Source organism: Klebsiella pasteurii, assembly GCF_018139045.1.
GTDB classification, from domain to species: domain Bacteria; phylum Pseudomonadota; class Gammaproteobacteria; order Enterobacterales; family Enterobacteriaceae; genus Klebsiella; species Klebsiella grimontii.
In genome coordinates this window covers 5,628,116-5,685,786 of record NZ_CP073236.1, presented here as the reverse complement: position 1 = coordinate 5,685,786, position 57,671 = coordinate 5,628,116, and the positions used below count along the sequence as shown (strand labels likewise).

General features: G+C 53.9%; 53 protein-coding genes and 7 tRNA genes (2 of these 60 running past the window's edge). 49 read left to right on the top strand and 11 right to left on the bottom strand.

Features of this window, described 5'->3' with window-relative positions; genetic code table 11:
• The 6 genes from fldA to tcuC form a co-directional block, all read left to right on the top strand.
• Nucleotides 1-435, top strand: the 3' portion of a protein-coding gene (gene fldA / locus KCG39_RS26505) for a flavodoxin FldA (protein ID WP_004130478.1). Its footprint begins 96 nt before the window's first position; the window shows 435 of its 531 coding nt (coding positions 97-531); its start codon lies off the left edge, out of view; the stop codon is at nt 433-435.
• Nucleotides 436-726: 291 nt separating this feature from the next.
• Entirely contained in the window at nt 727-1,179 is a 453-nt protein-coding gene (fur, locus tag KCG39_RS26500; RefSeq protein WP_004130476.1) for a ferric iron uptake transcriptional regulator, read from the top strand.
• A gap of 129 nt (nt 1,180-1,308) precedes the next feature.
• Nucleotides 1,309-2,235, top strand: a complete 927-nt coding sequence (tcuR, locus tag KCG39_RS26495) for a tricarballylate utilization LysR family transcriptional regulator TcuR (RefSeq protein ID WP_049115040.1) — start codon at nt 1,309-1,311, stop codon at nt 2,233-2,235.
• A gap of 97 nt (nt 2,236-2,332) precedes the next feature.
• A complete protein-coding gene (gene tcuA, locus KCG39_RS26490) occupies nt 2,333-3,736 on the top strand; it encodes an FAD-dependent tricarballylate dehydrogenase TcuA (protein ID WP_004130471.1) in 1,404 nt (467 codons plus the stop codon).
• Nucleotides 3,723-4,862: a tricarballylate utilization 4Fe-4S protein TcuB gene (gene tcuB / locus KCG39_RS26485; RefSeq protein ID WP_142467803.1), complete on the top strand. Its 1,140-nt coding sequence runs from the start codon at nt 3,723-3,725 to the stop codon at nt 4,860-4,862. Before tcuA ends, tcuB begins: the two co-directional genes overlap by 14 nt.
• Before the next feature lie 51 nt (nt 4,863-4,913).
• Nucleotides 4,914-6,209: an MFS transporter gene (gene tcuC / locus KCG39_RS26480; RefSeq protein ID WP_004130467.1), complete on the top strand. Its 1,296-nt coding sequence runs from the start codon at nt 4,914-4,916 to the stop codon at nt 6,207-6,209.
• A gap of 51 nt (nt 6,210-6,260) precedes the next feature.
• Here the strand turns inward: tcuC and KCG39_RS26475 are convergent, their stop codons facing one another.
• The 4 genes from KCG39_RS26475 to nagE all read right to left on the bottom strand — a co-directional run bounded on the left by KCG39_RS26475 (nt 6,261) and on the right by nagE (nt 12,279).
• Nucleotides 6,261-6,593, bottom strand: coding sequence for a ChiQ/YbfN family lipoprotein (locus KCG39_RS26475; protein ID WP_049114178.1), 333 nt, complete (start codon nt 6,591-6,593; stop codon nt 6,261-6,263).
• A 46-nt stretch (nt 6,594-6,639) separates the two neighbouring features.
• Nucleotides 6,640-8,043, bottom strand: coding sequence for a chitoporin ChiP (gene chiP, locus KCG39_RS26470; RefSeq protein ID WP_004130464.1), 1,404 nt, complete (start codon nt 8,041-8,043; stop codon nt 6,640-6,642).
• Nucleotides 8,044-8,480: 437 nt separating this feature from the next.
• Nucleotides 8,481-10,148: a glutamine--tRNA ligase gene (glnS, locus tag KCG39_RS26465; RefSeq protein ID WP_049114179.1), complete on the bottom strand. Its 1,668-nt coding sequence runs from the start codon at nt 10,146-10,148 to the stop codon at nt 8,481-8,483.
• 178 nt (nt 10,149-10,326) lie between these two features.
• The gene (nagE, locus tag KCG39_RS26460; protein ID WP_004130459.1) at nt 10,327-12,279 is read right to left on the bottom strand and encodes a PTS N-acetyl glucosamine transporter subunit IIABC; all 1,953 of its coding nucleotides are present in this window, start codon (nt 12,277-12,279) and stop codon (nt 10,327-10,329) included.
• A 312-nt stretch (nt 12,280-12,591) separates the two neighbouring features.
• Here nagE and nagB point away from each other — a divergent pair, with 312 nt between their 5' ends.
• The 12 genes from nagB to KCG39_RS26400 all read left to right on the top strand — a co-directional run bounded on the left by nagB (nt 12,592) and on the right by KCG39_RS26400 (nt 19,577).
• Nucleotides 12,592-13,392 carry a glucosamine-6-phosphate deaminase gene (gene nagB, locus KCG39_RS26455; protein WP_004130458.1) on the top strand — a complete coding sequence of 267 codons (801 nt, stop codon included), beginning with the start codon at nt 12,592-12,594 and terminating at the stop codon, nt 13,390-13,392.
• Between the two features lie 60 nt (nt 13,393-13,452).
• On the top strand, nt 13,453-14,601 hold the full coding sequence (gene nagA / locus KCG39_RS26450; RefSeq protein ID WP_004130456.1) for an N-acetylglucosamine-6-phosphate deacetylase: 1,149 nt from the start codon (nt 13,453-13,455) through the stop codon (nt 14,599-14,601).
• 8 nt (nt 14,602-14,609) lie between these two features.
• Entirely contained in the window at nt 14,610-15,830 is a 1,221-nt protein-coding gene (gene nagC, locus KCG39_RS26445; protein WP_112165434.1) for a DNA-binding transcriptional regulator NagC, read from the top strand.
• Nucleotides 15,831-15,875: 45 nt separating this feature from the next.
• The gene (locus KCG39_RS26440) at nt 15,876-16,628 is read left to right on the top strand and encodes an HAD-IIA family hydrolase (RefSeq protein ID WP_004100215.1); all 753 of its coding nucleotides are present in this window, start codon (nt 15,876-15,878) and stop codon (nt 16,626-16,628) included.
• 278 nt (nt 16,629-16,906) lie between these two features.
• Nucleotides 16,907-18,568 (top strand): asparagine synthase B, encoded by a 1,662-nt coding sequence (gene asnB / locus KCG39_RS26435; RefSeq protein ID WP_004130452.1) that lies wholly within the window; start codon nt 16,907-16,909, stop codon nt 18,566-18,568.
• A 230-nt stretch (nt 18,569-18,798) separates the two neighbouring features.
• Nucleotides 18,799-18,875 (top strand) — tRNA-Met (locus KCG39_RS26430).
• Between the two features lie 8 nt (nt 18,876-18,883).
• A tRNA-Leu gene (locus KCG39_RS26425) sits at nt 18,884-18,968 on the top strand.
• Between the two features lie 35 nt (nt 18,969-19,003).
• A tRNA-Gln gene (locus KCG39_RS26420) sits at nt 19,004-19,078 on the top strand.
• Nucleotides 19,079-19,112: 34 nt separating this feature from the next.
• A tRNA-Gln gene (locus KCG39_RS26415) sits at nt 19,113-19,187 on the top strand.
• A 21-nt stretch (nt 19,188-19,208) separates the two neighbouring features.
• Nucleotides 19,209-19,285 (top strand) — tRNA-Met (locus KCG39_RS26410).
• A 45-nt stretch (nt 19,286-19,330) separates the two neighbouring features.
• Nucleotides 19,331-19,405: transfer RNA gene (locus KCG39_RS26405), tRNA-Gln, on the top strand.
• Nucleotides 19,406-19,502: 97 nt separating this feature from the next.
• Nucleotides 19,503-19,577: transfer RNA gene (locus tag KCG39_RS26400), tRNA-Gln, on the top strand.
• Nucleotides 19,578-19,686: 109 nt separating this feature from the next.
• Here the strand turns inward: KCG39_RS26400 and ubiF are convergent.
• A complete protein-coding gene (gene ubiF, locus KCG39_RS26395) occupies nt 19,687-20,862 on the bottom strand; it encodes a 3-demethoxyubiquinol 3-hydroxylase (RefSeq protein ID WP_049123141.1) in 1,176 nt (391 codons plus the stop codon).
• A gap of 208 nt (nt 20,863-21,070) precedes the next feature.
• Between ubiF and miaB the strand changes: the two genes are divergently transcribed.
• The 11 genes from miaB (at nt 21,071) to KCG39_RS26340 (ending at nt 34,144) form a co-directional block, all read left to right on the top strand.
• Entirely contained in the window at nt 21,071-22,495 is a 1,425-nt protein-coding gene (miaB, locus tag KCG39_RS26390; protein WP_049114269.1) for a tRNA (N6-isopentenyl adenosine(37)-C2)-methylthiotransferase MiaB, read from the top strand.
• Between the two features lie 144 nt (nt 22,496-22,639).
• Nucleotides 22,640-23,686 carry a PhoH family protein gene (locus tag KCG39_RS26385; protein ID WP_004134159.1) on the top strand — a complete coding sequence of 349 codons (1,047 nt, stop codon included), beginning with the start codon at nt 22,640-22,642 and terminating at the stop codon, nt 23,684-23,686.
• Complete coding sequence (ybeY, locus tag KCG39_RS26380) at nt 23,683-24,150, top strand: rRNA maturation RNase YbeY (RefSeq protein WP_004130446.1); 468 nt, start codon at nt 23,683-23,685, stop codon at nt 24,148-24,150. Before KCG39_RS26385 ends, ybeY begins: the two co-directional genes overlap by 4 nt.
• A 98-nt stretch (nt 24,151-24,248) precedes the next feature.
• Nucleotides 24,249-25,127, top strand: a complete 879-nt coding sequence (gene corC, locus KCG39_RS26375) for a CNNM family magnesium/cobalt transport protein CorC (RefSeq protein WP_004130445.1) — start codon at nt 24,249-24,251, stop codon at nt 25,125-25,127.
• A 22-nt stretch (nt 25,128-25,149) separates the two neighbouring features.
• Nucleotides 25,150-26,688 carry an apolipoprotein N-acyltransferase gene (gene lnt / locus KCG39_RS26370; protein WP_004130442.1) on the top strand — a complete coding sequence of 513 codons (1,539 nt, stop codon included), beginning with the start codon at nt 25,150-25,152 and terminating at the stop codon, nt 26,686-26,688.
• A 357-nt stretch (nt 26,689-27,045) separates the two neighbouring features.
• Nucleotides 27,046-27,957, top strand: coding sequence for an amino acid ABC transporter substrate-binding protein (locus KCG39_RS26365; RefSeq protein ID WP_004130441.1), 912 nt, complete (start codon nt 27,046-27,048; stop codon nt 27,955-27,957).
• A gap of 163 nt (nt 27,958-28,120) precedes the next feature.
• Nucleotides 28,121-28,861, top strand: coding sequence for an amino acid ABC transporter permease (locus KCG39_RS26360; RefSeq protein WP_004111387.1), 741 nt, complete (start codon nt 28,121-28,123; stop codon nt 28,859-28,861).
• A complete protein-coding gene (gene gltK / locus KCG39_RS26355; RefSeq protein WP_004130439.1) occupies nt 28,861-29,535 on the top strand; it encodes a glutamate/aspartate ABC transporter permease GltK in 675 nt (224 codons plus the stop codon). Before KCG39_RS26360 ends, gltK begins: the two co-directional genes overlap by 1 nt.
• A complete protein-coding gene (locus KCG39_RS26350) occupies nt 29,535-30,260 on the top strand; it encodes an amino acid ABC transporter ATP-binding protein (RefSeq protein WP_004130438.1) in 726 nt (241 codons plus the stop codon). Before gltK ends, KCG39_RS26350 begins: the two co-directional genes overlap by 1 nt.
• 434 nt (nt 30,261-30,694) lie before the next feature.
• Complete coding sequence (locus KCG39_RS26345; RefSeq protein ID WP_217276474.1) at nt 30,695-32,302, top strand: ShlB/FhaC/HecB family hemolysin secretion/activation protein; 1,608 nt, start codon at nt 30,695-30,697, stop codon at nt 32,300-32,302.
• Nucleotides 32,303-32,356: 54 nt separating this feature from the next.
• The gene (locus tag KCG39_RS26340) at nt 32,357-34,144 is read left to right on the top strand and encodes a filamentous hemagglutinin N-terminal domain-containing protein (protein ID WP_049114264.1); all 1,788 of its coding nucleotides are present in this window, start codon (nt 32,357-32,359) and stop codon (nt 34,142-34,144) included.
• 208 nt (nt 34,145-34,352) lie between these two features.
• Here KCG39_RS26340 and KCG39_RS26335 read toward each other — a convergent pair whose 3' ends face one another.
• Nucleotides 34,353-34,835, bottom strand: coding sequence for a zinc ribbon-containing protein (locus KCG39_RS26335; protein WP_004130430.1), 483 nt, complete (start codon nt 34,833-34,835; stop codon nt 34,353-34,355).
• 226 nt (nt 34,836-35,061) lie between these two features.
• Between KCG39_RS26335 and leuS the strand changes: the two genes are divergently transcribed.
• From leuS to lipA, 15 genes are all read left to right on the top strand, one after another.
• Nucleotides 35,062-37,644 carry a leucine--tRNA ligase gene (leuS, locus tag KCG39_RS26330; protein ID WP_087828671.1) on the top strand — a complete coding sequence of 861 codons (2,583 nt, stop codon included), beginning with the start codon at nt 35,062-35,064 and terminating at the stop codon, nt 37,642-37,644.
• Nucleotides 37,645-37,658: 14 nt separating this feature from the next.
• On the top strand, nt 37,659-38,249 hold the full coding sequence (lptE, locus tag KCG39_RS26325) for an LPS assembly lipoprotein LptE (protein ID WP_004130425.1): 591 nt from the start codon (nt 37,659-37,661) through the stop codon (nt 38,247-38,249).
• Nucleotides 38,249-39,280, top strand: a complete 1,032-nt coding sequence (holA, locus tag KCG39_RS26320) for a DNA polymerase III subunit delta (protein WP_004130422.1) — start codon at nt 38,249-38,251, stop codon at nt 39,278-39,280. The genes lptE and holA overlap by 1 nt, the downstream gene beginning before the upstream one ends.
• Nucleotides 39,273-39,923, top strand: coding sequence for a nicotinate-nucleotide adenylyltransferase (gene nadD / locus KCG39_RS26315; RefSeq protein ID WP_004130420.1), 651 nt, complete (start codon nt 39,273-39,275; stop codon nt 39,921-39,923). Before holA ends, nadD begins: the two co-directional genes overlap by 8 nt.
• A 46-nt stretch (nt 39,924-39,969) precedes the next feature.
• Entirely contained in the window at nt 39,970-40,599 is a 630-nt protein-coding gene (locus tag KCG39_RS26310) for an adenosylcobalamin/alpha-ribazole phosphatase (protein WP_142467804.1), read from the top strand.
• Nucleotides 40,600-40,820: 221 nt separating this feature from the next.
• Nucleotides 40,821-41,138 carry a ribosome silencing factor gene (rsfS, locus tag KCG39_RS26305; RefSeq protein WP_004130418.1) on the top strand — a complete coding sequence of 106 codons (318 nt, stop codon included), beginning with the start codon at nt 40,821-40,823 and terminating at the stop codon, nt 41,136-41,138.
• Between the two features lie 3 nt (nt 41,139-41,141).
• Nucleotides 41,142-41,609 (top strand): 23S rRNA (pseudouridine(1915)-N(3))-methyltransferase RlmH, encoded by a 468-nt coding sequence (gene rlmH / locus KCG39_RS26300; RefSeq protein WP_004100160.1) that lies wholly within the window; start codon nt 41,142-41,144, stop codon nt 41,607-41,609.
• 27 nt (nt 41,610-41,636) lie between these two features.
• Nucleotides 41,637-43,538 (top strand): peptidoglycan DD-transpeptidase MrdA, encoded by a 1,902-nt coding sequence (mrdA, locus tag KCG39_RS26295; protein ID WP_004130417.1) that lies wholly within the window; start codon nt 41,637-41,639, stop codon nt 43,536-43,538.
• Nucleotides 43,538-44,650, top strand: coding sequence for a peptidoglycan glycosyltransferase MrdB (gene mrdB / locus KCG39_RS26290; RefSeq protein ID WP_004100156.1), 1,113 nt, complete (start codon nt 43,538-43,540; stop codon nt 44,648-44,650). Before mrdA ends, mrdB begins: the two co-directional genes overlap by 1 nt.
• Nucleotides 44,651-44,660: 10 nt before the next feature.
• Nucleotides 44,661-45,755: an endolytic peptidoglycan transglycosylase RlpA gene (gene rlpA / locus KCG39_RS26285; protein ID WP_004130416.1), complete on the top strand. Its 1,095-nt coding sequence runs from the start codon at nt 44,661-44,663 to the stop codon at nt 45,753-45,755.
• A 142-nt stretch (nt 45,756-45,897) separates the two neighbouring features.
• A complete protein-coding gene (gene dacA, locus KCG39_RS26280; protein ID WP_032742271.1) occupies nt 45,898-47,097 on the top strand; it encodes a D-alanyl-D-alanine carboxypeptidase DacA in 1,200 nt (399 codons plus the stop codon).
• Nucleotides 47,098-47,203: 106 nt separating this feature from the next.
• Nucleotides 47,204-47,467: a DUF493 family protein YbeD gene (ybeD, locus tag KCG39_RS26275; protein WP_004100153.1), complete on the top strand. Its 264-nt coding sequence runs from the start codon at nt 47,204-47,206 to the stop codon at nt 47,465-47,467.
• A gap of 91 nt (nt 47,468-47,558) precedes the next feature.
• Nucleotides 47,559-48,203 (top strand): lipoyl(octanoyl) transferase LipB, encoded by a 645-nt coding sequence (gene lipB, locus KCG39_RS26270; protein ID WP_004130414.1) that lies wholly within the window; start codon nt 47,559-47,561, stop codon nt 48,201-48,203.
• Nucleotides 48,204-48,340: 137 nt separating this feature from the next.
• Nucleotides 48,341-49,294 (top strand): YbeF family transcriptional regulator, encoded by a 954-nt coding sequence (locus KCG39_RS26265; protein ID WP_004130413.1) that lies wholly within the window; start codon nt 48,341-48,343, stop codon nt 49,292-49,294.
• A 186-nt stretch (nt 49,295-49,480) separates the two neighbouring features.
• Nucleotides 49,481-50,446, top strand: a complete 966-nt coding sequence (lipA, locus tag KCG39_RS26260) for a lipoyl synthase (protein ID WP_004130412.1) — start codon at nt 49,481-49,483, stop codon at nt 50,444-50,446.
• Between the two features lie 225 nt (nt 50,447-50,671).
• On the opposite strand, the gene tatE is transcribed toward lipA, so the two are convergent.
• Together tatE and KCG39_RS26250 are read right to left on the bottom strand one after the other, a co-directional pair.
• Nucleotides 50,672-50,875, bottom strand: a complete 204-nt coding sequence (gene tatE / locus KCG39_RS26255) for a twin-arginine translocase subunit TatE (RefSeq protein ID WP_004130411.1) — start codon at nt 50,873-50,875, stop codon at nt 50,672-50,674.
• Nucleotides 50,876-51,002: 127 nt separating this feature from the next.
• Complete coding sequence (locus KCG39_RS26250; RefSeq protein WP_087828672.1) at nt 51,003-51,791, bottom strand: deaminated glutathione amidase; 789 nt, start codon at nt 51,789-51,791, stop codon at nt 51,003-51,005.
• A gap of 91 nt (nt 51,792-51,882) precedes the next feature.
• Between KCG39_RS26250 and crcB the strand changes: the two genes are divergently transcribed.
• Entirely contained in the window at nt 51,883-52,266 is a 384-nt protein-coding gene (crcB, locus tag KCG39_RS26245) for a fluoride efflux transporter CrcB (RefSeq protein WP_004130409.1), read from the top strand.
• A gap of 57 nt (nt 52,267-52,323) precedes the next feature.
• On the opposite strand, the gene cspE is transcribed toward crcB, so the two are convergent.
• Nucleotides 52,324-52,533: a transcription antiterminator/RNA stability regulator CspE gene (gene cspE, locus KCG39_RS26240; protein WP_004100146.1), complete on the bottom strand. Its 210-nt coding sequence runs from the start codon at nt 52,531-52,533 to the stop codon at nt 52,324-52,326.
• Between the two features lie 195 nt (nt 52,534-52,728).
• Nucleotides 52,729-53,304 carry a lipid IV(A) palmitoyltransferase PagP gene (pagP, locus tag KCG39_RS26235; RefSeq protein ID WP_185910489.1) on the bottom strand — a complete coding sequence of 192 codons (576 nt, stop codon included), beginning with the start codon at nt 53,302-53,304 and terminating at the stop codon, nt 52,729-52,731.
• 289 nt (nt 53,305-53,593) lie between these two features.
• On the opposite strand from pagP, the gene dcuC reads away from it, so the two are divergent.
• The 4 genes from dcuC (at nt 53,594) to uspG (ending at nt 57,047) form a co-directional block, all read left to right on the top strand.
• Entirely contained in the window at nt 53,594-54,967 is a 1,374-nt protein-coding gene (gene dcuC / locus KCG39_RS26230) for an anaerobic C4-dicarboxylate transporter DcuC (RefSeq protein WP_211811499.1), read from the top strand.
• A 92-nt stretch (nt 54,968-55,059) separates the two neighbouring features.
• Nucleotides 55,060-55,854, top strand: coding sequence for a ribonuclease I (gene rna, locus KCG39_RS26225; RefSeq protein WP_004130406.1), 795 nt, complete (start codon nt 55,060-55,062; stop codon nt 55,852-55,854).
• A gap of 155 nt (nt 55,855-56,009) precedes the next feature.
• The gene (gene rnk, locus KCG39_RS26220; protein WP_004111326.1) at nt 56,010-56,420 is read left to right on the top strand and encodes a nucleoside diphosphate kinase regulator; all 411 of its coding nucleotides are present in this window, start codon (nt 56,010-56,012) and stop codon (nt 56,418-56,420) included.
• A gap of 198 nt (nt 56,421-56,618) precedes the next feature.
• Nucleotides 56,619-57,047, top strand: coding sequence for a universal stress protein UspG (gene uspG / locus KCG39_RS26215; protein WP_004100140.1), 429 nt, complete (start codon nt 56,619-56,621; stop codon nt 57,045-57,047).
• 76 nt (nt 57,048-57,123) lie between these two features.
• On the opposite strand, the gene ahpF is transcribed toward uspG, so the two are convergent.
• Nucleotides 57,124-57,671, bottom strand: partial view of an alkyl hydroperoxide reductase subunit F gene (gene ahpF, locus KCG39_RS26210; RefSeq protein WP_142467806.1) — the 3' portion only. It continues 1,018 nt past the right edge of the window; 548 of the gene's 1,566 nt are visible here — the last part of the coding sequence; the start codon falls outside the window, past its right edge; the stop codon is at nt 57,124-57,126.

The following is a 57,671-nucleotide window of genomic DNA, read 5'->3' as shown; positions in this document are numbered from 1 at the left end:
GTTCACGACATTGCCAAAAGCAGCAAAGAGGATCTGGAAGGTCACGATATCCTGCTGCTCGGCATTCCGACCTGGTACTACGGCGAAGCCCAGTGCGACTGGGACGATTTCTTCCCGACGCTGGAAGAGATCGATTTCAACGGCAAACTGGTCGCGCTATTTGGCTGTGGCGATCAGGAAGACTATGCTGAATACTTCTGCGATGCGCTTGGTACCATCCGCGATATCATCGAACCGCGCGGCGCAACTATCGTTGGCCACTGGCCGACCGCGGGCTACCATTTTGAAGCCTCTAAAGGCCTGGCCGATGACGATCACTTTGTTGGCCTGGCCATTGACGAAGATCGTCAGCCAGAATTGACTAACGAACGCGTGGAAAAATGGGTAAAACAGATTTCTGAAGAGCTGCACCTCGAAGAAATCAAGAATGCCTGAGTCTAAACGACGAAATCATCAGATTTCGTCGAATTGATAGATAAAAGCAATCAAAGTTATAGCTACAAGTTTTTAACTTTTAATCACATATCTGTACAATGTCCTCTGATTTAACGGGGTCGCGTGAAGCACTTTGTAGCGAGTGCCTCGTTTTTGACAGCATACAAGGCCCGATGCTTGCAGTTTTCATTTCACCATGGCAGTTCTATAATGAGACGCATTACATCGGGTGATTCTCTGTATTACTTCCGCTGATGGAAGTAGATCGTTTAGCAACAGGACAGATTCCGCATGACTGACAACAATACCGCATTAAAGAAAGCTGGCCTGAAAGTGACGCTTCCGAGATTAAAAATCCTGGAAGTGCTGCAAGGACCGGATAACCATCATGTCAGTGCGGAAGACTTATACAAACGCCTGATTGATATGGGTGAAGAGATTGGCCTGGCCACCGTCTACCGCGTACTGAACCAGTTCGACGACGCCGGCATCGTCACCCGTCATAATTTTGAAGGCGGTAAATCCGTTTTTGAACTGACGCAGCAGCATCATCACGATCACCTGATTTGCCTCGACTGCGGCAAAGTGATCGAATTTAGCGATGATTCCATCGAAGCGCGCCAGCGTGAAATTGCCGCAAGGCACGGCATTCGCCTGACCAACCACAGCCTGTACCTGTACGGCCACTGTGCGGAAGGCGACTGCCGCGAAGATGAACATGCCCACGACGCGGCAGAGAAATAATCACCGCATCGTATCCCGCAAAAAGCCAACCTGAAGGTTGGCTTTTTTTTGCCCGGAATTTGCTGCCTCTTTCTCTCACGCTGCAATACGTTTACTGTCAGTACATCCTGACGTGTACGGAGAGTCGACATGGAGCTTCGCCAGCTACGCTATTTTGTCCGCATTATTGAAACCGGCAGTATGGGCCGCGCCGCGCTTGATCTGAATATCGGCGTCTCCGCGCTGAGCCAACAGATGGCGCGCCTTGAGAACGAACTCGCCATCCGTCTGCTGCAGAGGACTTCGCGCGGCGTAATGCCGACCAGCGCTGGTCTCGCCTTCTACTCCCAGGCGCAGCTCGCACTGCGTCACGCCGACGATGCGGTTCTCGCCGCGCGCGAGGCGCGCCTTTCCGGCCACGTCAGCGTCGGTATGGCCCCCAGCACCGCCTCTGTGCTTGGGGTCCCTTTTATTCACGCGATGCGCGAAAGCTATGCCGACGTCCGCCTGCATTTGGTCGAGAGCCTCTCCGGTAATCTGGAACGCATGATCAACACCCGCCAGCTTGATTTAGCTATCGTGTTTCAGAAGGAGAAGCTTGTGCGCTGGAGCGCCAGGCCTATTCTCGAAGAGCGTCTGTTTCTGATTGGCACCCATGACGTGCTGGCTCCCCTTCCCGAAGCGAGCATCTCGCCTGGCCAGCTGGCCGCTATCCCGCTGATAATGCCAAGCCTGGGGCATGGACTGCGCGGCAGGCTGGAAGCAATCTGCCAGGAGCACGCCCTCAACGTTGATGTGGTGGCTGAAATCGACGGTCTGGCCCTGCTGATGCGCGCCGTCCGCGACGGACTGGGCGCCACGCTGCAACCGGGGGCGGCGATTTCCCATCTCGACGGCGAGTCCCTGAGAGTGATCGGCGTCGAGAATCCAATACTCAGTCGGCCAAACTTTCTCGTCAGCCTTTCAGATGATGAACTGACCCCAGCGGGCCTTGCCGCGCGGGTAATACTGGCGAAAGTCATGCGTCAGCTCGTGGAGTCAGGCCGCTGGCCCGGCGCCAGCCTTTACGCGCACTAAACCCCCCTTTAGCAATACGCCATAGCGTTCTCACGGCCAAAACACATACATTTCCATTACAAATTTAACAATCAAGCAAAGCGTAATGGAGCCAAAAATGGTGGATGTACTGGTGATTGGCGGCGGCAATGCCGCGCTATGCGCCGCGTTAACCGCCCGGGAAGCCGGCGCGTCCGTGCTGCTGCTGGAGGCTGCGCCGCGAGAATGGCGAGGCGGAAACTCTCAGCACACGCGGAATCTTCGCTGTATGCACGATGCTCCGCAGGATGTTTTAATCGACAGCTATCCGGAAGAAGAGTACTGGCAGGACCTGCTGCGCGTCACCGAGGGTAACACCAACGAAGCGCTGGCGCGCCTGGTGATCCGCACCTCATCGCAATGCCGGGACTGGATGCGCCAGCACGGCGTTAACTTTCAGCCGCCGCTCTCCGGCGCCCTGCACGTTGCCCGCACCAACGCTTTTTTTATGGGCGGCGGCAAAGCCCTGGTCAACGCCTATTACCGCAGCGCGGAGCAGATGGGCGTACAAATCCGCTACAACACGCCGGTACAGGCGCTCGAATTATCTAATGGCGAATTCGTTGCTGCGCTGGCGGGCGAAGAAAGGATCGTCGCCAAAACCTGCGTCCTCGCCGCCGGCGGATTTGAATCTAACCGCGAGTGGCTGCGAGAAGCATGGGGACAGAATGAGCGTGGCGAATGGCCAGCCGATAACTTTCTCATCCGCGGCACCCGCTTCAACCAGGGCGTGTTACTCAAATTTATGATTGACGCCGGAGCTGACATCATCGGCGATCCTTCGCAATCCCACTGCGTCGCCATTGACGCCAGGGCGCCGCTGTACGATGGCGGGATCTGTACGCGCGTGGATTGCGTGTCGCTGGGGGTGGTCGTCAACCGTGACGCCGGGCGCTTTTATGACGAAGGGGAAGATTTCTGGCCCAAACGTTATGCCATCTGGGGCAGGCTGGTCGCCCACCAGCCCGGCCAAATCGGTTACTCGATTATCGACAGCAAAGCGATCGGCCACTTTATGCCGCCCGTTTTCCCCGGCGCCCAGGCCAATACCATCGAAGAATTGGCTCGCCAGCTGGGGCTGGACGCGGAGCGCTTGTCGCAAACTATCGCCCGCTACAACGCCGCCTGCGCGCCCGGCCAGTTCGATCATACCCGCCTTGATAACTGCGCGACATCCGGCCTGACGCCGCCGAAAACCCACTGGGCGCGGCCCATCGATACGCCGCCTTACTACGGCTATGCCCTACGACCGGGGATCACTTTCACCTACCTGGGGCTCTACGTCAATGAACACGCCGCCGTCCATTTTGCGGGCAAGCCGAGCCGTAGCTTGTTCGTTGCCGGTGAGATGATGGCCGGCAACGTATTGGGCAAAGGCTATACCGCCGGCGTGGGCATGTCCATCGGGACGACATTCGGCCGCATTGCCGGCCAACAAGCCGCCCGCGCGGCACTGCAGGAGAGACACCATGAAGTCGCTTGAAAAGCTGATCATTGACGCGCAAATCATCACCGAGCCGGAAGCGGAAGTCGAACGAGTGATGCAGGTCTGTAACGCCTGCCGCTACTGCGAAGGTTTTTGCGCCGTATTTCCGGCGATGACCCAGCGCCTGGCTTTTGGTAAAGCGGATATAAACTATCTGGCTAACCTGTGCCATAACTGCGGCGCCTGTCTACATGCCTGCCAGTACGCGCCGCCGCACGAGTTTGCCATTAATGTCCCGAAGGCGATGGCGGAAGTGCGGCTGGAAACCTATCAACATTATGCCCAGCCCGCGGCTTTCGGCAGCCTGTATCGTCGGGCCGGCGTGACCACGGCGCTGGCGCTGGTCGGTGGGTTGATCCTCTTTCTGCTGCTGGCGATGGGGCTCAAAGGCTCTCTGCTACATCCGCCGCTGGCAGGAGATTTTTACCAGATTTTTCCCCATAACCTGCTGGCGTGGATGTTTGGCACGGTCTTCATGCTGGCCATGGGGTTACTGATGGCCGGGGTGATCCGTTTCTGGCGCGAGATCTCGCCGGGTCAGCCCCAGGCCATAGACATCGCTAAAGCCTCACATGATGCGCTCACGCTGAAGTATCTCGACGGCGGGCACGGTAAAGGCTGCAACGAGGCTGATGACGCGTTTACCCTGATGCGCCGTCGTTTCCATCACTTTACCTTCTACGGTTTTCTACTCTGTTTCGCCGCCACCGTGGTGGCTACGGGTTATCACTATATCGCCGGTTGGGAAGCCCCCTACCCGTTCTTCAGCGTACCGGTTGTGCTGGGTACGCTCGGCGGCATCGGACTGCTGGTGGGCCCGGCGGGTTTGCTATGGCTGAACCTGCGCCGCTCACCGCTGCACGGCGACCCGCGGCAAAAACCGATGGATCGCGCCTTTATCCTGCTGCTGCTGCTGACCAGCTTCACCGGTCTCGCCCTGCTGGCAGGACGGGACACCTCGTGGATGGGCATTCTGCTTGCCATTCATCTCGGCGTGGTGATGGCGCTGTTTTTAACCCTTCCTTACGGAAAATTTGCCCACGGATTTTATCGCTGTGCGGCGTTACTCAAGTGGGCGATTGAGAAACGGCGCGGAAAACAGGCGGCAGTCGCAGGCGACTAGCCCCCTCTTACCTCTATAAAAACAAGATAAAGACAATGGAGAGCAAACCCTATGACGCAACCCTCATCGCGCGCCGGTACCTTTGGCGCCATCCTCCGCGTGACCAGCGGTAATTTTCTCGAACAGTTCGACTTTTTTCTGTTTGGTTTTTACGCCACCTACATCGCCAGAACGTTCTTTCCGGCGGAGAGCGAGTTTGCGGCGTTAATGCTTACCTTCGCCGTGTTTGGTTCGGGCTTTCTGATGCGCCCCATCGGCGCGATAGTGCTGGGGGCCTATATTGACAGGATCGGACGGCGTAAAGGACTGATGGTGACGCTGGCGATTATGGGCTGCGGGACGCTTCTGATAGCGCTGGTTCCCGGCTATCAAACCATCGGCATTCTCGCCCCCATTCTGGTGGTTGTCGGGCGGCTGTTGCAGGGTTTCTCGGCGGGCGTCGAACTCGGCGGCGTATCGGTCTATTTATCGGAAATCGCCACGCCGGGGAACAAGGGGTTCTACACCAGCTGGCAATCCGCCAGCCAGCAGGTGGCTATCGTCGTCGCGGCGCTGATTGGCTACGCGCTGAACGAAACGCTTGGCCACGATGAGATCGCCGAATGGGGATGGCGCATTCCCTTCTTTATCGGCTGTCTGATCATTCCGCTGATTTTTGTGCTGCGGCGTTCGTTACAAGAAACCGAAGCCTTCCTGCAGCGTAAACATCGTCCTGATACGCGAGAGATTCTGAGCACAATTGTCAAAAACTGGCGCATCATCACGGCGGGGACCTTGCTGGTGGCGATGACCACGACCACTTTTTACTTTATTACCGTCTATACCCCAACCTACGGGAGAGCCGTGCTGCACCTGAGCGCCCGCGACAGTCTGCTGGTGACCATGCTGGTCGGCATCTCTAACTTTATCTGGTTACCGATCGGCGGGGCAATTTCTGACAAAATAGGCCGTCGACCGGTGCTGATGGGCATTACCCTGCTGGCGCTGCTCACGACCTGGCCGGTAATGAACTGGCTCACCGCCGCGCCGGATTTCACCCGCATGACGCTGGTCCTGCTCTGGTTCTCATTCTTCTTTGGTATGTATAACGGCGCGATGGTGGCCGCCCTGACGGAAGTGATGCCGGTCTACGTCCGTACCGTCGGCTTTTCACTGGCCTTTAGCCTCGCCACCGCGATCTTTGGTGGCCTGACGCCAGCAATTTCCACCGCGCTGGTAGAGATAACGGGCGATAAAAGTTCGCCGGGCTGGTGGCTGATGTGCGCCGCGCTATGCGGCCTGGCCGCTACCGCGATGCTCTTCGTACGCCTGAGCCGCGGCTACCAGCCGGCAGAAATACCACGCTAAAATAGCAACGGGCGGAGTTTACGCTCCGCCCGTTGCCCGCCTCGGTCAGGCTTAACGCGGCGTATTGTTACTACGGATCTCTTTCCAGATCTGGTCGCAGCGCGCCTCTACAGCCTGATCGTTACCGGTTTTCCGCGCCTGGATGCACTGCTGATAATCCAGCACCCGCACGCTTTCCTGGGTCGCGAACTGCTGATGCTGTTTCTCCTGCTTCAGCACGTTCAATACGCTCTGACAGGCTTCCACTTTATCCGGATTGCCCTCTGCGGTATTAATGCAGGCGCTGTAGGCATCTTTTAACTTTGAGTCTTCCTTAGGCGCTGGCGACTGGGAACAGGCAACCAGACCTGCTGCCATAAAGGCGACAAGTATTAGCTTTTTCATCATGAACCTCGGGAAATTGCGGCGGGTTTTCCCCGCCGCAGTGGCATCAGAAAATGGTGAACGGAGCGATAACCATGAACTTCACGTCGCGCTCATCCTGGAAGATGTTGCCGTAGCCGCCGCTCCAGCTTGGGATATCGGAGTGGTTGTCGTATTGCGTAAAGTGGAGTTTGAACAGCGTGCCCTTCGCGCGTCCTTCCTGAACGGTGTACATGGCATCCAGGCTATAGGCGGACTCTTCCAGGCGTTTATCCGGATTGTAGTACGCATCAGGCGAGGACATTCTCCCCGGCTTTGCATCCCAGGCATAAACGTAGGATGCGCCAAAGGCCCAGCCCGGCATGTTCCAGTTCTTCATGTCATACATCGCGCCGAAGAACACCGCTTTTTCACCGTTGGCGTTGAAGTCCGAACGGTTATCCCACCAGATATCCAGTCGCCCGTTAGACGATGCGTAAGTTGGCGTCATACGCTGCAGGAAGTAGCCCTGCTGACCATCAGCTTTAACCCAGGTTCCTTCCAGACGCAGGTCCAGAACGTCGGCAACCTTATAACCAAAGGTCAATGCTTGCAGCCACGCGGTGCCGTCATAGATGTCGTTAACCCCGCCGTTGCTGACCTTATCGCGGGTGCCGTAGAACTGATAGCTGGTGGTTAACGGCGTGCCTGCAACATCAAACTTATAGCTGGCCTTGGCAAAATACTGGTCGATGTAACCCTGTGCCTGACCAAACGCCGCTTCCAGCACAAGGTCGTTTTTAAAATCATATTTGGCGCCGAGAGAGTGAAGGTAATCCACCTTGGTTTTCTTGTCGTTCTGGTAGAACTCATCCATCTCAATGTGCCACGGCGCTTTATATTCGTTCGTCCACATATAGGAGAAACTCAGCGCGCCCGCATCGCCGTAGTCAAAGTTCGCACCGGCTTCAGCCCCCTGATAGGTCCCCGGCATAAAGCTCCAGTGCGGCGCCAGCAGCGTCTGGCCGGTTGGCTGAATATAGCCCGCGCGCGCCCAGGTCGGACCAAATTTAAATTTTGCGGCTGCTTTATACAGGCTGATCCCGCTCTTATCGCCGGAATAGTCTTCATCGTAGGTTTTATTGCGCGAGGAGAAAGCGATTTCGTTCGGGTGACCGCTCTCGCTGCTTTCGCCCATTTCGATGGCGGTAAAGGCAGCAACGTCAATACCGAACATGTCGGCGGCATAGCCGGACTGGAAGTCGAGGTTGGCGTTCCAGGTGGAGTGCGACAGGTTAGTTTTATATTTATCACCGTCGGTCACATCTTTACGGTCGCGTTCACGCTGCCAGTAATAGATGCCGCCGGTTAACGTTGAATCATCAATGAACCCTTCTGCTTTTGCATCCGGCACCATTGCAAATCCTGACAGGGCTGTGACACCGGCAATAGCCAGCGCCAGCGTACTACGTTTGCCACTAAACGTACGCATATGCATATCCTCTTTGACGTTTTAAAAGTGCGGTTACCAAAGGCAACGCGCAAAAAAATAAAATAAGACAGCTTAAAAAGTGGTGCGGTAAAAATTCGCATAACCACTGGGTATAGACTATTTTTCGTGACGCGAATTATCAATCTCTTTTGCCGAGCAAAGATGAAGATTATGACAAAGCGCACATAATTTATGTCTTTATGTTTCAGTCTTAGACATCACACGTTTAGCGTGGAAGTGCTTGCAAAAACAGAGAAAACAAATGGAAATGAAAGCGATTAGCTGATTTCAGGTGATATACAGGAAGGATTAAAAATAACGCTTATTACAATCTGTAAACAAGATTAATTCGCATCGCGAAAATATGGTAATTTAATTCGCTGATTCTGAATAAAAAAAACGCCGCAGTAAGCGGCGTTCTTAATGATGGCGAGTAGCTACGCGCCGACTTTCGTCCAGGTATCACGCAGGCCGACGGTGCGGTTAAACACCAGATGGCTTGCGGTGGCATAGCGGCTATCCAGGCAGAAATAACCTTCACGCTCGAACTGGTAGGCTTTTTCCGCCTGCGCCTGCGCCAGGCTCGGCTCGGCAAATCCCTGTTTGATCACCAGCGATTCCGGGTTCATCACCGCGAGGAAATCTTCCGCCGCGCCCGGGTTCGGTACGCTAAACAGACGATCGTAGAGGCGGATTTCTACCGGCAGCGCGTGCGCCGCGCTCACCCAGTGAATCACCCCCTTCACCTTGCGGCCGTCGGCCGGATCTTTGCTCAGGGTATCGGCATCGTAGGTGCAGAAGATAGTGGTGATGTTGCCTTCCGCATCTTTCTCCACGCGCTCCGCTTTAATTACGTAGGCGTTACGCAGGCGAACTTCTTTACCCAGCACCAGACGCTTGTACTGCTTGTTCGCTTCCTCACGGAAGTCGGCGCGATCGATCCAGATTTCGCCACTGAACGGCACCTCACGGCTGCCCATCTCCGGCTTGTTCGGATGGTTCGGCATGGCCACCATTTCGCTTTCGCCCTGCGGATAGTTTTCGATAACCAGCTTAACCGGGTCGATAACCGCCATCGCGCGCGGGGCGTTTTCGTTCAGATCTTCACGAATGCAGGATTCCAGCGACGCCATCTCGATAGTATTGTCCTGCTTGGTCACGCCGATGCGTTTGCAGAATTCGCGGATAGACTCAGCGGTGTAGCCGCGGCGGCGCAGACCGGAAATGGTCGGCATACGCGGGTCATCCCAGCCTTCAACGTGCTTCTCAGTCACCAGCTGATTCAGCTTACGCTTGGACATCACGGTGTATTCGAGATTCAGGCGCGAGAATTCATACTGGCGCGGATGCACGGGAATGCTGATGTTATCCAGCACCCAATCGTACAGGCGGCGGTTGTCCTGGAACTCGAGGGTACACAGCGAGTGGGTAATCCCTTCCAGCGCATCGCTGATGCAGTGGGTGAAGTCGTACATCGGATAGATGCACCATTTGCTTCCGGTCTGGTGGTGATCGGCAAACTTAATGCGGTACAGCACCGGATCGCGCATCACGATAAACGGAGAAGCCATATCGATTTTCGCGCGCAGGCAGGCTTTACCTTCGGCAAATCCGCCGGTACGCATTTTTTCAAATAGCGCCAGGTTCTCTTCCACGCTGCGATCGCGGTACGGGCTATTTTTACCCGGCTCTTTCAGCGTGCCGCGGTACTCACGGATCTCTTCTGCTGACAGTTCGTCAACGTAGGCCAGGCCTTTATTAATTAGTTCAACCGCATACTGGTGCAGCTGATCGAAATAATCAGACGAGTAGCAAACATCCCCGGACCAGTGGAAACCTAACCACTGCACGTCGTTTTTAATCGACTCAACATATTCGATATCTTCCTTCACCGGGTTGGTGTCATCGAAACGCAGGTTGCATTGGCCCTGGTAATCCTGGGCGATGCCAAAGTTCAGGCAAATAGACTTCGCGTGGCCAATGTGCAGATAGCCGTTCGGTTCCGGTGGGAAACGGGTATGAACGGTGGTGTGCTTACCAGTAGCCAGATCTTCATCAATGATCTGACGAATAAAGTTAGTCGGGCGGGCTTCTGCCTCACTCATCGTGGGTTCCTCAAAGCGTAAACAACGTATAACGGCACATGATCTTACAAGCAGGGCGTAGAGACAACTATTAGTTACGCAAAATAGCGATCAGAAGGAGATTATGGGGGTGTTTGCGGTAAAAAAAAGCGGCGCAGCTTTCGCTGCGCCGCTGAGGCATAAACGCCACTCAGGAGTCTTATTTGCCTTTAATTTCGTACAACGGTGTCTGGCCAGCAACCACTTTACCGGTTGCCTGGATAACCAGCGCGCTGTAGTCGTCGCTGTTGCTGCAGACGACCGGGCTAATCATCGAACGCGCGTTAGCATTCAGGAACTCAAGATCCAGTTCCAGAATCGGCTCACCCGCTTTCACTTCCGCGCCCTCTTCCACCAGGCGTTTAAAGCCCTGGCCGTTAAGCGCGACGGTATCGATGCCCATATGGACGACGATTTCCGCACCGTTTTCAGTTTCCAGACAGAAGGCATGGTTGGTGTTGAAAATCTTCACCACGGTACCTGCCGCCGGCGCAACAACAATCTTATCGGTCGGTTTAACCGCCACGCCGTCGCCGACCGCTTTGCTGGCGAAGGCTTCATCAGGTACCTGCTCCAGCGCCACAATGTCGCCGGTAATCGGCGAAACCAGCGCTTCAACGGTTTTCGCGTTAGCAACAGCCTGTGGTTTAACAGCCTGAGCGGCTACGGGTGCGCTATGAGACGCTGCAGTCGCTGCAGCAACCGGGCCACGGGCAACCACTTTCTTCATTTCATCGCCGACGGATTCCGCTTTCGCGCCCACGATAACCTGGATGGTCTGCTTGTTCAGTTTAACCACACCGGAAGCGCCGAGGCGCTTACAGGCCGCATCGTTAACCAGCGCAGAGTCCGCCACGGTCAGACGCAGACGGGTAATACAGGCATCAATCGCTTTCAGGTTATCCGTACCGCCGACCGCCGCGATGTAGTTGGTCGCCAGCTGGGTTAAACCTTCTTCGGTATTACTGTTGGCCTCTTCAGTGACCACGTCATCCACTTTATCCTCACGACCCGGCGTTTTCAGATTGAACATGCGGATAACCGCGCTGAACAGCAGGAAGTAAATAACGAAGAACACAACGCCCATCACAATCAGCATCCAGACGTTTTTACTGGCTGCCGGCAGGCTGTACATCAGAACATAGTCGATGGCACCTGCAGAGAAGGAGAAGCCCGCGTGGATACCCAGCGCCGTCGCAACAAACAGGCTGATACCGGTCAGGATGGCGTGCAGGAGATACAGCAGCGGCGCCAGGAACATGAACAGGAATTCCAGCGGCTCGGTCACACCGGTCAGGAACGCGGTGATCGCGACCGACAGCAGCATACCGCCAACCATCGGACGACGCTCTTTCGGGGCCGCGAAATACATCGCCAGCGCCGCACCCGGCAGACCGAACATCATGATCGGGAAGAAGCCGGACATGAACATCCCCGCGGTGCCGTCACCCGCATAGAAGCGGTTGATGTCACCGTGGAACACGGCGCCAGCAGCGTTGGTGAATTCACCAATCTGGAACCAGGCGATGGTGTTCAGCACCTGATGCAGACCCGTCGGGATCAGCAGACGGTTGATGAAACCAAAGATACCGGAGCCGAGCGCGCCCGCGCCCACAATCCATTCACCGCCAGCATGGATGGCGTTCTGCACCGGCGGCCAGACGTAGCCGAAGATGGCTGCCAGCACCAGACAGAAGAAGCCGGTGGCGATGGGCACAAAGCGTTTGCCGCCGAAGAAGCTCAGGAAGTCAGGCAGTTTGATACCTGACCAGCGGTTATACACGGCACCGCCGACCAGACCGGTAATGATACCCGCCAGCACGCCCATGTTAATGGCAGGGTTGATGGTGACCATCGCTTTGGTCAAAACGAAGTAACCTACCGCCCCCGCCAGCGCTGCGGCGCCGGCGCTGTCTTTCGACCAGCTGGATGCGACGCCGATAGCGAAAATCAGCGCCAGGTTGTCAAAGATTGCCCCGCCCGCCTGGGCGATAAACGAAATGTTAAGCAGATCCGGTTGACCGAATCGCAGCAGCAGCGCCGCGACCGGTAGCACTGCGATAGGGAGCTGTAACGCCCTACCGAGTCGCTGAAAAAAACCTAAAATATTCATCTTATTCCCCCTATGAGACCCCGATAAGGCTCATTAAAGCCACTTTATTATTGTGTAACCTGGTTAATTTTTTAACTTACCTGCAAAGTGTCTGAAAAATTAATTCGTCTCGCAAATTAAATGGGTATTTTTTGTGACAATAGTCACCAAATATCGTATTCACCTCCGTCTTTGACTGGCTAACAATGAAAACTTATTTTATCATTCAAAAAATCAACACGGATTGACCCCGGTCGGCGCAGTTGCTGCGATACTCTTAATAGTATGCTGGCGCCAATCCGCCAGGTTCTAATTTAACTATAGAGGTGAACAATGAGACTGATCCCCCTGGTAACAGCTGAACAAGTCGGTAAATGGGCTGCCCGGCATATCGTTAACCGCATCAATGCGTTCAAACCGACTGCGGACCGTCCGTTTGTCCTCGGTCTGCCCACCGGCGGCACGCCTCTAACCGCTTATAAAGCCCTGGTTGAGATGCACAAAGCAGGCCAGGTTAGCTTTAAGCATGTTGTCACCTTCAACATGGATGAGTACGTTGGCCTGCCGAAAGAGCACCCGGAAAGCTATCATAGCTTTATGCACCGCAACTTCTTTGATCACGTTGATATCCCGGCGGAAAATATTAATCTGCTGAATGGTAACGCGCCGGATATTGATGCAGAATGCCGTCGCTATGAAGAAAAAATTCGTTCTTACGGTAAAATCCACCTGTTTATGGGCGGCGTGGGTAACGATGGCCACATCGCTTTTAACGAACCTGCCTCTTCTTTGGCTTCACGCACACGCATCAAAACCCTGACCCACGATACTCGCGTAGCGAATTCCCGTTTCTTCGACGGTGATGTTGACCAGGTGCCTAAATACGCGCTGACCGTTGGCGTAGGCACGCTGCTCGACGCGGAAGAAGTGATGATTCTGGTGCTGGGTCATCAGAAAGCGCTGGCGCTGCAGGCGGCGGTGGAAGGCAACGTAAACCATATGTGGACCATCACCTGTCTGCAGTTGCACCCGAAAGCGGTTGTCGTCTGCGATGAGCCATCCACTATGGAACTGAAAGTTAAGACACTGAAATATTTCAACGAATTAGAAGCCGAAAATATCAAAGGTCTGTAATGTAGTCTCGTCCCGCAGCAGACCCTGCGGGACAACCATTTTTGACAACCGGGGGTCGTAATGTATGCATTAACCCAAGGCCGGATTTATACCGGTCATGAAATTCTGGATGACCATGCGATTGTTATCGCCAATGGCCTTATCGAACGTATCTGTCCGCAGACTGAGCTGCCCACCGGGATCGAACAGCGCTCGGTTAATGGTGCGATCCTTTCCCCCGGTTTTATCGACGTCCAGCTTAACGGCTGCGGCGGCGTGCAGTTCAACGACACGGCGGATGCGGTCACCGTTGAAACGCTGGAAATTATGCAGAAGGCGAATGAACGCTCCGGCTGCACCAGCTATCTGCCCACGCTCATTACCGCCAGCGATGACCTGATGAAACAGGGTGTCCGCGTGATGCGCGAGTATTTGCAAAAGCATCCCAACCAGGCGCTGGGCCTGCATCTTGAAGGTCCGTGGCTGAATATTGTCAAAAAAGGCACCCATAACCCGGATTTCGTCCGTAAACCGGACGCCGCGCTGGTCGATTTCCTGTGCGAAAACGCGGATGTGATAACCAAAATCACTCTCGCGCCGGAACGCGTAGAACCAGAAGTTATTCGCAAACTGGTGGCCGCAGGTATCATCGTCTCCGCCGGTCATTCCAACGCGACGCTAAAAGAAGCGAAAATCGGTTTCCGCGCCGGGATTACCTTTGCCACCCATCTGTTTAACGCCATGCCGTATATTACCGGTCGTGAGCCGGGCCTGGCTGGCGCGATTTTCGACGAGCCGGATGTCTACTGCGGCATCATCGTCGATGGCCTGCACGTCGATTACGCTAACGTGCGCCTCGCTAAACGCTTGAAAGGCGACAAGCTGTGTCTTGTTACCGACGCAACGGCGCCAGCGGGTGCCAATATTGAGCAGTTCATTTTTGCTGGTAAAACAATATACTACCGGAACGGCCTGTGCGTAGATGAGAACGGCACCCTCAGCGGCTCTTCATTGACCATGATTGAAGGGGTGCGTAACCTCGTTGAGCATTGCGGCATTGCGCTGGATGAAGTGTTGCGTATGGCGACGCTCTACCCTTCCCGCGCCATTGGCGTAGACAAACAGTTAGGCAGCATTGCCCCGGGGATGGTCGCTAACCTGACCGCATTCACCCGCGATTATAAAATCACCAAGACCATCGTTAATGGTAACGAGGTCGTCACTGAGTAAGTAAAAGTATGACAGCAGGCGGACAAGCTCAAATTGGTAACGTCGATCTCGTAAAACAGCTGAACAGCGCTGCCGTTTACCGGCTCATCGATCAGCACGGCCCCATCTCGCGTATCCAGATTGCGGAACAAAGCCAGCTTGCCCCTGCCAGCGTAACCAAAATTACGCGTCAGCTTATTGAACGCGGACTGATCAAAGAAGTCGATCAGCAGGCCTCCACCGGGGGCCGCCGCGCCATCTCGATTGTTGCCGAAACCCGCAGCTTTCACGCCATCGGCGTACGTCTTGGCCGCTATGACGCTACCCTGACGCTCTATGATTTAAGCAGTAAGACCCTCGAAGAAGAGCACTACCCGCTGCCGGAAAGAACCCAGGAAACGCTGGAACACGCCCTGCTCAACATCATCGCCTCCTTTATGGAGAGCTGTCAGCGCAAAATCCGCGAGCTAATCGCCATTTCGGTGATCCTGCCGGGACTGGTCGATCCGGAAAGCGGCGTCATTCGCTATATGCCGCATATTCAGGTGGAGAACTGGGGGCTGGTTGAAGCGCTGGAAAAACGCTTTAAAGTCACTTGCTATGTCGGCCACGATATTCGTAGCCTGGCGCTGGCGGAGCACTACTTTGGTGCGAGCCACGACTGTGAAGACTCCATTCTGGTGCGCGTACACCGCGGGACCGGTGCGGGGATCATCTCCAACGGCCGGATTTTTATTGGCCGTAACGGAAACGTCGGGGAAATCGGCCATATCCAGGTCGACCCGCTGGGCGAGCGCTGCCACTGCGGCAACTTCGGCTGTCTGGAAACCGTCGCCGCCAACGCCGCCATTGAACATCGGGTTCGTCATCTGCTGGAGCAGGGTTATCAGAGCAAGATCCCCCTCGATGACTGTACGATCAAAACGATCTGTAAAGCCGCGAATAAAGGCGATGCGCTGGCCTGCGAGGTGATCGAGCACGTTGGCCGTCATCTGGGTAAAACTATCGCCATCGCCATTAACCTGTTTAATCCGCAAAAAGTGGTGATTGCCGGTGAGATCGTCGAGGCGGAAAAAGTGCTGTTACCGGCTATTGAAGGCTGCATTAACACCCAGGCGCTGAAGGCATTTCGTAAAAATCTGCCGGTAGTCCGTTCTACGCTCGATCATCGTTCTGCCATCGGCGCTTTTGCCCTGGTCAAGCGTGCGATGCTTAACGGGATCCTGCTCCAGCGTTTGCTGGAAAGCTAAAGCCGCTTTATAGTTTCGCCTTTCTTTAACGATGTCGGACAGTCCATGACCATTCAAAACGTAATTTGTGATATTGACGGTGTGCTGATGCACGACAATGTGGCCGTACCGGGCGCCGCCGAATTCATCAAGCGCATTCTCGAAAAAGAGATGCCGCTGGTGATGCTGACTAACTACCCTTCGCAGACCGGCCAGGACCTGGCGAACCGCTTTGCGACCGCCGGAATCGATGTTCCTGATACCGCCTTTTATACCTCAGCGATGGCCACTGCCGATTTTTTGCGCCGTCAGGAAGGCAAAAAAGCCTATGTGGTTGGCGAAGGCGCGCTGATTCACGAACTGTATAAAGCAGGCTTTACCATCACTGACGTCAATCCTGATTTCGTTATCGTCGGTGAGACCCGCTCCTTTAACTGGGAAATGATGCATAAGGCGGCGTTTTTTGTCGCCAACGGTGCGCGCTTTATCGCAACTAACCCGGATACGCACGGCCGCGGCTATTACCCGGCCTGCGGCGCGCTGTGCGCCGGTATTGAAAAAATCTCCGGCCGTAAGCCGTTCTACGTCGGTAAACCAAGCCCATGGATTATCCGCTCTGCGCTGAATAAAATGCAGGCGCATTCGGAACAAACGGTTATCGTCGGCGACAACCTGCGCACGGATATTCTGGCGGGCTTCCAGGCCGGTCTGGAAACCATTCTGGTGCTTTCCGGGGTTGCCACGCTCGACGATATCGACAGCATGCCGTTCCGCCCGTCCTGGATTTATCCATCGGTTGCAGAAATCGATATTTTCTAAATAAAACCACGTCCTGCGACGTGGTTTCTTATTTCCAAGCCTCTTCTGAACGCTTTTATCTAAAAGAAAAGCACTATTACTGAATATTCATCAACAAAAGCGCTCAAAACATACTCTTTTTTCACTATTCGACAATCACAATTGCATTATTTTCTTTTGCTGGCGTAAACCCCTTGCGCCCTTCGCCCCTTTGCGGCATTTTCTAAAGCATGCACTGAGGCTTCGCGTTTAGACGAAGCCTGCACAACATCAAACAAGACAGGGTAACGGAGAAGGCTATGTGTTCGATTTTTGGCGTACTGGATATTAAAACTGACGCGGGTGAACTGCGTAAAAAGGCACTGGAGCTTTCCCGCCTGATGCGCCACCGCGGCCCGGACTGGTCAGGCGTCTATGCCTGTGATAAAGCCATCCTGGCGCATGAACGCCTGTCAATCGTCGACGTGAACGCCGGCGCGCAGCCGCTGTATAACGCTGCAAAAACTCACGCCCTCGCCGTTAACGGTGAAATCTACAACCACCAGGCGCTGCGCGCGGAATACGGCGACCGCTATGCGTTCCAGACCGGTTCCGACTGCGAAGTTATCCTCGCGCTGTATCAGGAAAAAGGTCCGGACTTCCTCGACGATCTGCAGGGGATGTTTGCTTTTGCTCTCTACGACAGCGAAAAAGACGCGTATCTGATTGGTCGCGACCACATCGGCATCATCCCGCTGTATATGGGTCACGATGAACACGGCAACTTCTACGTTGCTTCAGAAATGAAAGCGCTGGTTCCGGTATGCCGTACGATTAAAGAGTTCCCGGCAGGCAGCTACCTGTGGAGCAAAGATGGCGAAATCCGCGAGTACTATCAGCGCGACTGGTTCGATTATGACGCCGTCAAAGACAACGTCACGGACAAAAATGAACTGCGTCAGGCGCTGGAAGAGTCGGTGAAAAGCCACCTGATGTCCGATGTCCCGTACGGCGTCCTGCTCTCCGGCGGCCTGGATTCATCGGTGATTTCCGCCATCACCAAAAAATATGCCGCACGCCGCGTCGAAGATCAGGAAAAATCAGAAGCCTGGTGGCCGCAGCTGCACTCCTTCGCCGTCGGTCTGGAAGGCGCGCCCGATCTGAAAGCCGCGCAGGAAGTGGCTAACCATCTGGGCACCGTTCACCACGAAATCCACTTTACGGTGCAGGAAGGCCTGGACGCGATTCGCGATGTTATCTATCACATTGAAACCTACGACGTGACGACAATTCGCGCGTCAACGCCGATGTACCTGATGTCGCGTAAAATCAAAGCGATGGGCATCAAAATGGTGTTGTCTGGTGAAGGTTCTGATGAAGTATTTGGCGGCTACCTTTATTTCCATAAAGCGCCAAACGCTAAAGAGCTGCACGAAGAGACCGTACGCAAGCTGCAGGCGCTGCATATGTTTGACTGCGCTCGCGCCAACAAAGCGATGTCCGCATGGGGCGTTGAAGCGCGTGTGCCGTTCCTGGATAAGAAATTCCTCGACGTGGCAATGCGTATCAACCCGCAGGACAAAATGTGCGGCAACGGTAAAATGGAAAAACATGTCCTGCGTGAATGTTTTGAATCTTACCTGCCGGCAAGCGTCGCCTGGCGCCAGAAAGAACAGTTCTCTGATGGCGTCGGTTACAGCTGGATCGATACTTTAAAAGAAGTGGCCGCTGAACAAATTTCCGATCAGCAACTGGAAACCGCCAGCTTCCGCTTCCCGTACAACACGCCATCATCGAAAGAAGCGTATCTCTACCGTGAGATCTTCGAAGAGCTGTTCCCGGTTCCAAGCGCGGCTGAATGCGTGCCTGGCGGTCCTTCCGTCGCATGCTCTTCAGCAAAAGCGATTGAGTGGGACGAATCTTTCAAAAAAATGAACGATCCGTCGGGACGCGCGGTTGGCGTACACCAGTCGGCCTACTAACCGGCGCTGTTTTCAAAACGGACTCTGCGGAGTCCGTTTTTGTTTTGTGCCTTATTTAAGCCGTTAAAAACGATAAATAACCAATAATTGACGATTATTGCGCCACGCTGTTCGCAACCTAACCAAACAGTTACGTTCAGCCCATTTTCGATGAAAAAGGGGTTGACGCTTCAAGGCTCAATACGCATAATGCGCCCCGCAACGCCGATAAGGTAACGCGAAAAAAAGATGGCTACGTAGCTCAGCTGGTTAGAGCACATCACTCATAATGATGGGGTCACAGGTTCAAATCCCGTCGTAGCCACCATCTTTTTTGCGGGAGTGGCGAAATTGGTAGACGCACCAGATTTAGGTTCTGGCGCCGCAAGGTGTGCGAGTTCAAGTCTCGCCTCCCGCACCATTTACTCTTTCGCGTTGGCAGTAAAAGGTTTTTGTTGGGGTATCGCCAAGCGGTAAGGCACCGGTTTTTGATACCGGCATTCCCTGGTTCGAATCCAGGTACCCCAGCCATATTTTCGATGTTTGCGGTTCACCGCGACGGTATTGGGGTATCGCCAAGCGGTAAGGCACCGGTTTTTGATACCGGCATTCCCTGGTTCGAATCCAGGTACCCCAGCCATCGAAAAAAGAGTAAGATTTTGGCTACGTAGCTCAGCTGGTTAGAGCACATCACTCATAATGATGGGGTCACAGGTTCGAATCCCGTCGTAGCCACCATACAAAGGAATTATTGATTCAGTTCGATAAATCCAAAAAAATTGTTGGGGTATCGCCAAGCGGTAAGGCTCTGGTTTCTGATACCAGCATTCCGAGGTTCGAATCCTCGTACCCCAGCCAATTTCAAAAGTCGCTCACGCTGTGTGCGCACCCGTTGGAGTATCTCCAGGCACTAAGCCACCGGTTTGACCCCGGTACGAAATGGTCAACGTAAAATTGGGGTATCGCCAAGCGGTAAGGCACCGGATTCTGATTCCGGCATTCCGAGGTTCGAATCCTCGTACCCCAGCCAACAAAAGCAAAAAGCTCGCTTCGGCGAGCTTTTTGCTTTTTGGCGTTTACGCTATGCACATTACCGTTCCGCACCCCGGCCTCACCTTTGCAAGCCGGGGTCGTTCTCGTTATAAACCTAACGCGTATTTCAACGCCTGACGCTTCAGTCCGCCGGCGCGCTCGGCCGCCATCAGCCCAATATTTCTCAGCATACGCACCGGCGGCAAATCGTTGCTAAATCCGGCGTAAAACAGATCCATTCCCGACTGCATAATAAAGTTGTCCGCCTGACGCCGCGTCTGGTAGCGCTTAAGTACCGGCAGGCTGGCCCACTCCTCACCGTGCGCTTTTGCTCTGCCAAGAATATCGAGCAGCGCATCGACATCGCGATAGCCGAGGTTAACCCCCTGCCCCGCCAGCGGATGGATGGTGTGCGCAGCATCGCCCACCAGCGCCAGCCCCGGCTTAACATACTGCAATGCGTGACGGCGGGTAAGCGGGAAAGCGCCCGCGCTCAGCGGCGTAATCTCTCCCAGCCGCGACGGGAAGTGGCGAGTAATTTCCTGCTGTAGCTGAGCCATACTCATTCCCTGCAACTGACGGATCCTCGCTGGCGCGTCGTACCACACCAGCGAAGCCCAATGATCGAACAGCGGTAAAAACGCGCGCGGCCCCGTCGGAGTGAACTGCTGCCAGGTACTGTCGCCGGGATCGTCCGCACACTGTACGCTGATCAACATACAGGATTGCTGGTACTGCCACGCGTGGATGCCGATTCCGGCCAGCTGACGCACCTGCGAACTGGCGCCGTCCGCGCCCACCACCAGCCGCGCATCAAGCTGGCTGCCGTCGGTCAGCGTTAAGGAGGTGTACGTTTCTCCACGCCGCATCTCCTGAAGCGATGTCCCCACCTGCAGCGATATGCGTTCATGGGCTTCCAGCGCCTGCCACAGGGCTCGCTGCAGAACGTTATTCTCCACCATATAGCCCAGTTCCGGCAGCTTCAGCTCCGCGGCGTTGAAGACAACATGGGCGCTTTCCCACTCCCAGGTTTCTAGCTGGCGGTACGCATGGGCGCGCATGGACCGCACGCTGTCCCAGACGCCGAGGCCTCTCAGCAGCCCTACCGATGACGCGCTGATTGCCGAAATACGTACGTCAGGCGGTGAAGAAGCATCGAAAACCGGTGGCGCGTTTTTTTCAATGACCGTCACCGTAAAGCCCTGCTGCGCCAGGCCAAGCGCGAGGGCGCCGCCAACCATCCCGCCGCCGACGATAACGACATCTGTTGCATGAATTGTCATGGCTATTATCCTTAAACCCGAATCCCCTCAGTTTACCGGATTTTTATTCGGCTTGTGGTGATTACGGTCGTACTGGTCAGGGCGCGGTCAAAGCATTACAATACGCGCCCTGCAATCCTGGCTTTATATCCGTCACCCTTCACATTGCAGAGCAACATCCGGTGAAGACGCTGACTTTGGGTATACCTAATTAAGCATGAGCAAGTCGATGACAAAAAAACTCCATATTAAAACCTGGGGCTGTCAGATGAACGAATACGATTCATCAAAGATGGCCGATCTGCTGGATGCCACCCACGGGTATCAACTCACTGAAGTGGCGGAAGAAGCGGATGTGCTGCTGCTCAATACCTGCTCAATCCGTGAGAAGGCTCAGGAAAAAGTATTCCATCAGCTAGGACGCTGGAAGCTGCTGAAAGAGAAGAATCCCAACCTGATCATCGGCGTTGGCGGCTGCGTGGCCTCTCAGGAAGGCGACCATATTCGCCAGCGCGCCCACTATGTCGATATTATTTTTGGGCCGCAGACCCTGCACCGCCTGCCGGAAATGATCAACTCGGTACGAGGCAACCGCAGCCCGGTCGTCGATATCAGCTTCCCGGAAATCGAAAAATTCGACCGCCTGCCGGAACCGCGCGCCGAAGGCCCAAGCGCCTTTGTTTCCATCATGGAAGGCTGCAACAAGTACTGCACCTACTGCGTGGTGCCTTATACCCGCGGTGAGGAAGTGAGCCGCCCAAGCGACGATATCCTGTTTGAAATCGCCCAGCTTGCGGCTCAGGGCGTACGTGAAGTTAACCTACTCGGGCAGAACGTGAACGCCTGGCGCGGGGAAAACTATGACGGCACCAGCGGTAGCTTTGCCGATCTCCTGCGCCTGGTTGCGGCGATCGACGGTATCGACCGGATCCGCTTTACCACCAGCCATCCCATCGAGTTCACCGACGATATCATCGAGGTTTACCGCGATACACCGGAGCTGGTCAGCTTCCTGCACCTGCCGGTGCAGAGCGGTTCCGACCGCGTGCTGAACCTGATGGGCCGAACCCACACGGCGCTGGAATATAAAGCGATTATCCGCAAACTGCGCGCGGCGCGTCCGGATATTCAGATCAGCTCCGACTTCATCGTCGGCTTCCCTGGCGAAACCACGCAGGATTTCGAACAAACCATGAAGCTGATCGCCGATGTGAATTTCGATATGAGCTACAGCTTCATCTTCTCCGCGCGTCCGGGCACGCCGGCGGCCGATATGGTCGACGACGTACCGGAAGAGGACAAGAAACAGCGTCTGTATATTCTGCAGGAGCGCATCAACCAGCAGGCGATGGCCTGGAGCCGCCGTATGCTCGGCACCGTGCAGCGCATTCTGGTGGAAGGCACTTCACGTAAGAGCATTATGGAGCTGTCTGGCCGCACCGAAAATAACCGCGTGGTGAACTTCGAAGGCTCGCCTGAGATGATCGGCAAGTTTGTCGATGTCGAGATCACCGACGTCTGGACAAACTCCCTGCGCGGTAAAGTGGTGCGCACCGAGGACGAAATGGGTCTGCGCATTGCGGAAACCCCGGAGTCGGTGATTGCCCGCACTCGTAAAGAAAACGATCTTGGCGTCGGTATCTACCAGCCATAATCCGTTCAGGCCTGCCGGCTCCGGCAGGCCTTGTATTTCCTCTCCTGAACCCAATATCTATAGCGATGCTTGCGCCATATTCCGATGACGTGAATAATTTCCTGACCGGCTACCTTCCGGCTATCTATGTATAAGAGGAACAGCTTGAATACAGACACTCGCGAAATCACCCTTGAGCCCGCGGACAACGCCCGTTTGCTGAGCCTGTGCGGCCCGTTTGATGACAATATTAAACAGCTGGAGCGCCGTCTCGGCATCGAGATTAACCGTCGTGACAACCACTTTAAACTGACCGGTCGGCCGATTTGCGTCACCGCTGCGGCGGATATCTTGCGCAGTCTGTACGTCGATACCGCGCCGATGCGCGGCGAAATTCAGGATATTGAACCGGAACAAATTCATCTGGCGATCAAAGAAGCCCGCGTGCTGGAGCAGAGCGCCGAAAGCGTACCGGACTACGGTAAAGCCATCAATATCAAAACCAAGCGTGGCGTGATTAAGCCGCGTACGCCGAATCAGGCGCAGTACATCGCCAATATTCTCGACCACGACATTACCTTCGGCGTCGGCCCTGCCGGGACCGGGAAAACCTACCTGGCGGTCGCCGCCGCGGTAGACGCGCTGGAGCGTCAGGAGATCCGCCGTATTCTTCTGACCCGTCCGGCGGTTGAGGCTGGCGAAAAACTGGGCTTCCTGCCCGGCGATTTAAGCCAGAAAGTCGATCCGTATCTGCGTCCCCTGTACGACGCGCTGTTCGAGATGCTCGGCTTCGAGAAAGTCGAAAAGTTGATTGAGCGCAACGTGATTGAAGTCGCGCCGCTGGCCTATATGCGCGGCCGTACGCTGAACGATGCGTTTATCATTCTCGACGAAAGCCAGAACACCACCATTGAACAGATGAAAATGTTCCTGACCCGTATCGGCTTTAACTCTAAGGCGGTCATTACCGGCGACGTCACGCAGATTGACCTGCCGCGCAGCACCAAATCGGGCCTGCGCCACGCGATTGAAGTGCTGGCGGAAGTCGATGAGATCAGCTTCAACTTCTTCCATAGCGAAGACGTCGTGCGCCACCCGGTGGTCGCCCGCATCGTTAACGCCTATGAAGCCTGGGAAGAAGCAGACCAGAAACGTAAAGCAGAACTGGCCGCCGAGCGCAAGCGCGAAGCCCAGGAACAGGAGCATAAATGAGTCAGGTCATTCTCGATTTACAGCTGGCTTGCGAAGATAACAGCGGAATGCCGGATGAAGCCCTGTTTCAGCGCTGGGTCGATAGCGTTATCCCGCAGTTTCAGGAAGAGTCGGAGCTGACGATTCGCCTGGTTGATGAAGCGGAAAGCCACGAGCTAAACCTGACCTATCGTGGGAAGGACAAGCCAACTAACGTGCTCTCTTTCCCGTTCGAAGCCCCGCCGGGCATCGAAATGCCGCTGCTTGGCGACCTGGTTATCTGCCGTCAGGTGGTTGAACAGGAGGCGAAAGAGCAAGGTAAACCGCTGGAAGCGCACTGGGCGCATATGGTGGTCCACGGTAGCCTGCATCTTTTGGGCTATGACCATATCATCGACGAAGAAGCGGAAGAGATGGAATCCCTCGAAACAGAGATAATGCTTGCTCTGGGCTATGAGGATCCGTACATTGCCGAGAAGGAATAACCCGTTGCCGGCTTTGCCGGCGACTGGCCGCTATGCCGGGCGCTGAGTATACGCGTGACGAGCGACTATTTAACTAACATGAGAACCCATACGACGCCATGAGCGACGACAATTCACACAGTAGCGACACAGTAAACAGCAAAAAGGGATTCTTCTCCCTGTTACTCAGCCAGCTCTTTCACGGTGAACCCAAAAATCGTGACGAACTGCTGGCGCTGATCCGTGATTCCGGGCAAAACGACCTTATCGACGAAGATACGCGCGATATGCTCGAAGGGGTAATGGATATCGCCGACCAGCGCGTCCGCGACATCATGATCCCCCGCTCGCAGATGATTACCCTGAAACGCAACCAGACGCTGGACGAGTGCCTCGATGTGATCATCGAATCCGCCCACTCGCGTTTCCCGGTGATCAGCGAAGATAAAGATCACATTGAAGGGATTCTGATGGCCAAAGATCTGCTGCCGTTTATGCGCAGCGATGCTGAAGCCTTCAGCATGGAAAAAGTGTTGCGCCCGGCGGTTGTCGTGCCTGAGAGCAAGCGGGTCGACCGCATGCTGAAGGAGTTCCGTTCCCAGCGTTATCATATGGCTATCGTTATCGATGAGTTTGGCGGCGTCTCGGGTCTGGTGACCATTGAAGATATCCTTGAGCTGATCGTCGGTGAAATTGAAGACGAATACGACGAAGAGGAAGACATCGATTTCCGTCAGCTAAGCCGCCATACTTGGACGGTGCGCGCACTGGCCTCAATCGAAGACTTCAACGAGGCGTACGGCACCCACTTCAGCGATGAAGAGGTCGACACCATCGGCGGCCTGGTGATGCAGGCGTTTGGTCATCTGCCTGCCCGCGGCGAGTCTATCGACATTGATGGTTACCAATTCAAGGTCGCAATGGCTGACAGCCGACGTATTATTCAGGTACATGTAAAGCTTCCTGATGATGCCCCGCAGCCGAAGCTGGAAGACTAATCCAACGGGACGATTAACCTAAATGGTATTTGCCTCTCTTATTGAACGCCAGCGCGTACGCCTGCTGCTGGCGCTGCTATTCGGAGCCAGCGGAACGCTGGCTTTTTCACCTTATGACTTCTGGCCTGCGGCGATTATTTCGCTAATTGGCCTGCAGGGTTTAACCCTCAACCGCCGCCCTTTACAAAGCGCCGCGATTGGCTATTTCTGGGGACTCGGGCTATTCGGTTCGGGTATAAACTGGGTCTACGTGAGTATCGCGCAGTTCGGCGGCATGCCCGGACCGGTCAACGTTTTCCTGGTGATTCTGCTGGCCGCGTATCTCTCCCTCTATACCGGGTTATTCGCCGGTATTCTTTCGCGCCTGTGGCCGAAAACCAGCTGGATACGCGTGGCCATCGCCGCACCGGTGGTCTGGCAAATCAGCGAATTTCTGCGCGGCTGGGTGCTCACCGGCTTCCCGTGGCTGCAATTCGGTTACAGTCAAATCGACGGCCCGCTTAAAGGCCTAGCTCCCGTGATGGGCGTTGAGGCGATTAACTTCCTGCTGATGCTCGTCAGCGGCCTACTGGTACTCGCTATCGCGCAGCGTAACTGGAAGCCGCTGATCGCCGCCGTCGTGCTGTTCGCCCTGCCCTTCCCACTTCGTTATATTCAGTGGTATCAACCGCTGCCGGAACGCGCAACCACGGTTTCGCTGGTACAGGGCGATATCCCCCAGGCGATGAAATGGGACCAGAATCAGTTGCTCAACACCCTGAAAACCTATCTGGATCTCACCCAACCGCACATGGGTAAATCGCAGCTGATCGTCTGGCCGGAGTCCGCGATTCCCGATCTGGAAATCAATCAGCAGCGTTTCCTGAGTATGATGGACGATCTGATGCGGTCGAAAAACAGCTCGCTGATTACCGGTATCGTCGACGCGCGCCTGAACGCGCAGAATCGCTACGATACATACAACACCATTATTACGCTGGGCAAAGATAACCCGTACAGCTACGACTCAAAGAATCGCTACAACAAGAATCATCTGGTGCCGTTTGGTGAGTTTGTGCCGCTGGAATCGATTCTGCGTCCGCTGGCGCCGTTCTTCGATCTGCCGATGTCCTCTTTCAGCCGCGGGCCTTACGTGCAGCCGCAGCTGGTTGCGCATAATATGCGTCTGACGGCGGCTATTTGCTACGAGATCATTCTTGGCGAGCAGGTGCGGGATAACTTCCGCCCGGATACGGATTTTCTGTTAACCATCTCTAATGATGCGTGGTTCGGCAAATCTATCGGTCCGTGGCAGCACTTTCAGATGGCGCGGATGCGCGCGCTGGAGCTGGCCCGTCCGCTGCTGCGCAGCACCAATAACGGCATTACCGCGGTCATCGGCCCACGCGGTGAAATACAGGAGATGATCCCGCAGTTCACCCGCGCCGTATTGACCACTAAAGTGACCCCGACTTCAGGACTGACGCCGTACGCGCGTACAGGGAACTGGCCGCTGTGGGCGTTAACCGCGCTGTTTGGCTTTGCGGCGCTGCTGATGAGCCTGCGCCAGCGCCGTCGCTAATTGCTTCTCCCGCGGCGGCATTCGTCGCCGCGGTCACCTCTCCTTCTTGTCCATTTTGGCACGACCATTGCTTAATAAATTGATGTAGTAGCGCGATCCTTGAGGGTACAACCTGGTTGCACCACCACCGATCGCCCTGCTGCGCTATTTTGGTGCAATGGGGGATTTTTGCCTTTAAATGGTGCGGTGCGCTTCGCAAATATCAACAATTTAAGAGCAAAATCTTTACATTAAGCCAAACTAAATGCTAACAAACACATACAAATGCTGCACGCAAAGACGGCAGCAATAAAAAAGCACACACATTCACAATGGGTATCAATAGCGTCTGATGGCGCTGAGGATAAGGAGTCGGATATGCAATTACGTAAACTGGCCGCAGCAATGCTGGTCATGGGACTGACCGCCGGTGCGGCGCATGCAGAAGATGCAGCATCCACCGCTGGCCAGAGCACTCTGGATAAAATTGCCAAAAACGGCGTTATCGTCGTCGGTCACCGTGAATCATCCGTTCCGTTCTCTTACTATGACAACAAGCAGCAGGTCGTCGGCTATTCTCAGGACTACTCGAACGCGATCGTTGATGCCATTAAGAAGAAGCTGAACAAACCGGATCTGCAGGTCAAACTGATCCCGGTAACCTCACAAAACCGTATTCCGCTGCTGCAAAACGGCACTTATGACTTCGAATGCGGTTCCACCACCAATAACCTTGAGCGTCAAAAACAGGCAGCCTTCTCCGACACCATTTTCGTTGTCGGTACCCGTCTGCTGGTGAAAAAAGGCGGCGCGATTAAAGATTTCCCGGATCTGAAGGATAAAGCCGTCGTCGTCACCTCCGGCACCACCTCGGAAATTCTGCTGCACAAGCTGAACGACGAGAAAAAAATGAATATGCGTATTATCAGCGCAAAAGATCATGGTGACTCCTTCCGAACTCTGGAAAGCGGTCGCGCGGTGGCCTTTATGATGGATGACGCGCTGCTGGCGGGCGAACGTGCGAAAGCGAAGAAACCGGATAATTGGGAGATTGTCGGTACCGCTCAATCTCAGGAAGCCTATGGCTGCATGCTGCGCAAAGACGATCCACAGTTCAAAACGCTGGTGGACGACACGGTTGCCCATGTCCAGACCTCCGGTGAAGCCGAAAAATGGTTCGATAAGTGGTTTAAAAATCCAATTCCGCCAAAGAATCTGAATATGAACTTTGAACTCTCTGACGAAATGAAAGCGCTGTTCAAATCACCTAACGACAAAGCTCTTAACTAATTAAAAAAACAAAGGGCGGGGAATCCTGCCCTCCCGATTGTTGCCACGGCGCGGACAGACTATACGGCAGCTGGTCGTTCCCCAGCGGCCGCGAATACCGAAACAGGCTGAGCAACAATCTTCGAGGGTAGCGCTGCTACCCTTTTTTTTCCAGGAGTCATTTATGTCAATAGACTGGAACTGGGGGATATTCCTGCAACAGGCCCCGTTCGGCAACACCACCTATTTAGGCTGGCTGTGGAGTGGTTTTCAGGTCACCGTCACCCTGTCGGTAACGGCCTGGATTATCGCGTTCTTTGTGGGGTCGCTCTTCGGTATTCTCCGTACGGTCCCGAACCGTCTGCTGTCGACTATCGGCACCTGTTACGTTGAGCTTTTTCGTAACGTTCCGCTTATCGTTCAATTTTTCACCTGGTATCTGGTGGTGCCTGAACTGCTGCCGGAAAACATTGGCATGTGGTTTAAGTCCGAGCTGGATCCCAATATTCAGTTCTTCGTTTCCTCGATGCTCTGTCTGGGATTGTTTACCGCCGCACGCGTCTGCGAACAGGTTCGTTCCGGCATCCAGTCCCTGCCGCGCGGGCAGAAAAACGCCGGGCTGGCGATGGGACTGACCTTACCGCAAACCTACCGCTACGTTCTGCTGCCTAATGCCTATCGCGTTATCGTGCCGCCGATGACCTCAGAAATGATGAACCTGGTGAAAAACTCGGCCATCGCCTCCACCATCGGACTTGCCGATATGGCTGCACAGGCGGGCAAGCTGCTGGATTACTCAGCCCATGCCTGGGAGTCGTTTACCGCTATCACCCTGGCCTACGTGTTTATCAACGCCGTTATTATGCTGATCATGTACGTAGTCGAACGTAAGGTCCGCCTGCCGGGCAATATGGGGGGTAAATAATGTACGATTTTGACTGGAGTTCCATTATTCCGTCCATGCCGTACCTGCTGGCTGGACTGGTTATTACCTTAAAAATTACCGTGACCGCGATTGTTATCGGGATTGTCTGGGGGACGATTCTGGCCGTTATGCGCCTGTCGAGCTTCCTGCCGCTGGCGTGGTTTGCCAAAACCTACGTTAACGTCTTCCGCTCCATTCCGCTGGTGATGGTACTGTTGTGGTTTTATTTGATTGTTCCGGGGTTCCTGCAGAACGTGCTTGGTCTGTCGCCGAAAACCGATATCCGCTTGATTTCAGCGATGATCGCCTTCTCCATGTTTGAAGCGGCGTATTACTCGGAAATTATTCGCGCCGGCATTCAGAGTATCTCTCGCGGCCAGTCCAGCGCTGCGCTGGCGCTGGGCATGACCCACTGGCAATCCATGAAGCTGGTGATTCTGCCTCAGGCCTTCCGCGCCATGGTACCGCTGCTGCTCACCCAGGGCATCGTGCTGTTCCAGGATACCTCGCTGGTCTATGTCCTGAGCCTGGCCGACTTCTTCCGTACCGCCTCCACGATCGGCGAACGTGATGGAACCCAGGTAGAGATGATTCTGTTCGCAGGCGCCGTATATTTTGTATTTAGTCTCAGCGCATCGCTGTTGGTCAGCTGGTTGAAGAAAAGGACTGTGTAATGATTACCCTGAAAAACGTTTCAAAATGGTATGGTCACTTTCAGGTGCTGACCGATTGCTCCACGGAAGTGAAAAAAGGCGAAGTGGTGGTGGTTTGCGGACCATCAGGCTCGGGTAAATCCACGCTGATTAAAACCGTCAACGGTCTGGAGCCAATCCAACAGGGTCAAATCATCGTCGACGGCACCACGGTTAACGATAAAAAGACTAACCTGGCCAGGCTACGCTCTCGCGTCGGGATGGTATTCCAGCACTTCGAACTGTTCCCGCATTTGTCGATTATCGATAACCTGACGCTGGCGCAGGTTAAGGTGCTCAATCGCGATAAAGCCGCTTCACGCGCAAAAGGGCTTAAGCTGCTGGAACGCGTAGGGCTTTCCGCTCATGCAGAAAAGTTCCCCGCTCAGCTCTCGGGCGGGCAGCAGCAGCGCGTGGCCATCGCTCGTGCATTGTGTATGGACCCCATCGCCATGCTGTTCGATGAACCCACTTCCGCGCTTGACCCGGAAATGATCAACGAAGTGCTGGACGTGATGGTTGAACTGGCGAATGAAGGGATGACCATGATGGTGGTCACCCATGAAATGGGCTTTGCGCGTAAGGTCGCCAATAGGGTGATCTTTATGGACGAAGGAAAAATTGTCGAAGACGCGGATAAAGAGGCGTTTTTTGCTAATCCGCAGTCAGAGCGCGCCAAAGACTTCCTCGCCAAGATCCTCCACTAACCTTCTGGCGTGTACGCTCCCGTACACGCCTTTTATCTATTCCCCATCCCTCTCCATCCATAGTCTGGGTAAAATCTTAGCTATTATCAAATGCGTGGCATAAATATATCCCGCCTCACGATAAATAATTCACGACCTGAAATCCTCAATTCAACAAAAATTCACTCTTTACCTCGTGGATTACATAATCCGGCATAGATAATATATCGCGGTTTTTACAACAACACTGAGTAGCATTAGCGGTTTTGTTTTGATTTTAAGAAAATAAAATTATTATTGAGGTTGAGAACCCGACTTCGTTAACCCTACTCTATGAACACTAAACATCCTTTATAAGGGTATAACGGACGAATGAAACAAATGGATATTGCTTCGTGAATAATAAAATACTGGTCACCGCCATCTCTTTTTATATTTTTCTAACCGCATCAACAATGGCGAGCTTATCGATTAGCAATACCAATCAGGTCGAACAGGATAAGGCGCGCCAAAGCGCACTGGCGCCAGCACAGCAGGAGTATCAATCATCAGGTACGGGATCGCGGAAATATCAACTCGTCTTCCCACTAGAAGCAACCTGCCGATATATCAACCACGTTGAAATTCTTTCCGCTGACGACAAACTGACCCGTAGCCTACTCGGCAATATAGCCCTGCAAGCAGAAAAAAAGTGTCTGGGTATTGAAGGCATACGTCTACTCACCACAACATTGCAAAATGAACTCATTGCCCGGGGATATATCACTTCCCTTATTGATGTTCCTTCCCAATCTCTGAACGATGGTATTCTGAGCATCACTCTGACCTATGGTTATATCGGTAATATAAGTTGGACTGCAGGCAACAGCGCGACAACCAGTCTGTGGAACGCGATACCCGCCAAAACCGGGGATATTCTGCAGCTAACTGAACTTGAACAAGGGATGGCTAACTTACAACGTTTACCCGGTTCATCGGCGCAGATGAAAATCCTACCCGGTAAAAAAAATGCGGAAAGCGATATTCAACTCACACGGCATCTGGCAAAAAAGTGGCAGGTAGGCGCCTGGCTGGATGATGCAGGAAGCCGTACCAGCGGGCGATACCAGGCAGGTGCCGCGATTTATCTTTATGACCTGACGACGCTAAATGACATCCTCTATGTCTCTGTCGGCGGCGATGTCGAGTTTAATCAACATAACGATGGCAATCAGAATAATAGCCTCTATTATTCTTTTCCTTTTGGATTTTGGTCACTCAATCTTTACGGTTCACAAAGCCAATATCGTCAGCAGTTTAATGGTAGATACTCGACCGTTGAATATAAAAGTAAAAATGATTATGCCAGCGCAACCTTATCACGTTTACTTTCACATACCCGCAAGCAAAAAACAACAATTGATGCGCGTATATCAAAAAGCACATCACATTATTATTTTGGCGGCAGCGAAATCGGCGTTATGCGCAAACAGAATCCTGCCTGGGATATTACCGCGCACCACCAACGGTACTTTACCAACACTATTTTAGATGCCAGCCTGGGCGTACAGCGTAGCCTTCCCTGGCTTAGTTCCACCCCTACGCCTGAAGAAAAAGCAGGTCTGTACAGTAAACTTTCGCGCATTATCCACGCCGATCTTCAAGCTTTAATGAAGTTTGAATCAACGGGGGATAAATTCAGCTATGCGCCGCATATTAATATCCAGGTCAGCCCCGATATCTTGTCCGCAGATAATCAATTCAATATTGGTAATCGTTGGACAGTACGTGGCTTTGACGGTGAAAGAACGCTTTCAGGAAACCAGGGCTGGTACTGGCGCAATGATTTTATTTGGGATATGCCAACTCCGGATCGGCAGCTCTACTTAGGCCTGGATATTGGCCGCATTACAGGAACCGAGCAGTACGAAAATGGCAAAGTCATCTCTGGCGCCACTGCCGGAGTGCGCGGAAGCATCATTGCCACTCAGTATGATTTATTCATAGGAACGCCGCTGGCAAAACCAAACGGTTTTCATACCGATCCTGTCAGCATGGGATTTTCTTTACAATGGAGGTATTAAAGTCATTTTTTCAAACAACCGGTTAATTTTTTTATTTTTAAAGGACTCAGTTAAATGTTTAAATTCAAATTATCCTATGTTGCACTAGCAGCAGCTTTAAGCTCAAGCTTTGTTTATGCCGACCCGAATAGTTATACCCATCTATCAGGTGCCAAGGTTATTGATATTGAAAAACCCAATGCCGCCGGTGTCTCACATAATATGTATCGTGAGTTTAATGTTGATAGTAATGGCGTCGTTCTTAACAATAGCGCCAGCGATCTCACCCACGCGACGTTGGGCAATATTGCGAAAAATAACAATCTTACTAACGGTAGCGCTTCTGTTATTCTTAATGAAGTCACCTCAAACCGCGCAAGCTCGCTGAACGGATTTATTGAAGTGGCGGGTCAAAGAGCTGATGTTGTTATTGCTAACCCCAATGGTATTTCCTGCTCAGGTTGTAGCTTCATCAACACCAATAAGGCGGTTTTAACGACAGGGAAAGTGACACTTTCCGATACTGGCGCTATCGCCAGCTATAACGTTACCGGTGGTAAACTGTCCATCGAAAAAAACGGAATGAATGCCAGCAATAGCTACGCTGTTCTCCTCGCCGATGCAATAGCCATTAACGGTGCGGTTAATGCGAAGAACGCGATAGTAGGCGCTGGAAACTTTACCTTTGATAACGGCTCAGGTGCAATGACCCCGGCAGGTAAATCTGCGACGGCGCTGCAGACCTTATTCCCTGAATACAGTATCGACATTAGTAATCTGGGCGGCATCAAAGCCAATAGCATTACCATGGTTGGCAATAATTTAGGTTTTGGCGTACGAAATAAAGGCGCGATTGTTGCTAACTCTGGCCTCTCCTTGACTAGCTTAGGTTCACTCACCAACGAAGGCTCTATCGCCAGCAACGGTATTATCACTCAGATAGTATCTGTAGGGAATTTAAAAAACACTGGTAATATATCAACAACAAATACAACTGTGATCAACTCGCTAAGTTCCTTAACCAATAATGGGACTATTTCCACGACTCGTCAGCTGTTAGCCAAGGCGTCAGGGAATATCGAAAATACAGGTACCTTAAGCGGCGGTGCCGCGTTAAACGTTACGGCGGATGGCAACCTGAAAACCACTTATGGATCCAATCTGCTGTCAGATAACCAATTAGTCGTGACCGCGGGTGGTAACATTGAAAACGGGGGCTCTACCAGAGCTACAAACACTACGGTAACCTTTGGCGGAGACGCCCTTAAAGTGACCGGCAATATTTACGGTTATGATACCCTCCTCATTCAGGCAAAAAAAAATGATAGCCTGACATCCGGAGAAATCATCAACTCAGGCTATATAGCCGGTGACAACGCAACTGTTCAAACTAAAGGTACCCTGACGCTACAAAAAAATAGTCAACTGCACGGTTCATCAACGTTGGTAACAAAGAGCTACCAGCTAAAGAATGAAGGATATATTGGTGGACATAATATCAATATCGAAAATGACGTTACCAACAACTATGGTACGATTGTTGGCCGTGATAATGTTTTAATTAAAACCTATAACGATCTTTACAATGAAGGCGAAATTTTAAGTTCAACAAACATGACTTTGGATACACAAAATCACGGTAATATTACTAACCGTTCTCACATAGGAGCTGGCGGCACTTTAACCATGTCGGCTAAAAAAGTGATTAATGGCGGTTACCGCTGCGGTTTCCTGGGGTTGGCAACCTGTGGCAAAGGCACTATATCCACGACTAATCTGTTTTTAAACTCATCCCATAAATACGCCAATGAAATGGGCGGCACTCAGCAGTTTAAAATCGCGACCATTAACACCATCAATTAACATGAAGTTGTCAATGAAGATGAGCGTCTCTTTCTAAAAAAAATCTTATGCTGGTTCTTCGGCGCCAGCATTTTTACGCATAGTGATAAAGAGTTAGCCAGCCCTTTAAATAGAAGGTCAATATATTAACGCGTTTTATATTGACCTTCTAACTGATTAAACGTGTAAGCAAAAATCTCCGCGAATTTTATCGCTCTCAGTCGTATCCCTACGGCTCAAATGGCCGGCGCTGGAACTGATCGTGCCCGCATTTTGGGCAATGCGGCAGCACATCCGGCGTATAAACCGGCAGATGGTAGTGGCACTTCTCGCACACCAGATTGCCAAGTCCCACGACTTCGCCGCTGTGATAGACGCCGTGATGGCTGAGATCCTGAAACACCTCGCGCCACTCAAGCTGTGTTTTATCGGTAATATCCGCCAGTTCCTGCCACAGACTCTCTTTGATCACCCGCATAAAGACACTATCAGTGAGCTCATCCTGACTCTCTTCATAACTGAGCGCGAACTCTTCCAGATCGCGTCTGACAGCGCGGATCACGTTCTCGATTTCGCTCTGCGTTAACTCGCCCGACTGGCTAATCTTGACCCTGGCCTGCTCCACCAACACGTCAATATCGCGTTCTCCGTTGCGTAACCGCTCGCTGAGCGTCGACACCAGCTCTCGGTAGAATTGAGCAACCTTGTCCATCTTTTCGCCTCCGGTGTGGTTAACTTCTTCTAATGATAGACGTTATCTACAGATTGCTCTGCAAGCCAAGCCACAGAGTCGCGAAATTTTCTCTACCGCTTTCATCTATGTAAGTGCGTGAAAGGCTGTTTTGACGTTGGCGTTTGGGCTATGCTATGCCGATCTGAAATAACACATCCATTGGCTACATTTTGTAGCTGTATTGAAAACAGGACCACTGGCTGCCATGCAAGAGCAATACCGCCCGGAAGAGATAGAATCAAAAGTCCAGCAACACTGGGACGAGAAGCGTACCTTTGAAGTTACCGAAGACGAGAGCAAAGAGAAGTATTACTGCCTGTCGATGCTTCCCTATCCTTCTGGTCGACTACACATGGGCCACGTGCGCAACTATACCATCGGTGACGTGATTTCCCGTTACCAGCGTATGTTGGGCAAAAATGTCCTGCAGCCTATCGGCTGGGATGCGTTTGGTCTGCCTGCGGAAGGTGCGGCGGTGAAAAACAACACCGCGCCGGCGCCGTGGACCTACGACAACATCGCCTACATGAAAAACCAGCTGAAAAAGCTGGGCTTTGGCTATGACTGGAGCCGTGAAGTGGCCACCTGCACCCCGGAATACTACCGCTGGGAGCAGAAGTTCTTCACCGAGCTGTATAAAAAGGGGCTGGTCTATAAAAAAACCTCCGCGGTGAACTGGTGTCCGAACGATCAGACCGTTCTGGCGAATGAACAGGTTATCGACGGTTGCTGCTGGCGTTGCGACACCAAAGTCGAGCGTAAAGAGATCCCGCAGTGGTTTATTAAAATCACCGCCTACGCTGACGAACTGTTGAACGATCTGGATAACCTGGATCACTGGCCTGACACCGTTAAAACTATGCAGCGCAACTGGATCGGCCGCTCTGAAGGCGTCGAGATCGCCTTTGACGTCAACGACTACGCCGACAAGCTGACCGTTTATACCACCCGCCCGGACACCTTTATGGGCTGCACCTACCTTGCCGTCGCTGCGGGCCACCCGCTGGCGCAGCAGGCTGCAGCCAATAACCCCGCGCTGGCGACCTTTATCGACGAATGCCGTAATACCAAAGTTGCCGAAGCCGATATGGCGACCATGGAGAAAAAAGGCGTCGATACCGGTTACAAAGCCATTCACCCGCTGACCGGCGAAGCGATCCCGGTATGGGCGGCAAACTTTGTGCTGATGGAGTACGGCACCGGCGCGGTTATGGCCGTCCCGGGTCACGATCAGCGCGACTACGAATTTGCCAGCAAATACGGTTTGAACATCAAGCCGGTTATCCTGGCCGCTGATGGCTCAGAACCCGATCTCTCCGAACAAGCGCTGACCGAAAAAGGCGTATTGTTTAACTCCGGCGAGTTCGACGGCCTGGATCATGAAGCTGGCTTTAATGCCATCGCGGATAAGCTCGCGTCTCTTGGCGTCGGCGAACGTAAAGTGAACTATCGCCTGCGCGACTGGGGCGTTTCCCGTCAGCGCTACTGGGGCGCGCCGATCCCAATGGTCACTCTTGAAGACGGCACCGTGATGCCAACGCCGGAAGATCAGCTGCCGGTTATTCTGCCGGAAGATGTCGTGATGGACGGCATCACCAGCCCAATTAAAGCCGATCCGGAGTGGGCGAAAACCACCGTTAACGGTCAGCCGGCGCTGCGCGAAACCGATACCTTTGACACCTTTATGGAGTCCTCCTGGTACTACGCGCGCTACACCTGCCCGCAGTACGACCAGGGTATGCTGGACCCGGAAGCGGCGAACTACTGGCTGCCGGTCGATATCTATATCGGCGGGATTGAACACGCCATTATGCACCTGCTCTATTTCCGCTTCTTCCACAAGCTGATGCGCGACGCAGGCATGGTGAACTCTGACGAACCGGCTAAACAGCTGCTTTGCCAGGGGATGGTGCTGGCGGACGCCTTCTACTACGTTGGCGAGAACGGCGAGCGTAACTGGGTGTCGCCGAAAGAGGCGACTACCGAGCGCGACGAAAAGGGCCGTATCGTTAAAGCCTTCGACCCGCAGGGCCGCGAGCTGGTCTATACCGGCATGAGCAAGATGTCCAAGTCGAAAAACAACGGCATCGATCCGCAGGAAATGGTTGAACGCTACGGCGCGGACACCGTGCGTCTGTTTATGATGTTCGCTTCGCCGGCCGACATGACGCTTGAGTGGCAGGAATCCGGCGTGGAAGGTGCGAACCGCTTCCTGAAACGCGTCTGGAAACTGGTCTACGAACATACCTCTCAGGGCGAAGCCGCTGCGCTGGACGTTGCCAGCCTCAGCGAAGATCAAAAAGCGCTGCGTCGCGACGTGCACAAAACGATCGCGAAAGTGACCGATGATATCGGCCGTCGTCAGACCTTCAACACCGCGATTGCGGCGATCATGGAGCTGATGAACAAGCTGGCGAAAGCGCCGCAGGAAGGTGAACAGGATCGCGCGCTGATGCGTGAGGCCCTGCTGGCCGTGGTTCGTATGCTCAACCCGTTCACTCCGCATGCCAGCTTTACCCTGTGGCAGGAGCTGGGTGGCGAAGGCGATATTGACAACACGCCGTGGCCGGTCGCTGACGAAAGCGCAATGGTTGAAGACACCACTCTGGTCGTGGTCCAGGTAAATGGTAAAGTTCGTGGTAAAATTACCGTTGCGGTGGATGCAACCGAAGAGCAGGTTCGTGAACGTGCGGGTCAGGAGCATCTGGTTGCGAAATATCTCGACGGTGTGACCGTACGTAAAGTGATCTACGTTCCGGGTAAACTGCTCAATCTGGTCGTTGGCTAAGCGCAGGAGGAAGCGTGCGATATCTGGCAACATTGTTGTTATCTCTGGCGGTGTTAATCACCGCCGGCTGTGGCTGGCACCTGCGTAGCACTACGCAGGTTCCGACCGCAATGAAAACCATGATCTTCCAGTCGGGCGATCCTAATGGTCCATTAAGTCGTGCCGTCCGTAATCAGCTGCGTCTGAACGGGGTTGAACTGGTCGATAGCAGTACGCTGCGCAAGGATATTCCTTCCCTGCGTCTGGAAACATCGTCCATTCAGAAAGATACGGCGTCTATTTTCCAGGACGGCCGTACTGCGGAATATCAAATGGTAATGACGGTAAATGCCAGCGTCCTGATCCCAGGCCATGATATCTATCCCATCACGACCAAAGTCTACCGCTCGTTCTTCGATAACCCACAGGCGGCGTTAGCGAAAGATGCTGAGCAGGACATGATCGTTCAGGAAATGTACGACAAAGCGGCGGAGCAGCTGATCCGTAAACTACCGAGCGTACACGTTGCGGATGTCGAAGCCACCAAAGAGGATGAGAAGCCGGTCACCACGACCCCAGCCGCTTCCACCTCCGGCAATCGCGTCTCCACTACGCTGGGTAACTGATGATTCGGTTGTACCCGGAACAGCTCCGCGCGCAGCTCACTGAAGGGCTGCGCGCGGCCTATCTACTGCTTGGCAACGATCCGCTGCTGCTGCAGGAGAGCCAGGACGCCATCCGCGAAGCCGCCGCAGCCCAGGGCTTTATCGAACACCACACCGCCACCGTTGATGCCAGTACCGACTGGCCTGCCCTCTTCTCGTTAAGTCAGGCCATGAGCCTGTTTTCCAGCCGCCAGACGCTGCTGCTGATCCTGCCCGATAATGGCCCTAATGCGGCAATTAACGAACAGCTCGCGACGCTCGTCGGCATGCTGCATGACGATTTACTGCTGATCGTTCGTGGTAATAAGCTGACGAAAACGCAGGAGAATGCAGCGTGGATGACGGCGCTAACCAGCCGGGCGGTGCAGGTTAGCTGCCAGACGCCGGAATATGCCCAGCTGCCGCGCTGGCTCGCCGCGCGCGCAAAGCAGAATAATCTGCAGCTTGATGACGCGGCCAGCCAGCTACTGTGCTACTGCTATGAGGGTAATCTGCTGGCTTTGGCGCAGGCTCTGGAGCGCCTTTCGCTGCTGTGGCCGGATGGTAAACTGACGCTGCCGCGGGTTGAGCAGGCCGTGAATGATGCCGCGCATTTCACACCTTACCACTGGGTGGATGCGCTGCTGGCCGGTAAAAGTAAGCGCGTTCTCCACGTTCTGCAACAGCTGCGTCTGGAAGGCAGCGAGCCCGCTATCCTTCTGCGCACCCTACAACGCGAACTGCTGCTGCTGGTCAACCTGAAGCGGCAATCGGCCCATACGCCACTGCGTTCGCTGTTTGACAAGCATCGCGTATGGCAAAACCGCCGCCAGCTGGTCAGCGACGCGCTGGCCCGCCTTAGCGCCGATCAGCTGCGTCAGGCTGTCACGTTGTTGGCCCGCGCGGAGCTCACCTTCAAGCAGGATTACGGGCACTCCATATGGCCCGAGCTGGAAAGTCTCTCTTTATTGCTCTGCCATAAAGCGCTGGCAGACGTTTTTATTGATGGTTGATATGACTCAGTTACAGGCGATGTATGGCGGCACCTTCGATCCGGTGCATTACGGTCACCTTAAACCGGTGGAAATTCTGGCCAACCTTATCGGCCTCAATAAAGTCACCATCGTGCCCAACAATGTGCCGCCGCACCGCCCGCAGCCCGAAGCCACCAGCGACCAACGCAGGCATATGCTGGCGCTCGCCATCGCCGATAAACCTCTGTTTATCCTCGACGATCGTGAGCTTAAGCGCGACACGCCGTCATATTCAGCGCAAACCCTGCGCGAGTGGCGCCAGGAGCAAGGGCCACAACGCTCCCTGGCGTTTATTATTGGCCAGGATTCACTGCTCACCTTTACCACCTGGCACGAGTATGAAAGCATTCTTGATAACGTACATCTGATCGTTTGCCGACGCCCGGGCTATCCGTTGACCATGGCGTGCGAGCAGGATCAGCAATGGCTGGACAAACATCTCACTCATGACGTCGAGCGGCTGCATAGCAGCCCGGCGGGCGTTATCTACCTGGCCGAAACGCCGTGGTTTGATATCTCTGCCACCCTGATTCGCCAACGTCTTGAAGCTGGCGAGTCCTGCGCGGACATGCTGCCGGAAACCGTGCTCGACTATATCCATGAGCAGAAGCTCTACTGCTAGCCTTACAACAAGGAGAGTCTCATAGACTCCTTTTGAGAGGGTCATCATGAAGTTATGGTTAGTTCGTCATGGCGAAACCGAAGCTAACGTCGCGGGCCTCTATAGCGGGCATGCTCCCACAGCCTTAACCGAACGCGGAATCGGACAAGCGCAAACGCTGGGAAAGCGGCTGCAGGCCGTTCCTTTTCAGCGCGTGTTTTGCAGTGAACTTGAGCGCACCCAGCGCACGGCCAGCCTGCTGCTTGGCGACCGTGACGTCCCTCGCCACTCCTTCGCCGAACTCAATGAAATGTTCTTCGGCGACTGGGAAATGCGCCACCATCGCGATTTACAGCATGAAGATGCGGAAAACTACGCCGCGTGGTGCGCCGACTGGCAGCATGCGGCGCCCACTAACGGTGAAGGTTTTCAGGCGTTCGCCAGACGTGTCGCCAGCTTCACCGCCACTCTCCCTCAGCACCAGGAACTTGATCATCTGCTGATCGTCGGCCACCAGGGCGTTCTTAGCCTGTTAATCGCTCAACTTCTGAGTATGCCGGATGCGGCGATGTGGCACTTCCCCATCGAGCATGGCGCGTGGAGCCTTGTCGATCTACAGCCCGATTTCACTACCCTGCGCGTGCTGAATAGCCGGGCAGTTTGGCTGGCGGAAGAAGAATTGCGCGCAGACCATTGACAGGGCAAAGCAGGCTGTTATTCTCCGCAGCCAGGCTGCATTTACCATTTGAACTTTGCAGAAATTGTTTTACAAAAATGGCGATGCAAACATCGGCGATGGATGGGATGATAGCGGCCTTAACCGCCCATTTATCGACATTTATCCCGACTTTGCTACCAGTTCGGGTATACTGTCAGGCTGTTTATTATTATCACTCTTCACACACCCAGGGGGAACTCTTGCAGGGTAAAGCACTCCAGGATTTTGTTATCGACAAAATTGATGACCTGAAAGGTCAGGACATCGTTGCCATTGACGTTCATGGCAAATCCAGCATCACTGATTGCATGGTTATCTGCACAGGCACTTCTACGCGCCATGTTATGTCCATCGCCGACCACGTAGTGCAAGAGTCTCGCGCCGCCGGTATGCTGCCGCTGGGCGTTGAAGGCGAAGTCGCCGCGGACTGGATTGTCGTCGATCTCGGCGACGTTATGGTTCACGTCATGCAGGAAGAGAGCCGTCGTCTGTACGAGCTGGAAAAACTCTGGAGTTAACGCGTGAAGCTGCACCTGGTAGCCGTTGGCACCAAAATGCCGGACTGGGTTCAGACCGGCTTTAGCGAATATCTGCGCCGTTTTCCAAAAGATATGCCGTTCGAACTGGTGGAAATCCCCGCCGGAAAACGCGGTAAAAATGCCGACATCAAGCGAATTCTTGAAAAAGAAGGTGAAATGATGCTGGCGGCCGCAGGCAAAAACCGCATCGTCACCCTGGATATTCCGGGGAAGCCATGGGATACGCCGCAGCTGGCGCGCGAACTGGAACGCTGGAAACAGGATGGCCGGGATGTCAGTCTGCTCATCGGCGGCCCGGAAGGCCTTTCACCCGCTTGCAAAGCGGCAGCGGAACAAAGTTGGTCGCTCTCAACGCTCACCTTACCTCACCCGCTGGTTCGCGTACTGGTGGCCGAGAGTCTGTATCGGGCGTGGAGCATTACCACCAACCACCCTTACCACCGTGAGTAATGATGACCAGGGTAGACTAAGCAGCGAATGAAATTACAGAATTCTTTCCGCGACTATACGGCTGAATCCTCGCTGTTCGTGCGCCGGGCGCTGGTCGCTTTTTTGGGGATTTTGCTGCTTACCGGCGTATTGATCGCCAATCTTTATAACGTGCAGATTGTGCGTTACACCGACTATCAAACGCGTTCGAACGAAAACCGCATCAAGCTGGTCCCTATTCCGCCGAGCCGCGGCATTATCTACGATCGCAACGGCACGCCGCTGGCGCTCAACCGCACGATTTACCAGCTGGAAATGATGCCGGAGAAGGTCGACAACGTTCAGCAAACGCTGGATGCGCTGCGCGACGTTATCGATCTCACCGATGACGATGTAGCGAACTTTAAAAAAGAGCGCGCCCGCTCGCACCGCTTTACCTCCATTCCGGTGAAAGTCAATCTCAGTGAAGTGCAGGTCGCCCGTTTCGCGGTTAACCAGTACCGTTTTCCCGGCGTGGAAGTCAAAGGCTATAAGCGCCGCTACTATCCCTATAATTCCGCTCTGACCCACGTTATCGGCTACGTCTCCAAAATTAACGATAAAGACGTCGATCGCCTGGATAAAGAGGGAAAGCTGGCTAACTACGCCTCCACGCACGATATCGGCAAGCTGGGGATCGAACGTTATTACGAAGATGTCCTGCACGGGCAGACCGGCTATGAAGAAGTTGAAGTAAACAACCGCGGCCGGGTAATTCGCCAGCTAAAAGAGGTTCCGCCACAGGCCGGGCGCGATATCTATTTAACGCTCGACCTGAAGCTACAGCAGTATATTGAAACGCTGTTGGCCGGCAGTCGCGCGGCGGTCGTGGTCACAGACCCGCGTACCGGCGCCATCCTCGCGCTGGTCTCGACGCCAAGCTACGACCCCAACCTGTTCGTTGACGGTATTTCCAGCAAAGACTACTCCGGGCTGCTTAACGATCCTAATACACCGCTGGTCAACCGCGCGACCCAGGGCGTTTACCCCCCGGCGTCAACGGTTAAACCTTACGTTGCCGTGTCGGCGCTCAGCGCCGGAGTTATTACCCGCAACACCAGCCTGTTTGACCCCGGCTGGTGGCAGCTCCCCGGCTCGGATAAGCGCTACCGCGACTGGAAAAAATGGGGCCACGGCCATCTGAACGTCACCAAAGCGCTGGAAGAGTCGGCCGATACCTACTTCTATCAGGTTGCTTACGATATGGGTATCGACCGCCTGTCGGAGTGGATGGGTAAGTTCGGCTATGGCCACTATACCGGCGTTGACCTGGCGGAAGAGCGCTCCGGCAATATGCCGACCCGCGAATGGAAGCTCAAGCGCTTCAAGAAACCGTGGTACCAGGGTGATACCATTCCGGTCGGCATCGGGCAGGGTTACTGGACCGCGACGCCTATCCAGATGAACAAGGCGCTGATGATCCTGATTAACGATGGCGTGGTAAAAGTGCCGCACCTGCTGCAGAGTACGGTAGAGGACGGTAAACCGGTGCCGTGGGTTCAGCCCCATGAACCGCCGGTCGGCGATATCCACTCTGGTTTTTGGGAGATCGCCAAAGACGGTATGTTTGGCGTCGCCAACCGCGGCAACGGTACCGCGCATAAATACTTCGCCAGCGCGCCGTATAAAATTGCGGCCAAGTCGGGTACCGCTCAGGTCTTCGGCCTGAAAGCCAACGAGACCTATAACGCGCACAGAATCGCTGAACGCCTGCGTGACCATAAACTGATGACGGCGTTTGCCCCTTACAACAACCCCCAGGTTGCCGTTGCCATTATTCTTGAGAACGGCGGCGCAGGTCCGGCAGTCGGTACCATTATGCGTCAGATTCTCGATCATATAATGCTGGGCGATAACAACACCAACCTGCCGAGTGAAAACCCGGCGGTAACGGCTGGGGAGGATCAATAATGACTGATAATCCGAATAAAAAATCGCTATGGGATAAAATCCACCTCGACCCCACCATGCTGCTTATCCTGCTGGCGCTGCTGACCTATAGCGCGCTGGTTATCTGGAGCGCCAGCGGTCAGGACATGGGCATGATGGAGCGTAAAATCGGCCAGATCGCTATGGGGATTGTTATCATGATCGTCATGGCGCAAATTCCGCCGCGGGTCTATGAGGGCTGGGCACCCTATCTCTATATCTTCTGTATTATCCTGCTGGTGGCGGTTGATGCCTTCGGCGCCATCTCTAAAGGGGCACAGCGCTGGTTGGATCTCGGCATCGTCCGCTTCCAGCCGTCGGAAATTGCCAAAATAGCCGTACCGCTGATGGTGGCGCGCTTTATCAACCGCGATGTTTGCCCGCCATCGCTGAAAAATACCGCTATCGCGCTGGTGCTGATTTTCCTGCCCACGCTGCTGGTCGCCGCGCAGCCTGACCTCGGGACCTCGATTCTGGTCGCTCTGTCCGGCCTGTTCGTGCTCTTTCTGTCTGGTCTCAGCTGGCGTCTGATCGGTATCGCCGTGGTGCTGGTCGCCGCCTTTATTCCGATCCTCTGGTTCTTCCTGATGCATGATTATCAGCGCCAGCGCGTAATGATGCTGCTCGACCCGGAAACCGATCCGCTCGGTGCGGGTTACCACATTATTCAGTCAAAAATCGCCATCGGCTCCGGCGGGCTGCGCGGGAAAGGCTGGCTGCATGGCACCCAGTCGCAGCTGGAGTTTCTGCCTGAACGCCATACCGACTTTATCTTTGCCGTACTGGCGGAAGAGCTGGGACTGATTGGCGTACTGATCCTGCTGGCGCTCTATATTCTGCTGATCATGCGCGGGTTGTGGATTGCCGCCCAGGCGCAAACCACTTTTGGCCGGGTCATGGCCGGTGGTTTAATGTTGATTTTATTCGTTTATGTCTTCGTAAATATTGGTATGGTAAGTGGTATTTTACCGGTGGTGGGGGTACCTTTGCCGCTGGTCAGCTACGGGGGCTCTGCCCTAATCGTATTGATGGCCGGGTTTGGTATCGTTATGTCGATCCATACTCACAGAAAAATGTTGTCGAAAAGCGTGTAAGGGGTTCGCGATGCGTAAGCAATGGCTGGGGATCTGCATAGCAGCAGGACTGCTGGCGGCATGTTCGGGTGAAGACGTTCAACAAAAAACGGTCAGCACTCCACAGCCGGCCGTTTGCAATGGCCCGACGGTGGAAATTAGCGGCGCCGATCCGCAGTATGAAACGCCTAACGCAACGGCGAATCAGGATTACGAACGTGATGGCAAAAGCTATAAAATCGTTCAGGATCCGTCTAACTTCACCCAAGCGGGCTTCGCAGCTATCTACGACGCCGAGCCTAACAGCAACCTGACTGCATCGGGAGAAGCGTTCGATCCCACACAGCTTACCGCAGCCCATCCCACGCTGCCGATCCCAAGCTACGCGCGGATCACCAACCTGGCGAACGGCCGCATGATCGTAGTACGTATCAACGATCGCGGCCCCTACGGTAACGATCGCGTGATTTCACTGTCGCGCGCCTCGGCCGATCGTCTGAATACCTCGAATAACACCAAAGTGCGCATCGATCCGATCGTCGTCGCGCCGGACGGCTCGCTTTCCGGTCCGGGGATGGCATGTACGACGGTGGCCAAACAGACCTATGCCCTGCCTGCCCGCCCGAATCTTGACGGCGATAACAGCGCGGGGATGAGTCAACCCGCACAAACTGACGTGCACGCCATCAGTAACTCAACCCTGAAGCCGGAAGACACTACCGGCGCTCCGGTTAACAGCGGCGGTTTCCTCGGCGCGCCGACGCCGCTGAATAACGGCGTGCTGGAAGGCAGCGAGCCTGTCGTGCAAACCGCCCCGGTTACCGCGCCGGGTTCAGTGCAAGGCAGCGTGGCGCCTGCCGTAGCCGCCACCGCCGCCGTGACGCCTGCCGCAGCCGCCAGCGGTGATTTCGTCGTGCAGGTCGGTGCCGTCAGCGATCAATCGCGCGCCCAGCAGTACCAGCAGCGTCTGAGCCAGCAATTTTCCGTCCCGGGCCGCGTCACGCAAAACGGCGCGGTATGGCGGATTCAGCTCGGCCCATTCAGCAGCAAAGCGCAGGCCAGCACGATCCAACAGCGTCTGCAAAGCGAAGCTCAGCTGCAGTCATTTATTACTCGCGCCAACTAAAGGCATCGCACCCGCATCCCCTGCTCGTTGCGCATGACAAAGTCATTAACAAAGTCGTGCGCAATGTCGGATGCTGGTTCGTAATGCGTTTGTTATAGTAAGGCACTTTTTTAACTCCATCACGGATGCCGTTGTTCAGACCATGAAGACCTCTTTTACCGCTCGTTTACTCGTTACGGCGCTCTCCGTGGCAGCGCTGTCCTCCGCTGCCCGCGCCGATGACCTGAATATCAAAACTATGATCCCAGGCGCCCCGCAGATTGACGCCGAATCCTGGATTCTTATCGATTACAACTCAGGCAAAGTACTGGCAGAAAACAACGCCGACTCCCGCCGTGACCCGGCAAGTCTGACCAAGATGATGACCAGCTATGTGATTGGTCAGGCCATGAAAGCGGGCAAGTTTAAAGAGTCCGACCTGGTCACCGTGGGTAACGACGCATGGGCGACCGGCAACCCGGTCTTTAAAGGCTCCTCGTTGATGTTCCTCAAACCGGGTATGCAAGTGCCGGTATCCCAGCTGATCCGCGGTATCAACCTGCAGTCCGGCAACGACGCCTGCGTGGCGATGGCCGACTACGTCGCGGGTAGTCAGGATGCCTTCGTCAGCCTGATGAACAACTACGTTAACGCCCTTGGCCTGAAAAATACCCACTTCCAGACCGTTCACGGCCTGGATGCCGATGGTCAATTCAGTTCTGCGCGCGACATGGCGCTTATTGGCCAGGCGCTGGTTCGCGATGTCCCGAACGAATACACCATCTATAAAGAAAAAGAGTTTACCTTCAACGGTATTCGCCAACTCAACCGCAACGGGCTACTGTGGGACAACAGCCTGAACGTCGACGGTATTAAAACCGGCCATACCGACAAAGCGGGCTATAACCTCGTGGCTTCCGCAACCGAAGGCCAGATGCGCCTGATCTCCGCCGTAATGGGCGGCCGTACTTTTAAAGGCCGCGAGTCCGAAAGCAAAAAGCTGCTGACCTGGGGCTTCCGCTTCTTCGAAACCGTTAACCCAATTAAAGCCGGTAAAGAGTTCGCTTCTGAACCCGCCTGGTTCGGCGATAGCGATCGCGCCTCTCTCGGCGTGGATAAAGACGTTTATCTGACTATCCCGCGCGGCCGCATGAAAGATCTGAAAGCCAGCTACGTGCTGAATAACGCCGAACTGCACGCGCCGCTGCAGAAAAATCAGGTGGTCGGCACGATTAACTTCCAACTGGATGGCAAAACGATCGATCAGCGCCCGCTAGTCGTGTTGCAGGAAATCCAGGAAGGCAATTTCTTCGGCAAAATCATTGATTACATTAAGTTAATGTTCCATCACTGGTTTGGTTAAAAATCGACCACTTGAAAGTGTGATTTACATCCCCATATACTAGATATCCTGATAACTCCCACACGTCGTGGGAGTTATTATTTTTTGTTGTAACACCGGAGCTGACATGAAAACCAAACTTAACGAACTGCTTGAATTCCCTACACCATTTACTTACAAAGTAATGGGACAGGCGTTGCCGGAGCTGGTTGACCAGGTGGTTGAAGTGGTACAGCGCCATGCACCAGGTGATTACTCTCCGACGGTAAAACCCAGCAGCAAAGGCAACTACCACTCAGTCTCTATTACCATCAATGCAACCCACATTGAGCAGGTAGAAACCCTGTATGAAGAACTGGGCAATATTGAAATCGTACGGATGGTACTGTAAATCTATTCCCCCGACCCGGCCCTGCGCCGGGTCTTTCTCGCTGTGATATACTCCCCCACTCAAGTCATTCTCTCTCTGCGGAGACGTTGTTTTGCAGCACAATAAAATCCTCATCCGCCAGCTCGGCCTGCAACCTTACGAACCTGTCTCGCAGGCAATGCATGAGTTTACCGATACCCGCGACGATGCCACCCTGGATGAAATCTGGCTGGTGGAGCATCACCCGGTGTTCACGCAGGGTCAGGCCGGAAAGGCTGAACATGTTCTGGTCCCCGGCGAGATACCGGTTATTCAGAGCGATCGCGGCGGACAGGTCACCTATCATGGCCCCGGACAGCAGGTGATGTACGTTCTGTTGAACCTTAAACGCCGCAAGCTGGGCGTGCGTGAGCTGGTGACTCTTTTAGAGCAAACCGTCGTTAACACCCTGGCGGAGTATGGTATTGAATCGCATCCGCGGGCAGACGCGCCCGGTGTCTACGTGGGCGAACAGAAGATCTGCTCTCTGGGTTTGCGCATCCGCAAAGGTTGCTCATTCCACGGTCTGGCGCTGAATATCAACATGGATCTGTCACCGTTCCTCAGGATTAACCCATGCGGTTATGCCGGAATGGAGATGACGCAGATGCGCCAGTGGCGGCCCGATGCCCGTACGGATACCGTCGCGCCACGCCTCGCCGCCAATCTGCTGGCTTTACTAAACGATCCGCCGGCGGAATATATTCAATCTTGCTAGCTATCACGTCCCGTGAACGCGGGACGTCACATTTTTACATCCGCCTGGATTAAGTCTTTATTTTTGCAATCAATTATCACTAATAAAATAATTGTGACCGCTATAATGGTGCTAATCATCACTAGCGGAAATATAGAGTGGACGAAAATAACTCTCAGACAGAACCAACCGAACGCCTTGACGATCGCCACGATCGGCAGATGTTTCGCATTCTGCGTAATATCGATCTCAATTTACTCACTATTTTTGAAGCGGTTTACGTCCATAAAGGTATCGTCAACGCGGCCAAAATACTGAATATCACGCCCTCTGCGATTAGTCAGTCCATCAACAAACTGCGCGCCCTCTTCCCTGACCCGCTTTTTATCCGCAAGGGCCAGGGCGTAACGCCAACGGCTTATGCCTCGCATCTTCATAAGCATATTAGCCAGGGTATGGAGGCATTTCTTAACGCCCTGGATTTAACCGGGAATACCCGGAGCGAGCGGGTGATAACCGTGGCTACCTCGCCGGCTATTGGCGCGTTGATCATGCCGGTTATCACCAGGCAGCTGCGGAGCGTCTTTCCCCAGATTTTGCTGCACAATGTCGCCATCACCGACGCGGCCAGCCAGTTAAACCAGCGTCAGGTTGACCTGCTGGTTGACAGTTTCCCCCACAGCGGGCAGGGGATTACGCACCATGTGCTATTTCAGGATAGCGTACATATCTTCTGCCGGGCAGGGCATCCGGCCCTGACGCTGCCGGCAACCTCAGCAAATCTCAGTCAATATGAATTCGCGCTTCTGCAGCCTGAAGGCCAGCGCTATACGACGATCCTGCGCCACCTGCATGAGCATCTCGGCGAACGTCGCTATGGGTTCAGCAGCTACAATCTGTTAACTCAAGCAGCCCTGGTCAACGACAGCGATATGCTGGGGCTAATCACGTCCGGAATGTTCTCGCTGGTCGAGAAGATTTGGCCCTTAAAAATGATCGATTTTCCGCCTCTGCGGGAAGAAAGAATTGATATTGCGCTGCACTATAACAAGCTCAGCGCGAAGGAGCCCTTGCTGAAAGAGATCGTTGAGACGATTCGCCAGGCTTTTTAGTCGATAAAGCACGTGAGGGAAAAGCATAAAACAACAACTATTTTACAATTTGCCGGCCAGCAGGCTGCTTTATCCCCCGTATCAATGATATACTGCCTGCGTTTAATTCAAAAATAGTTGATAAATGCAACATTTACTTGAATTGATTCGCTTTCCTTCGTCACTCGCAACTGGAACACGCACGCTATGAGTAAACCCATTGTGATGGAACGCGGTGTTAAATACCGCGATGCCGATAAAATGGCCCTTATCCCGGTGAAAAACGTGGCAACTGAGCGTGAAGCTCTGCTCAGAAAACCGGAATGGATGAAAATCAAACTTCCGGCTGACTCGTCCCGTATCCAGGGGATTAAGGCAGCGATGCGTAAGAACGGCCTGCACTCCGTGTGCGAAGAAGCCTCTTGCCCTAACCTCGCGGAATGTTTTAATCACGGAACGGCAACCTTTATGATTCTGGGTGCCATCTGTACCCGTCGTTGCCCGTTCTGCGATGTTGCCCACGGTCGCCCGGTTACGCCGGACGCCAACGAGCCGCAGAAGCTGGCGCAAACCATCGCCGATATGGCGCTGCGCTATGTGGTGGTGACTTCCGTGGATCGGGACGATCTGCGCGATGGCGGCGCTCAGCACTTTGCCGACTGCATCAAAGCGATTCGTGAAAAAAGCCCGACGATTAAAATTGAAACCCTGGTACCGGACTTCCGCGGCCGTATGGATCGTGCGCTGGAAATCCTCCAGGCGACGCCGCCGGACGTGTTTAACCATAACCTGGAAAACGTGCCGCGCCTGTATCGCCAGGTACGCCCTGGCGCCGACTACAACTGGTCGCTGAAGCTGCTGGAACGCTTTAAAGAAGCACATCCAGAGATCCCGACGAAATCGGGCCTGATGGTTGGTTTAGGCGAAACCAATGCTGAAATCGTAGAAGTGATGCGCGATCTGCGTCGCCATGGCGTCACCATGCTGACGTTAGGCCAGTATTTGCAGCCGAGCCGCCATCACCTGCCGGTACAGCGCTACGTGAGCCCGGATGAGTTCGAAGAGATGAAAGCCGAAGCGATGGCCATGGGCTTTACCCACGCTGCCTGCGGGCCGTTCGTTCGCTCGTCCTATCATGCCGACCTGCAGGCCAAAGGCATGGAAGTGAAGTAACCCCTCCCAACCGCGGCGTGATATTTTTCGCGCTGCGGTCCATCCTGCCAATGCATTCTTTTCCTGAGAAAAAGCCCAACGCGGTAACAGTTGGTTGCATCTTTTTAGACCAGTGTACATGCATTTAACATAAAAAAGGCCGCAGCGTTAACGTTGCGGCCTCTTTGCCGACGCGGTTTAGCCCCGTCGGTAGCGAGCCTCCTCTATCAGGAAACTCGTCGCGAATTACTCTTTATGAGAGAGCTTCTGTGCCGGCGCTTCTTCAGCACTGGTCTTCTTCGCACTGTCATCGTCATCGTTCATGGCTTTTTTAAAGCCTTTGATAGCCGAGCCCAGGTCTCCACCCAGCGTGCGTAACTTTTTGGTACCAAACACCAGGATAATCAGCGCTGCGACTACCAGCAGTTTGGTAATACTAATCTCACCCATAGCTAACCTTCTTCTCTAATACAAGCTGCGAATACGCCATCATACACGCATACAATTAACGGCTATTTGACGCGCGGACACAATAGCAATCTGTAACAAGGTGAATCAAGCCTTGTTTAAAAAAACGTCATAATAATTGCGGTGGCGCAAAGCGGCGATTACGCAACACCGGCAGGCGCTCGCGTACCTGCTGGATATAATCAGCTGAAAGTTCAGAAAAAATCAACTGCGGTCGCTCTCCCGCCCCGGCAAGCGTTGTCCCTAAGGGGTCGATAATACGGCTTTGGCCGATATTACGCGTCCCGCACTCTCCTGCGGCGACAATATAGCAGGTGGTATCCAGCGCCCGTGCCGCCAGCAGCGTCGCCCAGTGATGCTCCTTCAGCGGCCCTTTTACCCACGCGGCAGGCAACACGATAAGCTGCGCACCGCTGAGCGCTAACGACAGCGCCAGTTCAGGGAAACGTAAATCGTAGCAGGTCATCAGCCCGACGCGCATCCCATCGACTTCGATCAGCGGCGGAATTTGCCGCCCGGCATCGACCAACCTGGATTCCTGGATATTGAACGCATCATAGAGATGCAGTTTCTGGTATTGCTCCACAATCTTCCCCTGACGCAGGGCCACCAGCGTATTCGTCGCTCGACCTTCGCCGGAAGGGATATGCAGGGTCAGCACCGTCGTCAACGCACTATTTTCGCTCTCTGCCAGCAAGAGCTGTAAAAAGTCGCCATCAAGCTGCTGGGCGGATTTAACTGACAAATCCGCATCGTTATCGTCTCGCGCCAGCAACGCCTCTGGCAGAACCAGAAGAGATGCCCCCCGCTCCGCGGCCAGACGCATCATACTGACGCAGGTCTGCGCGTTTTCACTCCAGTCCGGCGTTACGGCAAATTGTCCGGCAGCAACAAGCATCTTTTCTCTCCCGTCAGGTTAGTCGTAGCCAGTAAGGCCTTTCGCGCGCTACACTCGAAGTTTAGTCTCAATCAATAAACAGGGAATGACCGTGTTGCAACTCCTTTTTGCTGTGTTTCTTGGCGGCGGCACCGGCAGCGTTTTGCGCTGGTGGCTGGGTATGAAGTTTAACCCCATGCATCATGCTATCCCCATTGGTACGCTCACCGCTAACCTGCTGGGGGCTTTTATTATCGGCGCAGGGCTGGCATGGTTTAATCGCCTGACGGATATCGATCCGATGTGGAAGCTGCTTATCACCACCGGCTTTTGCGGCGGGCTGACCACCTTCTCCACGTTCTCCGCCGAGGTGGTGTTTCTCCTGCAGCAAGGGCGCCTTAGCTGGGCGTTACTCAACGTACTCGTCAACTTATTAGGCTCATTTGCCATGACCGCCGCTGCGTTCTGGCTGTTCTCTCATGCCGCCAGCCGCTAACCGCAGGCAAAAAAAAACCCGCCATGAGCGGGTTTTTATATTCTACTGACGCGTTGCTTAGATAGGCATTACGTTTGCAGCAGAAGGGCCTTTGGCACCGTTAGTGATTTCGAACTCTACGCGCTGACCTTCAGCCAGAGTTTTGAAACCGTTGGACTGGATTGCAGAGAAATGTACGAATACATCTTTGCTGCCATCTTCCGGAGTAATGAAACCGAATCCTTTGGACTCATTAAACCACTTAACGTTACCTTTAATCTTAGACATCAAAATTACCTTTATATGAAAAAATCGACACTAATACTGTGTCGGGTATCAGTACACCAATTGTGGTACCTTTTGTCCAGCGCAACTTTGCTAAAAAGTGATAAAAGTCTCTATCTTTTTGTACAGGGTTCACTTTAGTCTTTGTTTTTCCACAAGACAGTCCGCTTATCTCTTTTATGGCTATCAAAATTCGCATCAAAACTGAATGCGCGCCCAGGCAAAGTAAACGTTACCGTTGTTGTAGGTACCGGGTATATAGGTCATCTGGAATGTTGCCGGACCGTAACCGATGGAAGCCAGGGGCAGCATGACCGGAATAGGGATATAGTTCCAGTTATCACGCGCCGTCACGCCAAGCGTGTAGCCCAGACCCAAGTGGAAATTATCGTCCGCCAGCGGACGCCACGTCTTCTCCCAGCCATAGCCGCCGATAGGCTCCCACTTGTTATAAGAGTCTTTAAAGGCCATCAGATAGATGCCATGCCAGTTTCCTTTATCGTCCCAGCGCGAGACCCCGAAGCCGGCGCCCCACGGGCGTTCGTTATACCGGTCCGTTTTCTCTTTATCGTAGGCGAAACGGGCATGCCAGGTCACCGCAGGGATATAAAGATCGTAGTGCTCAGGCTCATTCCACGTCTGCGAGACGTTATCGCTCAGCGTGTTGTAGCCGTCGCGAAGCGTCGAGCTGAACGATGCATTAGCGGAGGTGGATGATAGCAGCAGGCCCAGGCATCCAAGAAAAAATCCAATAAATCGACGTCGCATTAACACTTTCTCTTACCAGTATCATTTTTAAAGCGGAGTAAGATAGCAAAGATAAACTTAATACTACCTTAACGGAATTAGGCAAACTCTTGATTTGCCCGGTACAAAAAATCTGAAATCCCTCTTAGCTAACGTTTAACTATGCCGGCCTTGTACCGTCAGCGAGAGATTCTCATCGATTTATTGATTTGCATCAGCGAGTTTCGCCCGTTTTTTAGGCACATTCGCTCACTTAATTTTTCCTTCGCTTTATTTATCAGCAGATTCTTTGGATTAATGGTTTAGGGGTAAAAGAATGCTTACGCTAGTAGAGATCCTGATTGGGATTGTGGTCATTGTGGGCGTCGCCCGCTACATCATTAAAGGCTATTCAGCCACCGGCGTGCTATTCGTCGGTGGCTTAGTATTACTCATCGCCAGTGCGCTAATGGGGCATAAGATTTTACCAGGCGACGCAAAGAGCACCGGTTACTCCGCCACCGATATTGTTGAATATATCAAGATAATGCTTATGAGCCGCGGCGGCGACCTCGGCATGATGATCATGATGCTCTGCGGGTTCGCGACTTATATGACGCACATCGGCGCCAATGACATGGTGGTGAAGCTGGCGTCAAAACCGCTGCGCTTCATTAACTCACCCTATCTACTGATGATCGCCGCGTATTTCGTTGCCTGCCTGATGTCGCTGGCCGTCTCCTCGGCAACTGGTCTTGGGGTGCTGCTGATGGCGACGCTGTTCCCGGTCATGGTCAACGTTGGCATCAGCCGCGGTGCCGCCGCCGCTATTTGCGCCTCTCCGGCGGCGATTATTCTGTCACCGACCTCCGGTGATGTCGTGCTGGCCGCTAAGGCCGCCGAAATGCCGCTGATTGACTTTGCCTTTAAAACCACGCTGCCCATCTCAATTGTCGCTATCATCAGCATGGCGATCGCTCACTTTTTCTGGCAGCGTTATCTGGATAAAAAAGAAAACGTCGTCCATGAAATGCTCGATGTGAACGAAATAACCACCACCGCTCCCGCTTTCTACGCCATCCTGCCGTTTACGCCGATCGTTGGGGTACTGATTTTCGATGGCAAATGGGGCCCGGAGTTGCATATCATCACCATTCTGGTTCTCTGCATGCTGCTGGCGGCGATTCTGGAATTCTGCCGCGGCTTTAACACCAAAAATGTGTTTAACGGCCTGGAAGCGGCGTATCGCGGCATGGCTGACGCTTTTGCCGGAGTGGTGATGCTGCTGGTCGCCGCCGGCGTCTTTGCTCAGGGGCTGAGTACCATTGGCTTTATTAACGGTCTGATTTCTATTGCCACGTCGTTCGGCTCCGCCAGCATTATTCTGATGCTGGTGCTGGTCATTCTGACCATGCTGGCGGCCATGACCACCGGTTCCGGTAACGCCCCCTTCTATGCTTTCGTTGAGATGATCCCGAAGCTGGCGCACTCTTCCGGTATCAATCCGGCTTATCTTTCGATACCGATGCTGCAGGCGTCTAACCTTGGACGAACCATTTCGCCGGTATCCGGCGTGGTGGTCGCTGTCGCCGGGATGGCAAAAATATCACCGTTCGAGGTGGTAAAACGGACCTCTGTCCCGGTTCTGGTGGGTTTGCTAGTGGTTATTATCGCCACCGAAGTGCTGGTTCCCGGCAGCGCAATCCGCTAACGGTGACCCCCTGTGAAAAGGCGCCTGTTGGCGCCTTTTTTATGCTTTAATAACGCAATGTTATCAATGACCATTTGTCATCAGGAATAAAAATGTTCAGGAAGGATTTCGTCGCCATTGCCCTTTTGCTTAGTGCCGCCCAGGTCAGCGCGGATCCGCTGATCGCCACGCAATACGGTGATTTTGATCGCTACGTGCTGGCTCTCTCCTGGCAAACGGGGTTCTGCCAAAGTATGCAAGACCGAAACCGCGGCGAGCCGGAAGAGTGTCGCCTGCAGCAAGAACGCAGCAATAAAGCCGATTTCCTGACCGTTCACGGCCTGTGGCCGAGTCTGCCAAAATCCATTGCCGCGCGCGGAGTGGACGAGCGCCGCTGGATGCGTTTTGGCTGCGCGACCCGCCCTGTCCCCAATATGCCGGAAGCGAAAGCCGGGCAAAAATGTCGGGCGGCGGAAACCGGTCTATCGCTGGAAATGGCGAATAAACTTAACGGCGTCATGCCGGGTTCGGGCGGCAACTCATGTCTTGAACGTTATGAATACGCCAAGCATGGCGTTTGCTTTGGGTTTGATCCTGACAACTATTTCGGCGCCATGGTGCGCCTGAACGGCGAAATTAAGCAAGGCCCCCTTGGCGCTTTCCTGGCCAAACATTACGGGCAAACCGTTAGCCGGGATGACTTCAACGCCGCGGTCGCTGAGGCCTATGGAAAACAGAACGTTAAGGCGTTCAAGTTAACCTGCAACGGCAACCCCGCCTATCTGACTGAGATGCAAATCTCCATCAAAGCCGCGGCTATCAATGCCCCTTTATCCGCTAACTCATTCTTACCTCAGCCCCATCCGGGGAACTGCGGTAAGCAATTTCTGCTGGATAAAGCCGGCTAGGTTTTATACGACTTAGCTATCGTTCGTTAATGAATGTGCGTTTAATCACTTCAAACCACCAGCAAGTCTCAGTATGATGAGAGGACATTAACCCTTGCCATTTTCGGTGAGGGTTTTCTTTTACGGACAGGTTCCTGGATAACATGGAGTATGAGATGACCAGACCCGCAATCATCATTAATGAACTTGACGCAGAGCGCATCGACAGGCTGCTGGAGCAACCGGCTTTCGCCAACTCGCCGGTCGCGGACGCGCTAAATGACGAGCTTGACCGCGCGCAAATGCTGGCCCCGGAAGCCATGCCGCATGATGTTGTCAGCATGAATAGCCAGGTCAGGTTTCGCGATTTAACAACCGGTGAAGAGCGTATCCGCACCCTGGTTTTCCCGGCCCAGGTAACGGATAGCGCCACTCAGCTATCGGTTATGGCCCCGGTCGGCGCCGCCCTGCTGGGACTAAAAGTCGGCAGCGCGATTCACTGGGAATTACCGGGCGGCACCTCAACGCATCTTGAAGTGCTGGAACTGCTCTATCAGCCGGAAGCCGCTGGCGATTTCCACCGTTAACCCCCTTCCTGCCTGAGGCGTTTACGCTTTATCCAGAGGATGTATCCACATCCTCTTTCTGAACTTTTCACTCTTCACTTCTCATTTGACAAACTTTTACGCCGCACTCCAGCCGTTCTGACAATTTTGCGACCTGAATGGCACAATACTTTCCTATAATGTGTTGATATAAAAGCAGACGAACAAGGAGGAATGCATATGTATAAAACAATCATTATGCCCGTTGATGTCTTTGAAATGGAGTTAAGCGATAAAGCCGTTCGCCATGCCGAGTTTTTAGCCCAGCAGGACGGGGTTATCCATCTTCTCCACGTACTACCCGGTTCTTCAAGCTTCACGATGAGTCGTTTTACCGCCGACCTGCGCCGCTTTGAAGAGCATTTGCAGCATGAAGCAGAAACGCGCCTGAAAACAATGGCTGGACATTTCAGCATTGACCCGTCGCGAATCAAAATGCACGTCCGCTTTGGCAACGTGCGCGATATGGTCAATGAACTGGCCAATGAAATAAAAGCCGATGTGGTCGTGATTGGCTCCCGCAATCCTTCCATCAGCACGCACCTGCTGGGCTCCAACGCCTCAAGCGTGATTCGTCATGCCCATATTCCGGTGATGGTGGTCAGGTAACTCCAGCATGCTAAAAAAAGAGGCTACCCAAGGGTAGCCTCTTTACTATGCAGGTTGAGTCTTACTTTATTATGAATTATGCAGTTTTAGTGCGAATCAGGTAATCGAACGAGCTCAGCGACGCCTTCGCACCTTCGCCGGTGGCGATAATAATCTGTTTATACGGAACGGTCGTGCAGTCGCCAGCAGCGAAAACGCCCTTCACGTTGGTTTCACATTTCGCATCAATGATGATTTCCCCCATGCGGTTGCGTTCAATCGCGCCTTCCAGCCAGTTGGTATTCGGCAGCAGACCTATCTGAACAAAGATCCCCGCCAGCGCCACGTGATGTTCATCGCCGCTCACCCGGTCGCGGTACTGCAGGCCGGTGACTTTGCTGCCGTCGCCCACCACTTCTGTGGTCTGCGCGTTCAGGATAATATCGACGTTTTTCAGGCTGCGGACTTTATCCTGCAAAACCTGATCGGCCTTCATTTCCGGCGCGAACTCCAGCAGAGTGACATGTTCAACAACGCCTGCCAGATCGATTGCCGCTTCCACGCCGGAGTTACCGCCGCCGATCACCGCCACACGCTTGCCCTTAAACAGCGGGCCGTCGCAGTGCGGACAGTAGGTTACGCCCT

Coding starts and splice junctions, on each gene's coding strand:
- fur (WP_004130476.1), top strand. CDS start 727: ATGACTGACAACAATACCGCATTAAAGAAAGCTGGCCTGAAAGTGACG.
- tcuR (WP_049115040.1), top strand. CDS start 1,309: ATGGAGCTTCGCCAGCTACGCTATTTTGTCCGCATTATTGAAACCGGC.
- tcuA (WP_004130471.1), top strand. CDS start 2,333: ATGGTGGATGTACTGGTGATTGGCGGCGGCAATGCCGCGCTATGCGCC.
- tcuB (WP_142467803.1), top strand. CDS start 3,723: ATGAAGTCGCTTGAAAAGCTGATCATTGACGCGCAAATCATCACCGAG.
- tcuC (WP_004130467.1), top strand. CDS start 4,914: ATGACGCAACCCTCATCGCGCGCCGGTACCTTTGGCGCCATCCTCCGC.
- KCG39_RS26475 (WP_049114178.1), bottom strand. CDS start 6,593: ATGAAAAAGCTAATACTTGTCGCCTTTATGGCAGCAGGTCTGGTTGCC.
- chiP (WP_004130464.1), bottom strand. CDS start 8,043: ATGCGTACGTTTAGTGGCAAACGTAGTACGCTGGCGCTGGCTATTGCC.
- glnS (WP_049114179.1), bottom strand. CDS start 10,148: ATGAGTGAGGCAGAAGCCCGCCCGACTAACTTTATTCGTCAGATCATT.
- nagE (WP_004130459.1), bottom strand. CDS start 12,279: ATGAATATTTTAGGTTTTTTTCAGCGACTCGGTAGGGCGTTACAGCTC.
- nagB (WP_004130458.1), top strand. CDS start 12,592: ATGAGACTGATCCCCCTGGTAACAGCTGAACAAGTCGGTAAATGGGCT.
- nagA (WP_004130456.1), top strand. CDS start 13,453: ATGTATGCATTAACCCAAGGCCGGATTTATACCGGTCATGAAATTCTG.
- nagC (WP_112165434.1), top strand. CDS start 14,610: ATGACAGCAGGCGGACAAGCTCAAATTGGTAACGTCGATCTCGTAAAA.
- KCG39_RS26440 (WP_004100215.1), top strand. CDS start 15,876: ATGACCATTCAAAACGTAATTTGTGATATTGACGGTGTGCTGATGCAC.
- asnB (WP_004130452.1), top strand. CDS start 16,907: ATGTGTTCGATTTTTGGCGTACTGGATATTAAAACTGACGCGGGTGAA.
- ubiF (WP_049123141.1), bottom strand. CDS start 20,862: ATGACAATTCATGCAACAGATGTCGTTATCGTCGGCGGCGGGATGGTT.
- miaB (WP_049114269.1), top strand. CDS start 21,071: ATGACAAAAAAACTCCATATTAAAACCTGGGGCTGTCAGATGAACGAA.
- ybeY (WP_004130446.1), top strand. CDS start 23,683: ATGAGTCAGGTCATTCTCGATTTACAGCTGGCTTGCGAAGATAACAGC.
- corC (WP_004130445.1), top strand. CDS start 24,249: ATGAGCGACGACAATTCACACAGTAGCGACACAGTAAACAGCAAAAAG.
- lnt (WP_004130442.1), top strand. CDS start 25,150: ATGGTATTTGCCTCTCTTATTGAACGCCAGCGCGTACGCCTGCTGCTG.
- KCG39_RS26365 (WP_004130441.1), top strand. CDS start 27,046: ATGCAATTACGTAAACTGGCCGCAGCAATGCTGGTCATGGGACTGACC.
- KCG39_RS26360 (WP_004111387.1), top strand. CDS start 28,121: ATGTCAATAGACTGGAACTGGGGGATATTCCTGCAACAGGCCCCGTTC.
- gltK (WP_004130439.1), top strand. CDS start 28,861: ATGTACGATTTTGACTGGAGTTCCATTATTCCGTCCATGCCGTACCTG.
- KCG39_RS26350 (WP_004130438.1), top strand. CDS start 29,535: ATGATTACCCTGAAAAACGTTTCAAAATGGTATGGTCACTTTCAGGTG.
- KCG39_RS26345 (WP_217276474.1), top strand. CDS start 30,695: ATGGCGAGCTTATCGATTAGCAATACCAATCAGGTCGAACAGGATAAG.
- KCG39_RS26340 (WP_049114264.1), top strand. CDS start 32,357: ATGTTTAAATTCAAATTATCCTATGTTGCACTAGCAGCAGCTTTAAGC.
- KCG39_RS26335 (WP_004130430.1), bottom strand. CDS start 34,835: ATGGACAAGGTTGCTCAATTCTACCGAGAGCTGGTGTCGACGCTCAGC.
- leuS (WP_087828671.1), top strand. CDS start 35,062: ATGCAAGAGCAATACCGCCCGGAAGAGATAGAATCAAAAGTCCAGCAA.
- holA (WP_004130422.1), top strand. CDS start 38,249: ATGATTCGGTTGTACCCGGAACAGCTCCGCGCGCAGCTCACTGAAGGG.
- nadD (WP_004130420.1), top strand. CDS start 39,273: ATGGTTGATATGACTCAGTTACAGGCGATGTATGGCGGCACCTTCGAT.
- KCG39_RS26310 (WP_142467804.1), top strand. CDS start 39,970: ATGAAGTTATGGTTAGTTCGTCATGGCGAAACCGAAGCTAACGTCGCG.
- mrdA (WP_004130417.1), top strand. CDS start 41,637: ATGAAATTACAGAATTCTTTCCGCGACTATACGGCTGAATCCTCGCTG.
- mrdB (WP_004100156.1), top strand. CDS start 43,538: ATGACTGATAATCCGAATAAAAAATCGCTATGGGATAAAATCCACCTC.
- rlpA (WP_004130416.1), top strand. CDS start 44,661: ATGCGTAAGCAATGGCTGGGGATCTGCATAGCAGCAGGACTGCTGGCG.
- dacA (WP_032742271.1), top strand. CDS start 45,898: ATGAAGACCTCTTTTACCGCTCGTTTACTCGTTACGGCGCTCTCCGTG.
- ybeD (WP_004100153.1), top strand. CDS start 47,204: ATGAAAACCAAACTTAACGAACTGCTTGAATTCCCTACACCATTTACT.
- lipA (WP_004130412.1), top strand. CDS start 49,481: ATGAGTAAACCCATTGTGATGGAACGCGGTGTTAAATACCGCGATGCC.
- tatE (WP_004130411.1), bottom strand. CDS start 50,875: ATGGGTGAGATTAGTATTACCAAACTGCTGGTAGTCGCAGCGCTGATT.
- KCG39_RS26250 (WP_087828672.1), bottom strand. CDS start 51,791: ATGCTTGTTGCTGCCGGACAATTTGCCGTAACGCCGGACTGGAGTGAA.
- cspE (WP_004100146.1), bottom strand. CDS start 52,533: ATGTCTAAGATTAAAGGTAACGTTAAGTGGTTTAATGAGTCCAAAGGA.
- dcuC (WP_211811499.1), top strand. CDS start 53,594: ATGCTTACGCTAGTAGAGATCCTGATTGGGATTGTGGTCATTGTGGGC.
- rna (WP_004130406.1), top strand. CDS start 55,060: ATGTTCAGGAAGGATTTCGTCGCCATTGCCCTTTTGCTTAGTGCCGCC.
- rnk (WP_004111326.1), top strand. CDS start 56,010: ATGACCAGACCCGCAATCATCATTAATGAACTTGACGCAGAGCGCATC.
- uspG (WP_004100140.1), top strand. CDS start 56,619: ATGTATAAAACAATCATTATGCCCGTTGATGTCTTTGAAATGGAGTTA.